Raw genomic sequence first — 46,547 nt, 5'->3', positions numbered from 1 at the left:
CGCCACGCCGCGCTGGCGCGGGCGCTGGGCGCCAGCGACTTCGTCGCCGAGCAGGCCGTGCGCGACGCGGCGATGCTGCTCGAGCTGGCCGCCAGCGGCGAGCTGGAGCGGACGCTGGGCGCCGGCGAGCTGCGCGACCAGTTGGCCGCGGCGCTGGAGGGCTGCGCCAGCGAGGACGATCTGGCCCGGCGCCTGCGCCGCTATCGCAACCGCCAGCAGACGCGGATCATCTGGCGCGACGTCAACCGCCTGGCCGACCTGGGCGAGACCTGCCGCGACCTCTCCGATCTGGCCGACGCCAGCATCGACCTGGCCTACCGCTGGCTGTACGCCCAGCAGTGCGCGCAGTCCGGCACGCCGATCGGCGCGCGCAGCGGCGAGGCGCAGCATCTGGTGATCCTCGGCATGGGCAAGCTCGGTGCCTTCGAGCTCAACCTGTCCTCGGACATCGACCTGATCTTCGCCTACCCCGAGGGCGGCGAGACCACGGGCGCGCGCCGCTCGCTGGACAACCAGGAGTTCTTCACCCGCGTCGGCCAGAAGCTGATCAAGGCGCTGGATGCGCTGACCGTCGACGGCTTCGTGTTCCGCGTCGACATGCGCCTGCGCCCCTACGGTTCCGGCGGCCCGCTGGTGTACAGCTTCAACGCCATGGAGCAGTACTACCAGGACCAGGGCCGCGACTGGGAGCGCTACGCGATGATCAAGGCGCGCGTGGTGGCCGGCGACCAGGCCGCCGGCGCGCAGTTGCAGCAGATGCTGCGGCCGTTCGTCTACCGCCGCTACCTGGACTTCTCGGCGATCGAGGCGCTGCGCAGCATGAAGCAGCTGATCCAGCAGGAGGTGCGCCGCAAGGGCATGACCGAGAACATCAAGCTCGGCGCCGGCGGCATCCGCGAGGTGGAGTTCATCGCCCAGGCCTTCCAGCTGATCCACGGCGGCCGCGACCTCAGCCTGCAGCAGCGGCCGCTGCTCAAGGTACTCGACACCCTGGCCGGGCAGGGTTACCTGCCGCCGCCGGTGGTCGACGAGCTCAAGGACGGCTACCGCTTCCTGCGCTACCTGGAGCACGCCCTGCAGGCGATCGCCGACCGGCAGACGCAGATGCTCCCCGACGGCGAGCTGGAGCGCGCGCGGGTGGCCTTCATCATGGGCTTCCCCGGCTGGAACGCGCTGCTCGACCAGCTGGCGCACTGGCGCGGGCGCATCGACTGGCACTTCCGCCAGGTGATCGCCGATCCCGACGAGGACGGCGGCGCCAGCCTGGCCGGCGTCGGCGACGAGTGGCTGCCGCTGTGGCAGGGCGCCCTCGACCCCGAGGCGGCCCAGCACCACCTGGCCGACGCCGGCTTCGCCGATCCCGCCAGCGCCTGGCAGCGCCTGGAGGGTCTGCTGCACGGCTCGCAGGTGCGTGCCATGCAGCGCCTGGGGCGCGAGCGGCTGGACGCCTTCATGCCGGGCCTGCTCGCCGCGATGGTCGCCCACGGCAATCCCGACCTGCTGCTCGAGCGCGTGCTGCCGCTGGTCGAGGCGGTGGCGCGGCGCTCGGCCTACCTGGTGCTGCTGTCCGAGAACCCCGGCGCCCTGGCGCGCCTGCTGACCCTGTGCGCGGCCAGCCCGTGGGTGGCCGAGCAGATCGCCCGCTACCCGCTGCTGCTCGACGAGCTGCTCAACGAGGGGCGGCTGTACAGCCCGCCGGGCAAGGACGAGCTGGCCGCCGAGCTGCGCGAGCGCCTCACCCGCATCCCCGAGGACGACCTGGAGCAGCAGATGGAGGCGCTGCGCCACTTCAAGCTGGCCCACGGCCTGCGCGTGGCCGCCTCGGAGATCGCCGGCAGCCTGCCGCTGATGAAGGTGTCCGACTACCTGACCTGGCTGGCCGAGGCGATCCTCGAGCAGGTGCTGCAGCTGGCCTGGCGCCAGGTCGGCCTGCGCCACGGCTACCCGCGCCGCAGCGACGGCAGCAGCGCCGGCGAGCCGGAGTTCGTCATCGTCGGCTACGGCAAGGTCGGCGGCATCGAGCTGGGCCACAGTTCCGATCTGGACCTGGTGTTCATCCACAACGGCGACCAGCAGCACGAGACCGACGGCGCCAAGCCGATCGACAGCGCGCAGTTCTACACCCGCCTGGGCCAGCGCATCATCCACCTGCTCACCGCGCAGACCGCCTCCGGCGCGCTGTACGAGGTCGACATGCGTCTGCGCCCGTCCGGCGCGGCGGGCCTCCTGGCCAGCTCGCTGGCGGCCTTCGAGCGCTACCAGGAGGGCGAGGCCTGGACCTGGGAGCACCAGGCGCTGGTGCGCGCCCGCGTGCTGGCCGGCTCCGCCGCGGTCGGCGCGCGCTTCGAGGCGATCCGCGCCCAGGTGCTCGGCCGCGAGCGTGACGGCGCCGCGCTGCGCGCCGAGGTCGGCGAGATGCGCGCCAAGATGCGCGACAACCTGGGCAGCAAGGCCACCGCCGGCGGCACCGCGGCGGAGGCCTTCGACGCCGCGGGCGCCTTCGATCTCAAGCACGATGCCGGTGGTATCGTCGATATCGAATTTATGGTGCAATATGCCGTTCTCGCCTGGTCGCGGCAGTACCCTGAACTGCTGCGTTTCACCGACAACATCCGCATTCTGGAAGGGCTGGAGCGGGCTGGCCTGATCGCGAGCTCCGACGTCCGACTCCTGCAGGAGGCCTACAAGGCCTATCGCGCAGCCGCCCACCGCCTGGCCTTGCAAAAACAGGCCGGCAGTGTGAGCGGAGACCACTTCCACGAGGAACGCCGCGGCGTGATGCGGATCTGGCGCGAACTGGGGCTGGCCTGAGGCGCCCCGACAACCCCGAATTCTTGTTAGGTTTAGGAGCTGGCAAATTATGTCGATGGCCGATCGTGATGGCGTTATCTGGTATGACGGCGAACTGGTGCCGTGGCGCGAAGCCAACACCCATGTGCTGACCCACTCCCTGCACTACGGCATGGGCGTGTTCGAGGGCGTGCGTGCCTACAACACTCCGGATGGCACCGCGATCTTCCGTCTGCAGGCGCACACCGACCGCCTGTTCGACTCCGCCCACATCATGGGCATGAAGATCCCCTTCACCAAGGAAGAGATCAACGAGGCGACCCGCGCCGCCGTGCGCGAGAACGGTCTGGAAAGCGCCTACATCCGCCCGCTGGCCTTCTACGGCTCGGAAGGCATGGGTATCCGCGCCGACAACCTGAAGGTCCACGTGGTCATCGCCGCCTGGCACTGGGGCGCCTACATGGGCGACGAGGCCCTGGAGCGCGGCATCAAGATCCGCACCAGCTCGTTCACCCGCCACCACGTGAACATCTCCATGACCCGCGCCAAGGCCAGCGGTCACTACATCAACTCGATGCTGGCCCTGCAGGAAGCCGTGTCCGCCGGCGCCGACGAGGCCCTGCTGCTGGATCCGGAAGGCTACGTGGCCGAGGGTTCGGGCGAGAACGTGTTCATCGTCAAGAACGGCGTGATCTACACCCCCGAGGTCACCGCCTGCCTGAACGGCATCACCCGCAATACCGTGCTGACCCTGGCGCGCGAGCTGGGCGTCGAGATCGTCGAGAAGCGCATCACCCGCGACGAGGTGTACATCGCCGACGAGGCCTTCTTCACCGGCACCGCCGCCGAAGTGACCCCGATCCGCGAACTGGACGGCCGCCAGATCGGCGCCGGCCGCCGTGGTCCGGTCACCGAGAAGCTGCAGAAGGCCTACTTCGACCTGGTCACCGGCAAGACCGCTGCCCACGCCGAATGGCGCACCCTGGTCAAGTAAGCACGACCCGGATCCGCGTAGGGTGGGTCAGGCCGCAGGCCGCAACCCACCATCCGGCCCGCCGGGCCGGCCAGCGGTGGATCCGCCGGCGGATGCCTGCGGCATCCCTGGTGGGTTACGCTGCTGGCGCAGCCAACCCACCCTACGATTTCCTGCTTCCGGCTTTTCTATGAACATCCTGATCATCGGCCCCAGCTGGGTGGGCGACATGGTGATGGCGCAGACGCTGTTCCAGTGTCTCAGGCAGCGCCATCCCGACTGCGCCATCGACGTGCTGGCCCCCGAGTGGAGCCGGCCGATCCTCGAACGCATGCCCGAAGTCCGCCAGGCGCTGAGCTTCCCGTTCGGCCACGGCGTGCTCGACCTCGCCGGACGCCGGCGCATCGGCAAGTCGCTGGCCGGCCAGTACGACCAGGCGATCCTGCTGCCCAACTCGCTGAAGTCGGCGCTGGTGCCGTTCTTCGCCGGCATCCGCCAGCGCACCGGCTGGGTCGGCGAGATGCGCTACGGCCTGCTCAACGACGCCCGCAAGCTGGACAAGGCGCGCTACCCGCTGATGATCGAGCGCTTCATGGCCCTGGCCTTCGAGCCGGGTGTGGAGCTGCCCAAACCCTATCCGCGTCCGCAACTGCAGATCGACCCGGCCAGCCGCGCCGCGGCGCTGGCCAAGTTCGGCCTCGAGCTGGACCGCCCGGTGCTGGCGCTGTGCCCCGGCGCCGAGTTCGGCGAGGCCAAGCGCTGGCCGGCCGAGCACTATGCCGCGGTGGCCGACGCCAAGATCCGTGCCGGCTGGCAGGTCTGGCTGTTCGGCTCGAAGAACGACCACCCGGTCGGCGAGGCGATCCGCGAGGAGCTGATGCCCGGACTGCAGGAGGAGGCGGTCAACCTCGCCGGCGAGACCAGCCTGGCCGAGGCCATCGACCTGCTGTCCTGCGCCGCGGCGGTGGTGTCCAACGACTCCGGGCTGATGCACGTGGCCGCCGCGCTGGACCGCCCGCTGGTGGCGGTGTACGGCTCCACCTCGCCGCAGTTCACCCCGCCGCTGGCCGAGCAGGTGGAGATCGTCCGCCTCGGCCTCGACTGCAGCCCGTGCTTCGAACGCACCTGCCGCTTCGGCCACTACAACTGCCTGCGCGACCTGCAGCCGCAGCCGGTGCTGGCGGCGCTCGAGCGCCTGGCCGGCGACCCGCTGGCCGACCCGCTGCCGCTGGAGCACTGAGTGCGCGTCCTGCTGATCAAGACGTCCTCGCTGGGCGACGTCATCCATAGCCTGCCGGCGCTCACCGACGCGCAGCGCGCCATCCCCGGCATCCGTTTCGACTGGGTGGTGGAGGAGGGCTTCGCCGAGATCCCCACCTGGCATCCGGCGGTCGACCGGGTGATCCCGGTGGCCCTGCGCCGCTGGCGCAGGAACCTCTGGCAGACCTGGCGCAGCGGCGAGTGGCAGCAGTTCAAGGCGCGCCTGGCCGAGCGCGACTACGACCTGGTGCTCGACGCCCAAGGCCTGGTCAAGAGCGCCTTGCTCACCCGCTACGCGCGCGGCCCGGTGGCCGGCCTGGATCGCGCCAGCGCCCGCGAGCCGCTGGCCAGTCGCTTCTACGATCGCGGCCTGCCGGTGCCCTGGGGCATGCACGCGGTGGAGCGGCTGCGCCAGCTGTTCGCCCAGGCGCTCGGCTATCCGCTGCCGGCGGAGACCGGTGACTACGCCCTCGACCGCCAGCGCCTGCTCGCCGGCCGCCGCGCCGAGCCTTACCTGCTGCTGCTGCACGGCACCACCTGGACCACCAAGCACTGGCCGGAGCGCTACTGGCGCGAGCTGGCCGAGCTGCTCGGCGCCCAGGGCTGGGCGATCCGCCTGCCGTGGGGCAATGCCGAGGAGAAGGCGCGCGCCGAGCGCATCGCCGCCGGGCTGGCGCACGTGACGGTGCTGCCGAAACTGAATCTGGCCGGCGTCGCCACTGAGCTGGCCGGCGCCCGCGCCTGCGTGGCGGTGGACACCGGCCTCGGCCACCTGGCCGCCGCCCTGGACGTGCCGACCATCTCCCTGTACGGCCCGACCAACCCCGGCTTCACCGGCGCCTACGGCCGCGGCCAGATCCACCTGGCCAGCGACTTCCCCTGCGCGCCCTGCCTGAAGAAGACCTGCGCCTACCAGCCCTCGGCCGAGGATCGCCAGCGTTTCGACCTGGCCACGGAACAGCCGCTGTGCTTCACCCGTCTCGACCCGGCACGGATCGCCGCCGAGCTGGCGGCCCTGCTGCCTGCGAGAATCGTCTGATGCAACTGGCCTTCGTGCTGTACAAGTACTTCCCCTTCGGTGGCCTGCAGCGCGACTTCCTGCGCATCGCCCTGGAATGCCAGCGCCGCGGCCACGCCATCCGCGTCTACACGCCGATCTGGGAAGGCGAGGTGCCGCCCGGCTTCGACGTGCGGGTGGCGAAGATCCGCTCCTGGTCCAACCACCGGCGCAACGAGAAGTTCAGCGCCTGGCTGGCCGCCGATCTGGCCCGTGATCCGGTCGACCGGGTGGTCGGCTTCAACAAGATGCCGGGCCTCGACGTCTACTACGCCGCCGACGGCTGCTACGAGGACAAGGCGCAGACCCTGCGCAACCCGCTGTACCGTTTCGGCAAGCGTTACCGCCACTTCGCCGAGTACGAGCACGCGGTGTTCGCCGCCGAGGCCAGGACCGAGATCCTGATGATCTCCGAGGTGCAGCAGCCGCTGTTCGTCAGGCACTATGGCACGCCGGCCGGGCGCTTCCACCTGCTGCCGCCGGGCATCGCCCAGGATCGCCGCGCGCCGGCCAACGCCGCCGCGATCCGCGCCGAGTTCCGCCGCGAGTTCGACCTGGGCGACGCCGACCTGCTGCTGGTGCAGATCGGCTCCGGCTTCAAGACCAAGGGGCTGGACCGCAGCCTCAAGGCGCTGGCCAGCCTGCCGCGCGAGCTGAAGAAACGCACCCGGCTGATCGCCATCGGCCAGGACGATCCCAAGCCGTTCCTCCTGCAGGTCAAGGCGCTCGGCCTGTCCGAGCAGGTGCAGATCCTCAAGGGGCGCAGCGACATCCCGCGCTTTTTGCTCGGCGCCGACCTGCTGATCCACCCGGCCTACAACGAGAACACCGGCACCGTGCTGCTGGAGGCGCTGGTCTCCGGCCTGCCGGTGCTGGTCACCGACGTCTGCGGCTATGCCCACTACATCGCCGATGCCGACTGCGGCCGGGTGCTGCCCAGTCCGTTCGAGCAGGAGCGCCTCAACCAGTACCTGGCCGAGATGCTCGCCGACGACGCGGCGCGTGCGCGCTGGGGCGCCAACGGCCTGGCCTATGCCGATACGGCGGATCTCTACTCCATGCCGCAGAAGGCCGCCGACGTGATCCTCGGGGAGCAAGCATGAACACGATCCGTAGGGGCGAATTCATTCGCCTTGCCGAACTTCTGCAGGCGAATGAATTCGCCCCTACGGGAGCGGTGCCATGCAACTGATCCTCGCCGAACCTTTCAAGAGCCTGTGGCAGGGCAAGGACGCCTTCACCGAGGTGGAGAAGCTGCAGGGCCAGGTCTACCGCGAACTGGAAGGCCGCCGCACCCTGCGCACCGAGGTGGCCGGGCGCGGCTACTTCGTCAAGATCCACCGTGGCATCGGCTGGGGCGAGATCGTCAAGAACCTGCTGACCCTCAGGGCCCCGGTGCTCGGCGCCGGCCAGGAATGGACGGCGATCCAGCGCCTGACAGAGGCCGGCGTGCCGACCATGACCGCGGTGGCCTTCGGCGAGCGTGGCGCCAATCCCGCCGCGCAGCACTCCTTCATCGTCACCGAGGAGCTGGCGCCCACCGTCAGCCTCGAGGACTTCAGCCGCGACTGGATCTCGGCACCGCCGGAGCCGCGCCTCAAGCGCGCGCTGATCCGCCGCGTCGCCGAGATGGTCGGCGCCATGCACCGCGCCGGGGTCAACCACCGCGACTGCTACATCTGCCATTTCCTGCTGCATACGGACCAGGCGGTGACCGCCGACGACTTCCGCCTGTCGGTGATCGACCTGCACCGCGCGCAGACCCGCGCTGCCGTGCCGCGCCGCTGGCGCGACAAGGACCTGGCCGCGCTGTACTTCTCCGCGCTGGATATCGGCCTGACCCGCCGCGACGTGCTGCGTTTCCTCAGGAGCTACTTCCAGCGCCCGCTGCGCGACACCTTGCGCGACGAGGCCCGCCTGCTGGCCTGGCTGGAGGCCAAGGCGGCCAGGCTGCGCGAGCGCTACCTGCGCAAGTACGCACCGGGGGCCTCGGCGTGAGTGGCTGGCAGCTGGCTGCCGAGCTGCCCGCCGCCGCGCGGGAGGCCTTCGCCGATCTCGACCGGGTGTTCGCCCTGGACGGCGAGTGGGTGGCCGAGGACCAGATGTCCCGGGTGCTGCGCGTCGAGGTGGCCGGACTGCGCTACTACGTCAAGCAGTACTGGGGCGCCGGCAAGGGCCTGCGCCGCTGGCTGGGACGGCCGCGGGTCGAGGCCGAATGGCAGAACCTGCGCCTGTTCGCCCAGTGGGGCATTCCCGCCGCGCCGGTGGTGGCCTGGGGGCTGGAGCGCCGCCTGGGCTGCTTCGCGCGCGGCGCTCTGATCACCGCCGAACTGGCCGGCACCGCGGATCTCGCCGCCCTGGCGCGCAACCACGACCCGCGCCTGCGCCAGCGCGACTGGCTGAACAGGGTCAGCCGCCAGCTGGCCGAGGCCACCCGCCTGATGCACCGCCATGGTTTCGCCCACAACGACCTGAAGTGGCGCAACCTGCTGGTCGACCAGACCGGCAATCTCTACCTGATCGACTGCCCGACCGGCAGCTTCTGGTGGGGGCCGCTGCTCGACTACCGGATCGTCAAGGATCTCGCCTGCCTGGACAAGGTGGCCAAGTACCACCTGTCGCGCAGCCGTCGCCTGCGCTTCTACCTGCAGTACCGCGGGCGCGAACGGCTGTCGGCCAACGACAAGCGCCGCCTGCGCAAGATCCTCGCCTTCTTCGAGGGCCGCGAATGAGCCTGCGCCTGAGCGAACTGGCCAGCGCCGGGCGCCGCCCGGCGCTGCCGCTGAGCATCGAGCTGCCCGGCGGCGAACTGCGCCTGCTGAGTCTGTTGCGCGTGCTGCCGGGGCAGCGCTACGTCGGCGAGGCCGAATGGCAGGGCCGCCGGGTGCTGGCCAAGCTGCTGGTCGGCGCCAGGGCGGCGCGCCAGCACGCCCGCGAGCTGGACGGCGCGCGCCTGCTGCGCGAGCAGGGGCTGGACACCCCCGAGCTGCTGGCCGAGGGGCTGGTGGCGGGCGAGGGCGGCTGGCTGCTGTTCGAGTTCCTCGCCGCCGCCGTCAGCCTCGGCAGCGTCTGGCAGGCGGTGGCCGAGCAGCCGCCGCTGTCCGCCGCCCAGCAGGCGCTGCTCGGCGAGGCGCTGGGCGCCATCGGCCGCCTGCATGCCCGCGGCCTGTGGCAGGACGATCTGCACCTGGACAACCTGCTGCGCTGCCGCGAGCGCCTGTACCTGATCGACGGCGGCGGCATCCGCGCCCAGCTGGCCGGGCAGCCTCTGGCCCGCGCCCAGGCGCTGCAGAATCTCGGTGTGTTCTTCGCCCAGCTGCCGGCGGAGCTGGAGCCCTTCATCGACCGCCTGCTGCCGGTCTATCTGCAGGCCAATCCGGCGCATGCGCTGGACGCCAGCGACCTGCGCGAGCCGATCGCCGCCGTGCGCCGCTGGCGCCTCAGGGACTACCTGAAGAAGCTCGGCCGCGACTGCACCCTGTTCAGCGTGCAGCGCAGCCGCGACGACCTGCGCATCGTCCGGCGCGACCAGGCCGAGAGCCTGCTGCCGCTGCTGGAGCAGGCGGATGCCGCCATCGGCGCCGGCGTTGCCCTGAAGCAGGGCGGCAGCGCCACCGTGGCGCGCGTCGAACTGGCCGGCCGGCCTGTGGTGATCAAGCGCTACAACATCAAGGGCCTGGGCCACTGGCTCAAGCGCTGCTGGCGGCCCAGCCGCGCCTGGCACAGCTGGGTGGAGGGCAACCGCCTGGAGTTCCTCGGCATCGCCACCCCGCGGCCGCTGGCCATGCGCGAGAGCCGCCGCTTCGGCCTGCGCGGGCGCGCCTGGCTGATTACCGAACATGCCGGCGGAGAGGATATACTCCGCCGATTCGCGCGCGATGGCAGTCGTCTGCCGCCGGAGAACGAGCTGCAGGCACTCGAGCGACTGTTCGCCGCCCTGTGCCGCGAGCGCATCGCCCACGGCGACCTCAAGGGCACCAACCTGCTCTGGCAGGACGGCCGCTGGGCGCTGATCGACCTCGACGCCATGCACCAGCACCGCTGCCCGCGGCGCTTCGCCAGGGCCTACGCCAAAGACCGCGCCCGCTTCCTGCGCAACTGGCCGGCCGATTCGGCCCTCTACCGGTTGCTCGACCAACGTTTACCGCAGGTGCCCGGCACCTGCCCTGAATAGATAGAGGGATACATCTGTGGCTCTGACCGTCCTCGGCCTTTCCGGCGCCCTCAGCCATGACCCGTCCGCGGCGCTGTACATCGACGGCAAGCTGATCGCCGCCGTCGAAGAAGAGCGTTTCGTGCGCGACAAGCACGCGAAGAACCGCATGCCCTACGAGTCGGCCAAGTTCTGCCTGGAACAGGCCGGGATCAGGCCGGAAGACGTCGATGTGGTGGCCATTCCCTTCGCGCCGATCAGCCTCTTCGACAAGGCCCGCTGGCAGTACGCCAAGCGCTACGCCTACGCCCCGGACCGGGCGCTGGACGCCATCCTGTTCGGCAACCGCCGCTACCACCGCTACAAGAAGCGCATCCAGTGGTGCCTGCAGCAGCTCGGCTTCGACCTCAAGAAGGTCAAGATCGAGCCGGTCGAGCACCACCTGGCCCATGCCTCCAGCGCCTACCACTGCTCCGGCTTCACCGAGAAGACCGCGATCATGGGCATCGACGGCAAGGGCGAGTACGCCACCACCTTCTTCGGCTGGGGCGAGAACGGCAAGATCCACAAGATCAAGGAGTTCTACGATCCGGATTCGCTGGGCGGCCTGTACGGCGCGATCACCGAATACCTCGGCTTCGAGATGCTCGACGGCGAGTTCAAGGTGATGGGCATGGCGCCCTACGGCGACGCTGCCAAGTACGACTTCTCGCGGCTGGCCAAGTTCGAGAACGGCGAGCTGGTGATCAACACCGAGTACGCCAACGTCATCGGCTTCCGCCGCTACAAGGAGAACGGCAAGGGCTACTACTTCTCGCCCAAGCTGATCGAGTGGCTGGGCCCGAAGCGCGAGGGCGACATCGCCGACGACCCCTACATCCATTACGCCGCCGCCATGCAGGCACTGTTCGAGAAGCTGGCGCTGGAGATGATGGACTTCTACCTGGGCGACATCATCCGCGAAACCGGCAAGATCGCCTTCGCCGGCGGCTGCGCGCTGAACGTCAAGCTCAACCAGAAGATCATCGCCCGCGACGAGGTCAGGGAGCTGTTCGTGCAGCCGGCCTCCGGCGACGCCGGCACCGCGGTGGGCGCCGCCGCCTACGTTTCGGTGGCCCGCGGCGTGCCGGTGGAGAAGATGGAGCACGTCTACCTCGGCCCGGCCTACTCCAACGAGGACGTGATCGCCGCCTGCGCCCGCCATCCCAACGCGCCGAAGTGGCAGCGCATCGACGACACCGCCCGGCGCATCGCTCGGATCATGGCCGACGGCAACCCGGTGGCCTGGTTCCAGGGCCGCATGGAGTTCGGTCCGCGCGCCCTCGGTGGCCGTTCGATCATCGGCTGCCCGAGCGTGCCGGGCGTCGCCGACCGCATCAACGAACAGATCAAGTTCCGCGAGCGCTGGAGGCCGTTCTGCCCGTCCATGCTGGATACCGTGGCGCCGCAGATGCTCAAGGTCGACCACCCCAGCCCGTTCATGACCTTCACCTTCGAGGTCAACGAGGAGTGGAAGGAGCGCGTGCCGGAAGTGGTCCACGAGGACGGCACCTCGCGCGCCCAGGTGCTCGAGCGCCGGCACAATCCGCGCTGGTACGAGCTGATGCTGGAGCTGGAGAAGCTCACCGGCAACGGCGTGTCGCTGAACACCTCGCTGAACCGCCGCGGCGAGCCGATGGTCTGCTCGCCGACCGATGCGCTGAACATGTTCTACGGTTCGGACCTGCGCTACCTGATCATGGAGGACGTGCTGGTGGTCAAGGACGGGATGGACTGGTATGACGCCGTCTGAGACGCTGATCAGCGTCGTCATTCCGGCCTACAACTATGCCCACCTGCTGCCCCGTGCGCTGGACTCGGTGCTGGGACAGCTCGCTGACGACGTCGAGCTGATCGTCGTCGACGACGGCTCGCGCGACAACACCACCGAGGTGCTGGCTGGCTATGCCGCGCGCCATCCGCAGTTGCGGGCGATCCACCAGGCCAATGCCGGGCCTGCCGCGGCGCGCAACCGCGGCATCCGCGAGGCGGCCGGCCGCTATGTGCTGCTGCTGGATGCGGACGACGAGTTACTGCCCGAGGCGCTGGCGCAACTGCGCCACGCCGTGGCAGCCCGGCCTGATGCCGGCATGTTTCTCGGCGCGCAGGTCTCGGTGTTCGCCGACGGCCGCGAGCGTTTGCGCCAGCCCACGCCGGTGCCCGCGCTCGCACCGCCGGAGCTGATAGCTCGCTACCTGTTGCAGAAGCGCATAGCCATATCCCACTGCTGCTCGCTGTTCCGGCGCGATCTGCTGCTGCAGCGCCCCTATCCGGAAAGCCTGCGCAAGGGGGAGGACATCGCCGTGTTCGCCTACCTGCTGGTGAGTGCGCCGGTGGTCACCGTCGCTCAGCCGCTGGCACGGATCCACAAGCATGACGACAGCCTGCGGCACAATCGCGACCGTGAGGAGGAGAATGCCCTCGGCATCGTCCGCGAGGTGTTCGCCAGCCTGCCGGCCGAGTGCCAGCCGCTGCGCCGTCGCTATACCGCCCAGCGTTATCTGTCGCTGTTTCGCATCGCCCAGGCCGACCGCGATCCTGCGGCGGCCCGGCGCTTCTACGCGTGCGCGCTGCGCCTGAGTCCGCTGCAGGCCCTGCGCTGGGGCTACCTGCGCAAGGCGTTGCGACTGTTGGTGAGGAGGTGAGCGTGCGAGTGTTGGTCCTGACCGCCGAGCCGCGGCTGCCGGATTTCAAGTCCCTGTATGCGAGCCTGGCCAGCCATCTGGAAGTCGATCTGCGCATCCTGCAGAAGGAGCAGCAGCGCGACCTGAAGAGCTACCTGCGGCAGATTCCCCTGGCCGGTTACGAGCGCATCCTGCTCGATCTGCCGTTCAAGAACGTCTACCGGCAGACCCGCCTGCTGGCGCGCCTGCCGCATCTCACGATCTACGAGCAGGACGCCTGCCAGAACTACCTGGACAGTTCGCGCTGGAAGGGCAAGTTCAGTCGTTTCTACCGGCGACTGCCTGGCGCACGCATCGTGGTGACCGGGGCGTCGGTCGCTCGCCGGCTGGCCGCCGAAGGGTTCGATGCCACCTTCATTCCCAAGGCCTACGATCCGCAGGATGTGTTCCTCGAGGAGCGGGGGCCGCGCGATATCGAGCTGGGCTTCATCGGGCGGACGTCCAGCGGCGCCTATGCGGGCCGCAAGGCCCTGCTCGACAGCCTGGCGGCATGCGAGCCGCTGCAGTTGCTGCGCAGCGAGCCCGGCGACGCCTACCGCCATCTGCTCAACCGCATCCGCTTTTTCGTCAGCGCCGATGTCGGTCTGAACGAGTACATGGCCAAGAACTTCGAGGCCATGGCCTGCGGCTGCGTCCTGCTGGCCTGGCGCCAGGGCGAGGAGGAGCAGGCGATCGGTCTGGAGGAGGGGCGGCACCTGCTGCTCTATTCGTCCCTCGATGAATTGCGCGCGCATCTGGAGCGGCTGCGGAGCGATCCGGCACTGGCCGAGCGCATCGCTCTGGAGGGGCGGCAGTTCGTCGAGAGCCGGCTCGGCTTTCCCGCGCTGGCCGCCCGCCTGGCCGATGAGTTGCGCAGGCCCAGGCCGGCACGGCCTGTCGCGCCGTCGCGCTGGGCGTGGCTGCGCGCATTGCTCAAGGGGGGGAATGCCTAGTGCGGCAAGCAACGGATGATCCGCTGGTGACGGTGATAGTGCCGTCCTACAACCATGCTCCCTACGTCGAGGCCTGTATCGAGAGCATCCTCGGGCAGACCTACCCGAACATCGAACTGCTGGTGATCGACGACGGCTCGACGGACGACAGTGTCGAGCGGATCCGACGCTTGCAGGAGCGGCATGGTTTCGATTTCCGGGTGCAGCGCAACCAGGGGTTGCTGAGCACGCTGAACGACGCCTTGCAGCGTGCCCGCGGCGTCTATTTCGCGCCCTTTGCCTCCGACGACGTGATGCTCCCCGAGCGCATCGAGCGCCAGGTGCGCCACCTGCAGGCGCACCCCGAGGTGGCGATCTGTGCCGGCAACGTGCAGGCGATCGATCCCGAGGGGCGCCTCGTCGGCAAGCCGCGCTCCTCCGGAGCGACGCGGCGCCTGGATTTCGACAGCCTCTTCCTGGGGACCCAGGACGGCGCACCGGCGCCCACGCTGCTGCTGCGCCGCGATGTCGCCCTGGCGGTGGGCGGCTACGATCCGTCGATCCGCATCGAGGATCTGACCATGCAGCTCAAGATGGCGAGGGCGGGATACTTCGTGGACGTGCTCGGCGATGTGCTGGCGCTCTACCGCACTCACCCGGAGAACATGCACAGGAACCTGCGCTTCATGCTCGACGAGGGGCTGAAGATCTATGCGCTGTTCGCCGACCACCCGGCCTACCGGCGGGTATGCATGGCGCATCGCAATTCCATCCTGCTCAAGGCGGCGAAGCTGGACAAGCCGCTGGCCTGGGAAATTCTCCGGCAGATCCCACCGGCGCACTGGACGCGCAAGACCCTGCGCGCGCTGTTGCGTCTCCTGCTGGCGCGCCGCTGACCGGCGTGTCCGGCGTCACGCGTGTTGTTCGACGTTGAGTTGACGAGGTCGGAATGAAGATATTGAAGTGGTACCAGCGCCTGCGTATCTGGTTTTATCGCCGCCTGTCGACCAACCGGCCGCATCTGCAGGGCTGCAAGATGCGCCAGCCGCTGATGTGTGCCGGCAAGGGGCGCATAGCCCTGCAGGGCGTGCAGCTCGGCTACTGGCCTTCGCCCGGCTTTCTCAATGGCTGCATCTACATCGAGGCGCGCGAGGCGAGCGCGCAGGTCAGCATCGGGGCGGGGACCATTCTCAACAACAATGCGGCGATCATCGCCGAGAAAGGGCGTATCGATATCGGCCGCAACTGCCTGATCGGCCGCAACTTCAGCGTGGTCGACTCCGACTTCCATGGCCTGAGTGTGGCCGAGCGGCGCTCGGGCGTGCACTCGACGGCGGATGTGCGCATCGAGGACGAGGTGTTCATCGGCAACGACGTGACCCTGCTCAAGGGAGTTTCCGTCGGCTACGGCGCGGTGATCGGCAGTGGTGCGGTGGTGGTGCGCGATGTTGAGGCGAACGCGGTATACGCGGGCAATCCGGCTCGACTGATTCGTCGTCTGGACGAGCCGGATCGCTAGACCGGGCCTGCAGGGACGAGCCCTGCAGGCCGGGGGCTTCAGGCGCGGAACGCGTTGACGCTGCGGATGACCTGCTCGGCCTCCTCGAGGCTCAGCGTCGGCCCCATGGGCAGGCTCAGCACTTCCCGATGCATGGCTTCGGTCAGCGGCAGCTCGAGGGGGCCCCAGGCGCGATAGGCCTGCTGGTGGTGCGGCGGGATCGGATAGTGGATGAGCGTCTGGATGCCCTGATCGGCAAGGTGGCGCTGCAGGGCTTCGCGTTCGCCACAGCGGACCACGAACAGATGCCAGACGTGTTGCTCCTCCACCGCGCAGTCCGGTAGCCGGATGGCCGGGTTGTCGATGCCCTGGCGATACAGGCGGGCGATCAGCCGGCGATGCTCGGTCTGGGCATCCAGGTGCTTGAGCTTGACCCGGAGCAGGGCGGCCTGGATCTCGTCGAGGCGACTGTTCACGCCCTGGTAGAGGTTCTTGTACTTCTCGTGCGAGCCGTAGTTGCGCAGGGCGCGCAGGGTCTGCGCCAGCTCGTCGTCGCTGGTGGTGATGGCGCCGGCATCGCCCAGGGCGCCGAGGTTCTTGCCCGGATAGAAGCTGAAGCCCGAGGCATGCCCCCAGTTGCCGGCCCTGCGGCCGCTCAGGCTGGCGCCATGGGCCTGGGCGGAGTCCTCCAGCAGCAGCAGGCCATGCTCTTCGGCGATGCCCTGCAGGGCCGGCATGTCGGCCAGTTGCCCGTACAGGTGAACGGCGAGGATGGCGCGGGTTTTCGCGGTGATGGCGGCGCGGGTCCGCTGCGGGCAGAGGTTGTAGCTGCCGGCATCCGGCTCGACCAGGACCGGGGTCAGGCGATTCTCGGTGATGGCCAGGATGCTGGCGATGTAGGTGTTGGCGGGGACGATGATCTCGTCGCCTTCCTTGAGCTTGCCCAGTTCCTTCCAGGCGCGCAGGGTCAGGGTCAGGGCATCCAGGCCGTTCGCCACGCCGATGCAGTGTCCGCTGCCGCAGTAGGTGGCGAACTCGGTCTCGAAGCGGGAAAGCTCCTGCCCGGCGATGTACCAGCCCGAGTCGATGACCCGGGTGCAGGCCTCGATCAGTTCCTCGCGGCAGGTGGCATTGATTTTCTGCAGATCCAGGAAACTGATCATTGCTCGATGTACCTGATGATTCTGGCCGGGTTGCCGACAACCACGGCGTTGTCCGGAACGTCCCTGGTCACCACGGCCCCGGCCCCGACCATGGCATTGCAGCCGATGGTGATGCCTGGCAGCAGGGTGGCGTTCGCGCCGATGCTGGCGCCCTTTTTCACGGTGATGCCGGCGAAGCTGTCGGGGTAGACCTTGGAGCGCGGCAGGGGATCGTTGGTGAAGGTCGCGTTGGGGCCGACGAAGACGTTGTCCTCGATGCGCGTGCCGTCCCACAGGAACACGCCGGATTTTATCGTGACGTTGTCGCCGACGATCACGTCGCCTTCGATCAGCGTGTGCGCGCAGATGTTGCAGTTCGCGCCGATGCGGGCTCCCGCCAGCACGACGCTGTACTGCCATATCCGGGTGTCCTTGCCGATGCTGGCAGTCTGGACGTCGGAAAGGGGATGGATCTTAGGCATTTCGCGTCAGCTCCAGGAAGGCGGGGTAGCTTCTGATGTAGTCGGATTCGTCGTAGTGGTCGCTGGCGAGGACGAGCAGCACGCAGTCGCTGCTGAAGTCGTGCATCTCGTGCCAGATCATCCGGCTGATGCGGATCGCCTTGTCGGGGGCGTCGAGCCAGACCTCTTCCCGGCTGACGCCGTCGTCCATGAGCATGCGGCAGCGGCCGGACACGCAGATGGCGATCTGTTCCAGCTGCCGGTGGGCATGGAAGCCGCGGGAGATTCCCGTCACCGTATCGGTCAGGTAGTAGACCCGCTTGATGTCGAAGGGGATGTTCCTTCCGCCTTCGAGTGCGACCAGCTTGCCGCGCTCGTCGCCCATCACCTTGAGTTCGATCAGCTCGGTCAGGCTCACTTGCTGTTCTCCCGGGCGATGGACAGAAGGTACTGGCCGTAGCTGCTCTTGCTCAGGGAGTGGCCGATGCGCTGCAGTTCCTCGACGCTGAGCCAGCCATTATGAAAGGCGATCTCTTCCAGGCAGGCGATCTTGTAGCCCTGGCGCTTCTCGATGGTTTCCACGAAGTGCGCCGCCTCCAGCAGGCTTTCATGGGTGCCGGTATCCAGCCAGGCGAAGCCGCGGCCGAGCAGTTCGACGTTGAGACTGCCGCGCTGCAGGTAGACCTGGTTGATGCTGGTGATCTCCAGTTCGCCGCGCGCCGAGGGCTTGACCTGCCTGGCGATCTCCACCACCTGGTTGTCGTAGAAGTACAGGCCGGTGACGGCGAAGTTCGATTTCGGGGCGTGCGGTTTTTCCTCGATCGAAATGGCGCGCCTGTCGGCGTCGAACTCGACCACGCCGAAGCGCTCGGGGTCCTTGACCTGATAGCCGAACACGGTGGCGCCGCTACTGCGCTGGGCCGCCTTGCGCAGCATGGGACTGAAGCCCTGGCCGTAGAAGATGTTGTCGCCGAGCACCAGGCACACCGAGTCGTCGCCGATGAACTCCTCGCCGATGATGAAGGCCTGGGCGAGACCTTCGGGGCTGGGTTGCACGGCGTAGCTCAGCCTCACGCCGAACTCGCTGCCGTCGCCGAGCAGGCGCTGGAAGCTGCCTATGTCATCGGGGGTGCTGATCAGCAGGATGTCGCGAATGCCTGCCAGCATCAGCACCGAGAGCGGATAGTAGACCATCGGCTTGTCGTAGATCGGCAGCAACTGCTTGGACACGCCCTTGGTGATGGGGTAGAGCCGGGTGCCGGAGCCGCCCGCCAGGATTATTCCTTTCATCAGAGGAAGACCCACTCTCGAGGTAGTTGGGACAGCTGCATCGCGTTGATTCTCTCGTCGGTAACCCATTGCCGAGGGGTTATCACGATCTTGTCCGGGTTGTCGTTGGCCCAGGCCGACAGCGCACTGAAGCCGCTGTTGGCGGTGATGTTGTGGGCGCACCTGCCGAGCAGGTGGAAGTCCTCGTAGTTCTTCAGGTTCTCGACGAAGACGCTGTCCGCCGGCAGGAACTGCGCGAGGTTCTCCCGGGACCAGGCGATATCGTCGGAGAACACGAAGAAGCGCGGCGCCCGGGTGTGTCTCGTCACGTGCTCGACCGCACTCCGGTAGTATTGCAGGGAGCAGGAGCCATGGAACTTGGCGTTCTCGGGGATGGACACGAAGTCGCCGCGGCGCACGTGCAGCGAAGTGGCGTTGGCGGCCGCCGCGATCTCGTCGGCGAGGGCGGTCGCCTGTGCGGAAAGCATCCTGGGCGTGAACTCGCGGACCAGCGGCCCCCGCAGGTGGTCGAACAGTGCCGATCCCATGCCCCATTCACCGTAGATGTAGGCATCCTTGCCGGTGTCGATGCCGGAGAAGAAGTTCGCGCTGGAGGACTTGGTGATGTCTGCCTTGTAGATCGTGTGGCCGAACAGCTTGCGCAGCAGCTTCTCCGGCGACTCGCTCCTTGGCGTGCCGAATGTCCCGGCGATGCCTTCGGCGATCCTGAAGCCGATGTAGTTGGGCAGCCCCTTGGCGCGGGCGATTTCCGCCTCGCTGGCCAGGCGCGCCTTGATCTGCAGTTTGTCCAGCTCGAAGTTGAACTGGGTTTCGCGCTTCTTCGGCCCCACATAGTTGGAGATGTCGAGCAGCAGCTCGCTGCCGGACAGTTCGGCCAGGGCTCGGCCCACGGCGTACTTGTGCAGTTGGCTGGCGAGTCCGCCTACCAGTTTGACGACTACCACAATCTTCTCCCAGGGCTACTGCCGCCCGTACTTGTCTTGCAACCGGACAATGTCATCCTCGCCCAGATACGAACCCGACTGGACCTCGATCAGTTCGAGGGGGATCTTCCCGGGGTTCTCCAGAGTGTGAACCTGGCCGATCGGGATGTAGGTCGACTGGTTCTCGGTGACCAGGTAGGTCTGCTCGCCGTTGGTGACCCTGGCGGTTCCGCTGACGACTATCCAGTGTTCGGCCCGGTGGTGGTGCATCTGCAGCGACAGCTTGGCGCCGGGTTTGACGGTGATGCGCTTCACCTGATAACGGCTGCCTCTGTCGATGGCGTCGTACATGCCCCATGGCCGATAGACCTCGCGGTGGTCGATGTGCTCGTGGCGTGCGTCGCGCTTGAGCTGGTCGACGATCCGCTTGACGTCCTGGACCTGGTCCTTGTGGGCGACCAGCACGGCGTCCTTGGTTTCGACGATCACCAGGTTCTCGACGCCCACGGTAGCCACCAGGCGACTGTCGGCATGGATGTAGGTGTCATGGGTGTTCTGGGCCAGCACGTCGCCCAGCAGCACGTTGCCCTCGCCGTCCTTGGGACTGACGTCCCACAGCGCCGACCAGGAGCCGATGTCGCTCCAGCCGGCATCCAGCGGCACCATCGCCGCGGCGGCGGTCTTCTCCATCACGGCATAGTCGATGGAGTCCTCGGGGCATGCGGCGAAGGCCTCGCGGTCGAGGCGGGTGAAGTGCAGGTCCCGGGTGCTGCCGGCCAGCGCGGCGCGACAGGCGGCCAGCATGGCCGGCTGGAAGCGCTCGAGTTCCTCCAGGTAGCGGCTGGCGCGGAACATGAACATGCCGCTGTTCCAGAAGTAGCGGCCGCTGGCGAGGTAGCTGCGGGCGGTGGCCAGGTCGGGCTTCTCGACGAAGCGGGTGACGGCGAAACCGCCCTCGCCGACGGGGGCGCCCTGCTCGATGTAGCCGTAGCCGGTTTCCGGGTGACCGGGCACGATGCCGAAGGTCACCAGCCTGCCGGCGGCCGCCAGCGGAAGGGCGGTCCGGATGCTGGCGTGGAAGGCCGGTACGTCGCGGATCAGATGGTCGGCGGCCAGCACCAGCAGGATGGGGTCTTCCGCTTCAGCTTCGGCGACGGCCTGCAGGGCAGCCAGGGCGATGGCCGGGGCGGTGTTGCGGCCGACCGGCTCCAGCAGGATGCCGGCTTCCTCCATGCCGAGCTGGCGCAGCTGCTCGGCGGCGATGAAGCGATGCTGCTCGTTGCAGATCAGTCGCGGCAGCGCCGCGTCCAGTCCCTGCAGGCGCTGGATGGTGGCCTGCAGCATCGACAGGTCCCGGTCGGCCAGCGGGAGGAACTGCTTGGGATTGAGCTGGCGCGACAACGGCCACAGGCGCGAGCCGGAGCCGCCAGCCATGATCACCGGGAATATCATCTCATCGATCCTCTGGAGCCATCGCTCAGTCGAGCGCTGGTAGATAGGCGCGGGTGTAGGCATGCACCTCGGCGCTGTCCTGCATCTCGCGCACGCTCCACCAGCGGTAGCGGTCATGCTGGTCGGCGGGCGGGGCGAGCTGCAGGCTGGCCGGCAGGTTCAGGCCGTAGCACAGGACCACGTAATGGGTGTCCGGTGCCTCTCCGGCTGCGCCGAACATGCTGTCAGCATAGAAGTGCTCGTGGACGTTCAGGAATTGCGCCTGCCCGCGTTCGAAGGCGTGCCCCAGTTCGGCCAGGGTCAGTCGACGAAAGGCCGCGTCCAGGCTTTCATTCTTCAGCACGCGGCCGCCGGGAACGAACCAGAATCCCTGGGCGGGCCGGTTGCGACGCCTGCCGAGGAGGATCCGGCCTTGCGCATCCCGGATCAGCAGGTCGATCGAGAGCAGCGGCGTGCTCTCGACGATGGTCCGGAACCTTTCCTGTTCGAGCAGCATGGGCTATGCGCTGCAGATCGAGTGGAGAAGCTCGATCTGGGCGGCGATGTCGTAGTGGTGGTTGCCGACGAAGAAGCCATGGCTGTCGACCCGGTTGGCGTTGGCCAGTTCGCCGTGGATGCTGTAGTCGAACCACTGCATGACCTCGTTCTTGGCGAAGTTGCCGCCGACGACGGGGCGGAACTCGACGCCGGCGGCGCTCAGTCGCTGCAGCAGCTCCGCCCTCGACAACGGTGCCTCGTCCTTCAGGATCAGCGAGAAGCCGAACCAGCTGCTGGCGCCGGTTTCCTGCTGGATGCGCAGCCAGGGGTGCTGCTCGAACAGGTCCTGGAAGCGTGCCGCGTTGCGGCGACGGGCCGCGATCATCTCCGGCAGTTTCCGGAGCTGCTCCTGGCCGATGGCGCCGCTCATCTCGAGGGGGCGAAGGTTGTAGCCGGGCAGGACGAAGCGGAACGACTCCTCGAAGGGGTTGTCGCTCTTGTCGCTGCACACCCGGTTGACCTTCGGCAGGTTGCGGGTCCAGCCGTGGGCGCGCAGGCAGAGCAGGATGTGGTACAGCTCCTCGTCGTCGGTGACCACCAGGCCGCCTTCCATGGTGGAGATGTGGTGGCTGAAGAAGCTGCTGAAGGTGCCCATCGCGCCGAAGGTGCCGGCCTGCTTGCCGTCGAGCAGTGCGCCCATCGACTCGCAATTGTCCTCCAGCAGGACGATGTCGCGCTCGCCGATGATGCTCTTGATCGCCGAAAAGTCGTTGGGGTTGCCGAGCAGGTTCACGGTCAGGATCGCCCGGGTGTTCGCGCCGATGGCGCCCCGCAACTGCTCGAGGTCCATGTTGAGCGTATCGAGGTCGATGTCCACGAACTTCAGCTTCAGGCCGTACTGCTGGAGCGGGTAGTAGGTGGTGCTCCACGAGACGGCGGGAACTATGACCTCGTCGCCGGCCTTCAGCGGGTTTTCCTTGCGGAAGAACAGGGCGCCGATCATCGCGAGGTTGGCCGAGGAGCCGGAGTTGACCATCACGGCGTAGCGGCTGCCCACCCAGGCGGCGAACTGCTGTTCGAACTTGGCAACCTCCTGCCCCATCGAGAACATGCCGGAGTCGATAACTCGCTGGATGGCGGAGTACTCCGCCTCATCCCAGGTGGTGCTTGCAAGAGGGTAATTCATTTTATCGGCCATGCAGGGTGTCAAGATAGAATTCGTAGGTTTTGCGGATGCCGTCTTCCAGGGCGGTTTCCGCCTGCCAGCCCCAGGCACGGGCCCTGTTCACGTCGGTCAGCTTGCGCTTCATGCCCACCGGCCGGTCCAGGTCGTGGGTGAACGAGCCGGAATAGCCGATCACCGCGGCGGCGGCGGCGTAATACTCGTTCACGCTGTAGTCGCTGCCCAGCCCGATGTTCATGGTCGCCGGCGTCGACTGCGGGTCCGGCAGGGCCTTGAGGATGGCGCCGGCGAGGTCGCCGGCGTAGAGGAACTCGCGGCGGGCGGTGCCGTCGCCCCATATTTCCACGCTGGGCTCGCCGTTCACCCTGGCCTGATGGACCTTGTGGATGATGGCCGGAATCAGGTGCGACCAGCGCGGGTCGAACTTGTCGTGCCGGCCGTAGAGGTTGCAGGGGATCAGCGTCCTGTAGCCGAGGCGCGGGTTCTCCCGGCGCAGGAACTCGGCCAGGCGGGCGACGGTGATCTTGGCCAGGGCATAGCCTTCGTTGGTCGGCTCCAGCGGGCCGCCGAGAACATCTTCCTCCCTGAGGGCATCGTCGCGATCGCGCGGGTACATGCACGAGCTGCCCAGATTGATCAGGTTGCCGATGCCGACCTCGGCGGCGGCGAGCAGGACGTTGCGCCCCATGTCGAGGTTGGCGACCAGGAACTGCACCGGCTCGAGGATGTTGGCCTGGATGCCGCCGACCTTGCCGGCGGCATGGATGATGGCGTCGGGCTGGCGTCTGTCCAGGTAGGCGCGCGTCGCCCTGTAGTCGGTCAGGTCCAGTTCGCCGTGGCCGGGGGTCAGCCACTCGTGCTGCAGGGCATCCCGGTGCTCCAGGATGTTGCGCCCCACCATGCCGGAACTGCCCGTAAGTAGAATCTTCATGTGTTTCGGGTCGCCCACTCAGTGCTCGACGCTGGCCACGATGTCGTGACCGTGCGACTTCAGCAGGGATTGCCTCTGGGCGGTCTTGAGGTCTTCGCGGACCATCTCGGCGCACATTTCCTGAACGGTGATTTCCGGGACCCAGCCGAGCTTCTGCTTGGCCTTGCCCGGGTCGCCCAGCAGGGTTTCCACCTCGGCGGGACGGAAGTAGCGGGGGTCGACGCGCACGATCACGTCGCCCACCTTGAGCGCCGGCGCCTTGTCGCCCTCGATGTGCGCCACGATGGCCCGCTCGTCGACGCCCTGGCCTTCGAAGCGCAGCGTCAGCCCCAGCTCGGCGGCCGACCAGCGGATGAACTCGCGCACCGAGTACTGCACCCCGGTGGCGATCACGAAGTCCTCCGGCTGCTCCTGCTGCAGCATCAGCCACTGCATGCGCACGTAGTCCTTGGCGTGCCCCCAGTCGCGCAGGGCGTCCAGGTTGCCCAGATACAGGCAGGGCTCCAGGCCCTGGGCGATGTTGGCCAGGCCGCGGGTGATCTTGCGGGTCACGAAGGTTTCGCCGCGACGCGGCGACTCGTGGTTGAACAGGATGCCGTTGCAGGCATACATGCCGTAGGCCTCGCGGTAGTTCACGGTGATCCAGTAGGCGTACAGCTTGGCCACGGCATAGGGCGAGCGTGGATAGAAGGGGGTGGTTTCCTTCTGCGGGATCTCCTGGACCAGGCCATACAGTTCCGAGGTGGAGGCCTGGTAGAAGCGGGTCTTCTTCTCCAGGCCGAGCAGGCGGATGGCCTCCAGCAGGCGCAGGGTGCCCATGGCGTCGACATCGGCAGTGTATTCCGGCGACTCGAAACTCACCGCCACGTGCGACTGGGCGCCGAGGTTGTAGACCTCGTCGGGCTGCACTTCCTGGATGATGCGGGTGAGGTTGGAGGAGTCGGTCAGGTCGCCGTAGTGGAGAATGAATCTCTGGTTGTCGACATGCGGGTCCTGATAGATGTGGTCCACCCGCTGGGTGTTGAAGGAGGAGGCGCGCCGCTTGATGCCGTGGACCTCGTAGCCCTTCTCCAGCAGGAATTCCGCCAGGTAGGAACCGTCTTGGCCGGTGATGCCGGTGATGAGAGCTTTTTTCATGATTTCGTAGTCAAGTGTTCGCTTCGGTGATCGTCGGCCAGCACATGGTTGCACCAGTCGAGATTGTTCAGGTACCAGGCGACGGTCTTGCGCAGGCCGGACTCGAAGGTCTCTTCGGGCGTCCAATGCAGTTCGCGCTGGATCTTGCCGGCATCTATGGCATAGCGTCGGTCATGGCCGGGGCGGTCGGTGACGAAGGTGATCAGCTCGCGATAGCTGGCGATGCCCTGCGGCTTCCCGGGGGCCAGCTCTTCGAGCAGGTCGCAGATCGTCTCGACCACCTCCAGGTTGCGCTTCTCGTTGTGGCCGCCGACATTGTAGGTCTCGCCGACCCTGCCGTGGGTAATCACCTCGATCAGTGCGCGCGCGTGATCCTCGACGTACAGCCAGTCGCGGATCTGCGCCCCGTCGCCATACACCGGCAGCGGCTTGCCGCGCAGGGCGTTGAGGATCATGTGCGGGATCAGCTTCTCGGGGTAATGGTAGGGGCCGTAGTTGTTCGAGCAGTTGGTGATCAGCACCGGCAGCCCGTAGGTGCGATGCCAGGCGCGCACCAGGTGGTCGGAGCTGGCCTTGGACGCGGAGTAGGGCGAACTGGGGGCGTAGGGCGTCTGTTCGGTGAACAGCGCGGTGGTGTCGTCGAGATCGCCATACACCTCGTCGGTGGAGATGTGGTGGAAGCGGAAGGCCTCCCGGCGGGGTTCGGGCAGTGCCTGCCAGTACTGGCGTGCGACTTCCAGCAGGGTGTAGGTGCCGACGATGTTGGTCTGGATGAACTCGGCCGGACCGTCGATGGAGCGGTCGACGTGCGACTCGGCCGCGAGGTGCATCAGCACGTCCGGCTGCTGTTCGCGGAAGACCCGTTCGACTTCGGCGCGATCGCAGATGTCCACCTTCTCGAAGACGTAGCGCTCGCTGGCAGCGATCTCGGCGAGCGACTCCAGGTTGCCGGCATAGGTCAGCTTGTCGAGGTTGACCACGTGGTGATCGGTGCGGAGGATCAGACGCCGAATGAGCGCCGAGCCGATGAAGCCGGCGCCGCCGGTGACGAGGATTTTCATGAGGGCGTGGCCCGCTGGCTGTTGAGGTGGGCTGAAAGGCAGCTGGGTCCGTGCCGGCCGCCTGCGATGCTGGTCGCAGGATAATTACCCGCAATCGGGGCGGCAACACTCAGGCGCATCCTGTTCGATAGCCGAATGCTATGATGCCGCCAATTTTTCTGGGGTTCCGCGTCGTCATGCCGCCCACCGCGGAGGTGTGCAGGCCGTGTGCGGCGGGTATGGAGGGGGTGCGTGGTGAGGGGTTCTGCAGCGAGTGCGGCGGCTGACGGCTTCCGTACCGATATCAACGGCCTGCGCGCGTGGGCCGTGGTGGCCGTGGTGCTCTACCACTTCGGCGTGCCGGGGTTCGGCGGGGGCTTCGTCGGCGTCGACGTGTTCTTCGTGATTTCCGGCTTCCTGATGGCCGGCATCGTCGTCGGCGGGCTGGACAGGGGCGGCTTCAGTCTGCCCGGCTTCTATCTGGCGCGGGCCCGGCGGATCCTCCCCGCGCTGCTGGTCCTGGTGGCCGTCGTCCTGGTGGCCGGCTGGTTCCTGCTGATGACCAGCGACTATCAGATGCTGGGGCGCCATGCCCGCGAGAGCGTGCTGTTCAGCTCGAACCTGCGCTATCTCGACGAGTCCGGCTATTTCGACGCGGCCTCCCACGACAAGTGGCTGCTGCATACCTGGTCGCTGTCGGTCGAGTGGCAGTTCTACCTGCTCTACCCGCTGGTCCTGCTGCTGCTCGCGCGCTGCTGGCCGCAGCGGCGGGGGATACTCGCCGCTCATCTGCTGGCCCTGCTGGCCTCCTTCGCCGTCTGCGTGTTCCTCACCTTCAGCGAGCCCAGTCAGGCTTTCTACCTGTTGCAGTCCCGGGCCTGGGAGTTGCTGCTGGGGGGCTGCGTGTACCTGCTGGGCACCCGGCAAGGGCTGTCGTCGCGCTGGCGGGGGCTGCTCGAGGGCGGCGGCATCCTCCTGATCGCGGCGAGCATCGCGCTGATCGATGCCAGCCTGGCCTGGCCCGGCTTCCTCGCCCTGCTGCCGACGCTGGGGGCGGCCGCGGTCCTGCTGGCGTGCCGCAGCGGTTCGCCCTGGACCGCCAGCGTCGTCGCCCAGTGGCTGGGTACCCGTTCCTATTCCATCTACCTCTGGCACTGGCCGCTGGTGGTCGGGCTGGTCTACTTCTACCGCCAGGACGATCCCGCCTGGATCGGCGCCGGCCTGCTCGCTTCGCTGCTGCTGGGCCATCTCTCCTATGTGGCGGTCGAGGTGCCGGCACGGCGCTGGCTGGCGAGGCGCAACAGCCTGCGCAACGCCGCCTGGCTGATCGGCTGCCTGGTCGTCGTGGCGGTTTCCGCCCAGTTGGTGCGGCGCAGCGGCTTCCCCGAGCGGCTGCCCAGCGAGGTGGCCAAGGTCGAGAGCGAGCGCCAGAATCGCAATCCCCGCCTGAAGGAGTGCCTGAGGTTTGATGCCGCCTGCACCTACGGGGGCGATCAGGTGCGTGCGCTGGTGATCGGCGACAGTCATGCCGATGCCCTGGTGAGCGCCGTGGCCGATGCCCTGCCGGATGCGCGCCAGGGGGTGTACTTCAAGGGCGAGAGCGGCTGCCTGTTCGTCTACGGCGCGCGCTGGGCGGGCAAGGGCGAGCGTGTGGACTGCAAGCAGCTGCTGGAGGAAGTCGCGTCCCGACTGGACGGCCTGTATCCGGGCATGCCGCTGTTCCTGATCAACCGCACCACCTCCTACATCAGGGGCGAGCTGCCGGGGGCGGATGGCAAGCCGCTGCCGCCGATGGTCTATTTCTCGCGGAAGGTGGAGCAGCCCGACGCCGAGTATTTCGCCGAGTTCCGCCAGCACTACCTGGACACCATGTGTCGTCTGGCCGACCATCATCCGCTCTATCTGCTGCGCCCGGTACCGGAAATGCACGTCGAGGTCCCCAAGGCCATGGGGCGCGCCCTGCTGCGTGGCCGCGTGGAGGAGATCCGCATTTCCCGCGAGGAATACCGGCAGCGGCATGCCGAGGTCTGGGCCGTCCAGGACGAGGTGGCCGAGCGCTGCGGGGCGAAGATCCTCGATCCGCTGCCCTACCTGTGCGACGCCCAGTACTGCTACGGCAGCAAGGACGGCATGCCGCTGTATGTCGACGACGACCACCTGAGCGAATATGGCAACCGCCTGCTGCTGCCGATGTTCGCGCAGGTGTTCGCCGCTGCCCCGGCGGTATCCACTGCGCCCGCCATGCCCGAGGCCGGCGGGCGATGAGCCCGTCCCTTCAACCGAGCAAGAGGCTTTCCATGCTGCAACGCCTGGCCCTGAAACTGCGCAATCTGGCTTACAAGAACCGCCGCCTCCTCAAGCCCGGCAACCGGCTGGAGCTGCCCGAGAGCAGCGAGCGCAACCTGAAGAAAACCACCATCAAGCTGCGTGGCAGCAACAATCGGCTGGTGATCGGCGAGAACGTCACCCTGACCCATTGTGAGATCCGTCTGGATGGTGCGGACAATCTCATCGAGATCGGCGACAACGTGCGCTTCAGCAGCGGCAAGATCTACCTGGTCGGCACTCGCGGCCAGCACATCCGCATCGGCAGCGAGACCACGGTGGAGGGGGCCTACCTGCTGGTGGACGAGGCGGCGAGCATCGACATCGGCAGGGATTGCATGCTGTCCACAGACATCATCATCCGCACCGGCGACAAGCACTCGATCCTCGACGTGCACAGCGGCGAGCGTCTCAACCGTTCGCGCGACGTCCGCATCGCCGACCGGGTGTGGATCGGGCGGGACGTTGTGGTGCTCAAGGGGACGGTGCTGCATCCGGAAACCGTGGTGGCGACCCGCTCGCTGGTCAGCCGCGCCTTCGACGAGGGCAATTGCGTGGTCGCCGGGGTACCGGCCAAGGTGGTCAAGCGCGATACCTGCTGGGATCGCCGGATGCTGTGAGCCGCCTCAGGCGGCGTGGCCTGCGGCGCGGCGATAGGCCCCGAGCATGGCCTCCCACGGGAAGTCGTCGATCCGGTTGCGGCGCAGATAACCGCGCAGATGCGCCAGGTTGCGCCGCACCAGCCGGTCGCTCAGCGGTCCGCGGCGGAAGCGGATGTCGAGAAAGTCGATCAGCCCGAAGCCGCCTTCGGGCAGGCGCAGCACGTTGCCCAAGTGCAGCGAGCGGAAATAGATGCCGCGCCGGTGCAGTTGGTGGACGAAGGCGGCGAACTCCGGCAGCAGCGCCTCGAAGCGGCGGCGGTCCTCCCGGTACAGCTGCTCCAGCGATTCCCCCGGCAGCGGGCTGTACAGGCAGGCGCTGACGGCCTGCCCGCGATCCAGCCAGAAGCACTCGCCCATCTGCGGCACGGGTATCCGGCAGGCCTGGAGGCGGTTCGCATTGGCGACAAAGCGCCGGGCCGGCGGCAGCAGGCGGGCCAGCCACAGGCGCCGCCGCGGGCGGAACACCTTGAGCAGTTGGCCGTCCGCCAGGCGGATCACCTTCGGGCCGCGCCCGTCCTGCTCCAGCACCTTGCCCTGGGCGAGCCACTGCTGCCATTCGTTCGCTGTTACAATCCGCATCCGTTTTCTCTAGCCAGTCACAAGAGGCCACGCCATGGCCGGTTCCGCCGGGCAATCCGATCTGAAGGTCTATCTGCGTCTGCTGAAATACGTGCTGCCCTACTGGGGAGTGTTCGCGCTCAGCGTAGTCGGCTTCCTGCTGTTCGCATCCAGCCAGCCGATGCTGGCGCACATGCTCAAGTATTTCCTCGACGGCCTGCAGAACCCCGACGGTGCCGAGTTGCTGGGCATCTCGATGATGCTGGGCGTGCCGCTGGCGATTGTACTCATTGCCGTCTACCAGGGCATAGGTTCGTTCCTCGGCAACTACTTCCTGGCCAAGGTCGCCCGCGGCGTGGTGCACGACCTGCGCTGCACCCTGTTCGACAACCTGCTGACCCTGCCCAACCGCTACTACGACAGCCACAACTCGGGCCACCTGATCTCGCGCATCACCTTCAACGTGACCATGGTCACCAGCGCGGTCACCGACGCGATCAAGGTGGTGATTCGCGAGGGGATGACGGTGATCTTCCTGTTCGGCTACCTGCTGTGGATGAACTGGAAGCTGACGCTGGTGCTGGTGGCCATCCTGCCGCTGATCGCGCTGATGGTGTCGATGGCCAGCAAGAAGTTCCGCAAGCAGAGCCGGAAGATCCAGGAGGCCATGGGCGACGTGACCCATATCGCCTCGGAAACCATCCAGGGCTACCGCGTGGTGCGCAGCTTCGGCGGCGAGGCCTACGAGCAGGCGCGCTTCCTGCGCGCCAGCCAGGACGACATGCGCCGGGCGATGAGCATGATCCGCACCCAGGCCATCTACACGCCGACCCTGCAACTGGTCATCTACACGGGGATGGCGGTCCTCATGTACATGGTGCTGTTCCTGCGCGGCGACGCCACGGCCGGCGAGCTGATCGCCTACATCACCGCTGCCGGCCTGCTGCCCAAGCCGATCCGCCAGCTGTCCGAGGTCAGCCCCAATATCCAGAAGGGCCTGGCGGCGGCCGACAGCATCTTCGAGCAGCTCGACGAGCCGGCGGAGATCGACCGCGGCGCCGTGGAGCGCGAGCGGGTCAGCGGCCGCCTCGAGGTGAAGCACCTCAGCTTCGTCTATCCGGGAACCGACAAGCAGGTGCTGCACGACATCAGCTTCAGCGTCGAGCCGGGGCAGATGGTCGCCCTGGTCGGCCGCTCCGGCAGCGGCAAGTCGACCCTCGCCAACCTGATTCCGCGCTTCTACCACCACAGCGAGGGTCAGATCCTCCTCGACGGCGTGGAGGTCGAGGAGTACCGCCTGCGCAACCTGCGCCGGCACATCGCCCTGGTGACCCAGCAGGTGACCCTGTTCAACGACAGCGTGGCCAGCAACATCGCCTACGGCGACCTGGCCGGTGCGCCGCGGGAAGCCATCGAGCAGGCCGCTGCCGATGCCTATGCCAGGGAGTTCATCGACAAGCTGCCGCAGGGCTTCGATACCGAGGTCGGCGAGAACGGCGTGCTGCTCTCCGGCGGCCAGCGCCAGCGCCTGGCGATCGCCCGTGCCCTGCTCAAGGATGCGCCGCTGCTGATCCTCGACGAGGCCACCTCGGCGCTCGACACCGAGTCCGAGCGGCATATCCAGGCGGCGCTGGACCGGGTCATGCAGGGGCGTACCACCCTGGTGATCGCCCACCGGCTGTCCACCATCGAGAAGGCCGACCTGATCCTGGTGATGGACCAGGGGCGCATCGTCGAGCGCGGCAGCCATGCCGAGCTGCTGGCCCAGGGTGGTCACTATGCCCGCCTGCACGCCATGGGGCTGGACGAGGAAGGGGGCGCCGGCATCGCCTGAGCGCTGCGGCAGGCGGGAAGCATCCGCAAACCTCGACGCGGCGGCATGCTATGATCCCTGCCGTTTTCCTCGTCCCGGAGCCCCCATGAAGCTGTCCATGCCCCGTTTCGATCAGGCCCCCGTGCTGGTGGTCGGTGATGTCATGCTCGACCGCTACTGGCATGGCGCGACCAACCGCATCTCGCCGGAGGCGCCGGTGCCGGTGGTCAAGGTCGAGCAGGTCGAGGACCGCCCGGGCGGCGCGGCCAACGTCGCGCTGAACATCGCCGCGCTCGGCGCGCCGGCCTGGCTGGTCGGCGTCACCGGGCAGGACGAGGCGGCCGACAGCCTGGCCGCGCGCCTGCAGGCCGCCGGGGTGGCCGCGCACTTCCAGCGCCTCGCCGCGCAGCCGACCATCGTCAAGCTGCGGGTGATGAGCCGTCATCAGCAGCTGCTGCGCCTCGACTTCGAGGAGCCCTTCGCCACCGACGCCGACGCCCTGCTCGGCGAGGTGGCGGCGCTGCTCGACCGGGTCAAGGTGGTGATCCTCTCCGACTACGGCAAGGGGGCGCTGAAGAACCATCAGGCGCTGATCCAGGCCGCCCGTGCCCGCAACCTGCCGGTGCTGGCCGACCCCAAGGGCAGGGACTTCGCCATCTACCGCGGCGCCAGCCTGATCACGCCGAATCTCGCCGAGTTCGAGGCGGTGGTCGGCCGCTGCGCCGACGAGGCCGAGCTGGTGGCCAAGGGCCTCGCGCTGCTCGCCGAGCTGCAGCTGGGCGCGCTGCTGGTGACCCGCGGCGAGCATGGCATGACCCTGCTGCGCCAGGGGCAGCCGGCCCTGCACCTGCCGGCGCGCGCGCGCGAGGTGTTCGACGTCACCGGCGCCGGCGATACCGTGATCTCCACCCTGGCCACCGCGCTGGCCGCTGGCGAGGAGCTGCCGCAGGCGGTGGCGCTGGCCAACCTGGCCGCCAGCATCGTGGTCGGCAAGCTCGGCACCGCCACCGTCAGCGCTCCGGAACTGCGTCGCGCGGTGCAGCGCGAGCAGGGCGCAGGTCGCGGGGTGATGACCCTCGACCAGCTGCTGCCGGCCATCGAGGACGCCCGCGCCCACGGCGAGAAGGTGGTGTTCACCAACGGCTGCTTCGATATCCTCCATGCCGGCCATGTCGCCTACCTCGAGCAGGCCCGCGCCCTCGGCGACCGCCTGATCGTGGCGATCAACGACGACGCCTCGGTGACCCGCCTCAAGGGGCCGGGACGGCCGATCAACAGCGTCGACCGGCGCATGGCGGTGCTCGCCGGCCTCGGGGCGGTGGACTGGGTGGTCAGCTTCAGCGAGGACACGCCCGAGGCGCTGCTCGAGAAGGTGCGCCCGGACGTGCTGGTCAAGGGCGGCGACTACGGCCTCGACCAGGTGGTGGGCGCCGGCATCGTGCAGACGTATGGTGGTGACGTGAAGGTGCTTAACTTCGTCGATAGTTGCTCGACCACGGCAATCGTCGAGAAGATTCGCGAACGCTCGTGAGGCAGGCGGCTGGCAGCGCCTGTCACCTGCTCCAGGTTAACGCCCGGTCTGCCGGGCCTCGGTCAGCTCCCCGGCGAGAGAGCTGGCGTGATCAGTTCAATGGTGGAAAGCACAGATGATCGGAATAAAAAGTATCGCCAGCTACATCCCGGCGGGCCGCATCGACAACATCGCCCAGGCCGCGTCCTTCGACCGCGACGAGGCGTTCGTCGCGAGCAAGATCGGCACTGCCACGCTTTCCGTGAAGGATGCCGCCGAGGAAACCTCGGATCTGTGTGCCGCCGCCGTGCGCAACCTGCTGGCCAAGAACCCCGAGCTGCGCCTCGAGGATGTCCAGGCGCTGATCGTTGTGACCCAGAACGGCGACGGCGAAGGCCTGCCGCACACCTCGGCCATCGCCCAGCACAAGATCGGCCTGCCGACCGGCGTCGCCTGCTTCGACGTGTCGCTCGGCTGCTCGGGCTTCGTCTACGGCCTCTACGCGATCAAGGGCTTCATGGAAGCCACCGGGCTGAAGAACGGCATCCTGGTCACCGCCGATCCCTACTCGAAGATCATGGACCGCAGCGACCGCATGACCACCCTGCTGTTCGGCGATGCCGCCACCGCCACCTGGATCGGCGAGGATCCGGTCTGGGAGCTGGGTCCGGCGCGCTTCGGCACCGACGGCAGCGGCGCCGACCACCTGATCGTGCGCGACGGCTGCTTCCACATGAACGGCCGCCAGGTGTTCAACTTCGCCAGCCTGAAGATCATCCCGCACATGCAGGAGGTGCTCGAGGAGGCCGGCCTGAGCCTGGACAGCGTGGATGCCTACTGCCTGCACCAGGGCAGCGGCGCGATCGTCGATGCCATCGCCAAGAGACTAGGCGAGAATGGTGACAGAGTCGTGAAGGACATGTTCGGCGCCGGCAACACCGTGTCCTCGACCATTCCGCTGCTGATGGAGCGCTATGCCTTCGAAGGCTCGGCGTGGAAGAACCTGGTGATGAGCGGCTTCGGCGTTGGCCTGTCCTGGGGTTCGGCGGTGCTGCTGCGTCGCTGATCGTCGCGGGTTGCGGCGACGGCCGCAACCCGTCCGCTCCCGGGCCGCAAGCCGGCAGGGAGTGATCCTGCCCGGCGTGCCAGCCGTACCTCTAGGCGCAGCGGCGCTGGCGCAGCCAGTCGCTCCAGCCGATGCGTTCGTCGCGGATCAGCCAGCCGTCCTGTGCGGCGAATCCTTCCGAAAGCCACAGGCCGTCGGTGGCCGCACGGCGCAGCTCGCCCTGCTGCAGGGTGTACAGCTCGCCGGGGTTGCCTTCCAGCGGCAGCAGGTAGAGGTCCGGGTTGTGCCGGTCGAGGCGGCTGACCAGCACGCCGTCCTCCAGGCACTCGTCGCTGTGGAACAGGCTCGGCGCCTGCAGCGCCGCCGGCAGTTCGAGGCGCAGGTCGTAGACCAGTTGCAGGGAGGCTGTCGGCAGGTGCACGTAGGCCTGCGGACGCTCCAGCAGCGGCAGGCTGCCGGCATGCACCCGGCGGGCGTCGCCGCACAGCGGGCTCAGACGGTAGTGGTACTGCTCGTGATGGGGCAGGCTGGCATCGTGCGGGGTCGGCAGCCAGTGTTCGCCGAAGCGTCCGCCGAGCCAGCCGCGCGGCGTTTCCACCAGACACTCCTCGGCCACCTCCTGCAGCGCGGTGTGCAGCGGCAGGTGCAGTTCGTGGCTGGGCACGTAGCCGGAAATCAGCTTGAGCACGCAGTCGCCGCGGTCGCGGCGCTGCTGGCGCACCAGCAGCCAGTAGTCGCGCCCCTGCCAGGCGAGGGTCAGGCGCACCGACACGCCCAGATTGGCCAGCTCGCAGGTGAAGTGCTGGGGGTTGTCGACCTGCAGCGGTCGCCGCCGCTCGAGCATCTGGGCGAAGTTGAGCGGCTGGCCGAGCGGCTGGTAGATCAGCCGCTGGGCGTTGGCTTCGACATGCAGGGGCTGGGTCTTGAAGGTGCTCGGGTCCTTGCGGGCGAGAATCCTGTGCATGGCGACTCCTTCGGCGGGCAGGTGGCTTGATGTGGTCGAGCAGGCCCCTTGCGCGGCGGGCCGCGCAGTCGTGGCGTTCAGGTCAGGTTAGACGAGCCGGCCGCCGTTGTCTGTGCGCGCCGGTCAGACCGATTGTCGCGCCCCCAGCACCTGCGCCGCGGTGGCCACGTTGTGGGCCAGGTGCGCCGGAGTGATGGTGCCGACGATCACGCTGCTCACCGCCGGATGGGCGAAGATCAGCTCGAAGCTGGCGCGCACCGGGTCCTCGCCGCTCAGCAGCGCATGGCCGCTGGCCAGCGCCTTCTTGATCAGGATGCCCTTGCCGTGCGCGCCGGCGTAGTCGAGCACCGGGCGTTCGCCCTGTTCGGCCAGGTTGTAGGTGACCATGGCGCAGTCGCCGGACTCCAGGGCCTTGAGGCCGCCGGCCACGGTCTTGCCGGAGAAGCCGAAGGCGCGGATCAGCCCCTCGCGCTTGAGTTCGGCGAGGGTGGCGTACACCCCGGTCTGCTCCAGCACCGCCAGGTCGTGGCCGTCGGAGTGGACCAGCACCAGATCCAGATAGTCGGTTTCCAGGCGCCTGAGACTGCGTTCGACGGACAGGCGGGTGTGCGCGGCGCTGAAGTCGAAGCGCGAGGCGCCGTCCTCGAACTCCTCGCCGACCTTGCTGCAGATCACCCAGGCCTGGCGCTGGCCGCGCAGCAGCGGGCCGAGGCGCTGCTCGCTCACCCCGTAGGCCGGCGCGGTGTCGAGCAGGTTGATGCCCAGTTCGCGGGCCTGTGTCAGCAGCGTGCGCGCGGCGCGGTCGTCGGGGATGGTGAAGCCGCTCGGATACTTCACCCCCTGGTCGCGGCCGAGCTTGACGGTGCCGAGGCCGAGCGGGGAAACGATCAGGCCGGTCGAGCCCAGCGGCCGCCACAGCTCATGCAGGGTGCTCATGCGAACAGCTCCTCCCACAGCGGCGCCGCCACGGCAGGGCGCGGCAGCTCGGGCAGGGCAGCGTGCGCGCCCGGCTGGATGCCGGCGCGCTCGAGAGTCGCGATGACCCGATCGGCGAGGTCGGGAGCCAGCGCCAGCTTGGTCGGCCAGCCGACCAGCAGGTTGCCCTGCTCGCTGAGGAAGGCGTTGTCCGGGCGCACCAGGCCGGACTGCGCCGGCTCGGCGCGATCCACCCGCAGGGTACGCCACTCGGCGGCGGACAGATCGAGCCAGGGCAGCAGTTCGCCCAGCTCCTTCTGCGCGGCGCGGATCTGTGCAGCCTCGTCGCGGGCCACGCCTTCGGCCTCGGCGAGGTCGCCGCCCAGGTACCAGACCCACTGGCCGTCGGCCGCCGGGTGGCTGGTGACGGTGACGCGCGGCTTGGGCCCGCCACCCAGGCAGTGGGCGTACAGCGGCTTGAGGGTCGGCGCCTTGACCAGCACCATGTGCAGCGGGCGCAGCTGCTGGCCGGGCTGTTCGATGCCCAGCCCGGCCAGCAGGCCGGCATTGCCCGGCCCGGCGCAGAGCACCACGCGGCGGGCGCGGATCTCGCGGCCGTCGACGACCAGGCCAGCCAGTGCGCCGCGCTCGTGCAGCGGCTCGATACGCTGGCCGGCGAGCAGACTGTCGCCGGCCAGCTCGGCCAGGCGGGCGATCAGCGAGGGCACGTCGAGCACCAGCTCGGCCAGCCGGTAGACCTTGCCCCTGAACTTCGGGTGCTGCAGGGCCGGCGGCAGCGCGTCGCCCTTGACCGCATCGACCCTCCCGCGCATCGCCTTGCTGGCGAAGAAGCTGGTCAGGTTGCCGGCCAGGGTGCCCGGCGACCACAGGTAGTGGGCGTCGGAGAGCAGGCGCACGCCGGCGAGATCGAGTTCGCCGCTGCCGGAGAGGGCCGCGCGCCAGCGCCGCGGCATGTCGGCGATGGCCTCGGAGGAGCCGGTCAGCGCGCCGCTCAGGGCGTACTTGGTGCCGCCGTGGATGATGCCCTGCGACTTCACGCTCTGCCCGCCGCCGAGGCGCTCGTTCTCCACCAGCAGGGTGGCATAGCCGAGCCGGCGCAGGCGGGCGTTGAGCCAGAGGCCGGCGATGCCGCCGCCGACGATCAGGATATCGGTGCTCAGGGCTTGGGACATGAGGGAGCTGCCTTGTGGAAGAACGGCGCAGAGTATAACCCGTAGGGCGGCGCTCTCCCCCAGTCGAAGCCCGCGGCATGTTGCCGGCGCCGCCTGTGCGCGCCATGACCGCGCGGCGCACAAGCTGATATCCTCCGCGGCCATGAACCGCGCCCTCTACTCGCTCCTGCTGCACCTCGCCCTGCCACTGATCGCCCTGCGCCTGTACCTGCGCGGGCGCAAGGCGCCCGCCTACCGCCAGCGTATCGCCGAGCGCTTCTCGCTGCGTCTGCCGGCGATGCGGCCCGGCGGCATCTGGGTGCATGCCGTTTCGGTGGGCGAGAGCATCGCCGCGGCGCCGATGATCCGTGCCCTGCGCGAACGGCATCCCGACCTGCCGATCACCGTCACCTGCATGACCCCCACCGGCTCCGAGCGCATCCGCGCGCTGTTCGGCGACAGCGTGCAGCACTGCTACCTGCCCTACGACCTGCCCTGGGCCGCAGCGCGCTTCCTCGATCGCGTGCGGCCGAAGCTGGCGGTGATCATGGAAACCGAACTGTGGCCCAACCACATCCACCAGTGCGCGCGGCGCGGCATTCCCGCCGTGCTGGCCAATGCGCGCCTGTCGGAGAGGTCCGCGCGCGGCTACGCGCGCTTTGCCGGCCTGACCCGGCCGATGCTCGCCGAGATGAGCTGGATAGCCGTGCAGACCGCGGCCGAAGCCGAGCGCTTTCACCGGCTCGGCGCCCGTCCCGAGTGCGTCGCCGTCACCGGGTCGATCAAGTTCGACCTGCGCATCGATCCCGAATTGAAGGCGCGTGCCCAGGCCCTGCGCGCCAGCTGGGGCGCCGACAAGCGCCCGGTATGGATCGCCGCCAGCACCCATGCCGGCGAGGACGAGATCGTCCTCGCCGCCCATCGCCGGCTGCTGGCCGAGCGTCCGGACAGCCTGCTGATCCTGGTGCCGCGTCATCCGGAGCGTTTCGACGCCGTGCATGCCCTCTGCCTGCACGAGGGCTTGCGCAGCGTGCGCCGCTCCTCCGGCCTGCCGGTCGGGGCGGCGGAGCAGGTGCTGCTCGGCGATACCATGGGCGAGCTGCTGTTCCTCTATGCGCTGGCCGACGTGGCTTTCGTCGGCGGCAGCCTGGTGCCCAACGGCGGGCACAACCTGCTGGAGCCGGCGGCGCTGGGCCTGCCGGTGCTGAGCGGCCCCCATCTGTTCAACTTCCTCGAGATCTCCGCCCAGCTGCGCGAGGCCGGCGCTTGCCTCGAGGTGGGCGACGGCGAGGCCCTGGCCCGCGAGCTGCGCGCACTGCTCGGCGAGCCGGGCCGCCGCCAGGCCATGGGGCGCGCGGGGCTGGCCGTGTTGCAGCGCAACCAGGGCGCGCTGGCCCGCTTGCTCGACGGGCTCGGGCGTCTTCTGCAGCTTCGCTGAGGGCCGGTCTCTCGGCGGCTCGTCCCCAGGCACTGGCCCCATCCGCAGAGGCCGATTAAACTCCTCGGGTTTCTTGTCGGGGTGCCTGGAGTCGCAGGCTGAGATCGGACAGTTCCGAATCCCGTTGAACCTGATCGGGTTAGTACCCGCGTAGGGAACAAGATGTCCCCGCCGTCCGGCGGGGGGTCTCCTGCTCCAGGTTCGCTCCGACATTTCCTGCCGCGTGCCGTGGAGAGTCCCGTCGATGAGCGCCACCGAATACAAGAACCTGAGCGAATCCGCCCAGGTCGACCAGCAGTCCGTCCAGCCGCTGCCCAATTCCCGCAAGGTCTACGTCCAGGGTTCGCGCCCGGACATCCGCGTGCCGATGCGCGAGATTTCCCTGGCCGATACCCCCACGGACTTCGGCGGCGAGAAGAACGCGCCGGTGCTGGTCTATGACACCTCCGGTCCGTACACCGATCCGAACGTGACCATCGACGTGCGCAAGGGGCTGGCCGATGTGCGCAGCGCCTGGATCGAGGAGCGCGGCGACACCGAGAAGCTGCCGGGGCTGTCCTCCGAGTTCGGCCAGCGCCGCCTCAACGACGCCGAACTGACCAAGATGCGCTTCGCCCACGTGCGCAACCCGCGCCGCGCCAAGGCCGGCGCCAACGTCACCCAGATGCACTATGCGCGCAAGGGGATCGTCACCCCCGAGATGGAATACGTCGCCATCCGCGAGAACATGAAGCTGCAGGAGGCCCGCGAGGCCGGCCTGCTGGCTGCCCAGCATCCGGGCCACAGCTTCGGCGCCGCCATTCCCAAGGAAATCACTGCCGAGTTCGTCCGCGAGGAGATCGCCCGCGGCCGCGCCATCATCCCGGCCAACATCAACCACGTGGAGCTGGAGCCGATGATCATCGGCCGCAACTTCCTGGTGAAGATCAACGGCAACATCGGCAACTCGGCGCTGGGTTCCTCGATCGAGGAAGAAGTGGCCAAGCTGACCTGGGGCATCCGCTGGGGCTCGGACACCGTCATGGACCTGTCCACCGGCAAGCACATCCACGAGACCCGCGAGTGGATCATCCGCAACTCGCCGGTGCCGATCGGCACCGTGCCGATCTACCAGGCGCTGGAGAAGGTCGGCGGCATCGCCGAGGACCTGACCTGGGAGCTGTTCCGCGACACCCTGATCGAGCAGGCCGAGCAGGGCGTGGACTACTTCACCATCCACGCCGGCGTCTTGCTGCGCTACGTGCCGCTGACCGCCAAGCGGGTCACCGGCATCGTCTCGCGCGGCGGCTCGATCATGGCCAAGTGGTGCCTGGCGCATCACCAGGAAAACTTCCTGTACACGCATTTCGACGAGATCTGCGAGATCATGAAGGCCTACGACGTCAGCTTCTCGCTGGGCGACGGCCTGCGTCCGGGCTCGATCGCCGACGCCAACGACGCCGCGCAGTTCGGCGAGCTGGAAACCCTCGGCGAACTGACCAAGATCGCCTGGCAGCACGACGTGCAGACCATGATCGAAGGCCCGGGTCACGTGCCGATGCACATGATCAAGGAGAACATGGACAAGCAGCTCGAATGCTGCGACGAGGCGCCGTTCTACACTCTCGGCCCGCTGACCACCGACATCGCGCCGGGCTACGACCATATCACCTCCGGCATCGGCGCGGCGATGATCGGCTGGTTCGGCTGCGCCATGCTCTGCTACGTGACCCCGAAGGAGCACCTCGGCCTGCCCAACAAGGACGACGTGAAGACCGGCATCATCACCTACAAGATCGCCGCTCACGCCGCCGATCTGGCCAAGGGCCATCCGGGTGCGCAGATCCGTGACAACGCATTGAGCAAGGCGCGCTTCGAGTTCCGCTGGGAAGACCAGTTCAACCTCGGCCTCGACCCGGACACCGCGCGCAGCTACCACGACGAGACCCTGCCCAAGGAGTCGGCCAAGGTGGCGCACTTCTGCTCCATGTGCGGGCCGAAGTTCTGCTCGATGAAGATCACCCAGGAAGTGCGCGACTACGCCGCCAACCTGGAGCGCATCGACGCGGTGGACGTCGACCTCGAGCGCGAGATGCAGGCCAAGGCCGAGGAGTTCAAGGCCCAGGGCTCGCAGCTGTACCACAAGGTGTGATGCGCCGCCGCTGAGGCGAGGAACGGGCCTGCGGGCCCGTTCTGCGTTTGCGCGCCTGCGGAATTTTCTGCAAGTCGTTGATTTTCCTGTGGACGCGCGCTGCAGCTGCGACTAGAATGCGCGCCGGTTCAAGCCCATGTAGCTCAGCGGTAGAGCACTCCCTTGGTAAGGGAGAGGTCGGCGGTTCAAGTCCGCCCATGGGCTCCAGTCTCTTCGCCCCTCCTTGCTGTTCCCGGGCGCCATCCTGCGCCAACTCTCTTGTCCCGCTCGTTCAGTCCGACCGCCGATCGTCACGCTTCAGCGTGCAGCGCCGTGCATGCTCTCCGGCAGGTATTCTGGACGGAGGATCTGCCGCAGCCGGCTGTAGGGGATCTCCAGGTTCGGATGGCCCATGCTGTAGGGCGCCAGGGCGTAGACGTCGTACTTGAGCAGCACCTTGTCCCTGAGCAGAGCGATGTTGGCGGTAGGCTGGAACGGCCAGATGCGCCGGAACTCCTGCGGGTCGTCGATCTGCTGCGCCGCGAGCCAGCGCTGGTGCGCCTCGCCGGCGGCCTGCCAGAAGGCGGCCTCCTGGCCGGGCAGCAGCAGGTCGGCCAGTTGCAGGGCGCGCTGCTGGCTGCGCGAGTAGTTGATGAAGCCGCGCCCCGGCATGCCGTGGGCACCGCCGCGGTACAGGTAGCTGGACAGCTCGACCACCAGCAGGTCGCCGTGCTGGTCAGCCAGCTTGGCCTGCAGCCAGGTTTCCCAGCCCTCGGGCTGGCGGCGCAGCAGCTCGTCGCCGCGCGCGCGCAGCGAGGCGGGCAGCGCGCTGTCGGCGTCCTCCCGGGTCATCGCCAGCAGGGCCTGCTCGATCAGGGCGCTGAGCTGCGGCTCGTCGGCGAACTTCAGGGTGTCGACGTTGACCAGGCTGCAGCGCTCGCGCGGGCAGACCTCCGGGCGCTGTTCCCAGACGATGCGCTGTGGCGCCGGCGGCGCGCTCTGGCCGCCGAGAAACTGGCAGGCGCCGAGCAGCGGCAGGCAGGCCAGGGCGAAAAGGCTGTAAAGACGCATGGGACTCCTTGAGCGCAACGGCAAGGCTGGGTAGGGTGGCGCATCGGCCGGCTTCGACCCCGGCGCGGGCCGGGGGTTCGACCTCGTGGCGGTGACCGTCGCTGCGGCAGTCACCTCCGCGGTTCGGGACATTGATCGGCGGGCGGCGGGGCCGCTGCGGCCAAGCGGGAGAAGTATATGAGCGAGTCGCCGAAAACGGCCGACCTGAAAGTGGAAATCGTCGAGCGCGAGGCCTGTTTCCGCGGCTTCTATGCCCTCGACCGCGTGCACCTGCGCCACGAGCTGTTCGCTGGCGGCATGGGGCCGGTGATCAGCCGCGAGCTGTTCGTGCGCCACGATGCGGTCTGCGTGCTGCCCTACGACCCGGCCCGCGATGCCGTGGTGCTGATCGAGCAGTTCCGCGTCGGTGCGCTGGACAAGAGCGCCAACCCCTGGCTGCTGGAGCTGGTCGCCGGGCTGATCGACAAGGACGAGTCGCCCGAGGAAGTGGCCCGTCGCGAGGCCGTCGAGGAGGCCGGGCTGAGTCTGGGCGAGCTGTGGCCGGTGACCGCCTACTATCCTTCGCCGGGCGGCAGCGACGAGCGCGTGCACCTGTTCGTCGGCCGCTGCGACAGCGCCGGCGCCGGCGGCATCCACGGTCTGGCCGAGGAGGGCGAGGACATCCGCGTGCGGGTGCTGAGCCTCGACGCGGCGCTGGACGAGCTGGAGGCCGGGCGCATCGACAACGCGGCGAGCATCATCGCCCTGCAGTGGCTGGCGCTGAACCGCGAGCGGGTGCGGCAGACATGGCGCTGAGCCAGCTCGCCGAGCGCTACCGGGTCGACCTGACCGGGCTGCAGGCGGCCTGCGAGGCCAATTATGCGCGGCTGATGCGCCTGCTGCCGGGCATGCGCGAGCAGGCGGCGCTACGGCAGCCCATGCTGGGGCAGCCCATGCTGGGGCAGCCCATGCTGGGGCAGCCCGTGCTGCGCCGTCTGGCGCTCAGCGCTGGCGACACTACCCTGGCGGTGCTGGCGCTCAGGGTCACCGAGGCCGGTCCCTACACCAGCACCGTGGAGGTGCGCGAGGAGCCCGGGCTGGCCTGGCTGCCGGCGCCGCGCCTGGAGGTGCGCGTCTACCACGACGCGCGGATGGCCGAGGTCACCGGCGCCGAGCACTGCCGGCGCCTGCATCCGCGCTACGCCTACCCGAACCCGGCCATGCACCAGCCGGACGAGAAGATCCAGCTCAACCTGTTTCTGGGCGAGTGGCTGAGTCATTATCTGCGCTGCGGCCATCTGGCGGAAAACCCAGTGGATCGCTCGGTCGTTCGCCGGTAGTGTGAACCGTATAGCGGTCACCCCCGCGGGGCCATGCCACCATTGCCGTTCCGCAGCCGCGGTCCAGACGCCGACAGGAGACGGCTCTTGCACAGTTCTCACACCCATTGCGCTGGCGCACCCCTGGTGCTGGTCCAGCTTACCGACAGCCACCTGTTCGCCGAGGAGGACGGCCATCTGCTGGGTATGGATACCGCAGACAGCCTCGGCCGGGTGGTCGATCTGGTGCTGGCCGAGCAGCCGCGGGTCGACCTGGTCCTCGCCAGCGGCGACCTGTCGCAGGATGGTTCGCTGGAGTCCTACCAGCGCTTCGCCGCGCTGACCGCGCCCATCGACGCCCCCGCGCGCTGGGTGTCCGGCAACCACGACGAGCCGCTGACCCTGCAACTGGCCTGCGCCGGCACCGAGCGCCTGGCGGTGGTCACCGACCTGGGCCACTGGCGGCTGGTGGTGCTCGATTCGAGCGTGCCCGGCAGCGTGCCCGGCCAGCTCGATGCCGCCCAGCTCGAGCAGCTGGATGCCGCCCTGGAGTCTGCCGGCGAGCGCCACGTGCTGCTGAGCTTCCACCACCATCCGGTGGCGGTGGGCTGCAGCTGGCTGGACCCCATCGGCCTGCGCAATCCCGAGGCGCTGTTCGCGGTGACCGACCGCTACCCGAACCTGCGCTGCATCCTCTGGGGGCACGTGCACCAGGAGATCGATGGCCAGCGCAACGGCGTGCGCCTGCTCGCCTCGCCCTCCACCTGCGTGCAGTTCGCCCCCGGCAGCGAGGAATTCCAGGTCAGCAGCGAGGCGCCCGGCTACCGCTGGCTGCGCCTGCACGCCGACGGCTCGATCGACACCGGCGTGTCGCGGGTCAGCGGCATCGACTTCGTGATCGACTACAGCATCAAGGGCTACTGACGCCATTTGCGCAAGGCACGCCCTTGCCGTAGGGTGCGCCGTGCGCACCATGGACTCTCCGTGCATTAGTGGTGCGTCCAGCGCACCCTACGACTCGGGCCTCATCCGACTTGAATCCGACGGCAGGATAATGCTTTCCTTGTATATCCATACAGCTACAAGGCGCCGTCGATGCTCCCCCAGTCGACCCTGATCTATATCCACGGCTTCAACAGCTCACCGGCTTCGCTCAAGGCCCGCGAGCTGGTGGCAGCCTGCGCGCGCCAGGGCCTGGCCGAGCGCCTGCGCGTGCCGGCGCTGCACCATGACCCGCGCCGCGCCATCGCCCAGCTGGAGGCGGAGATCGCCGCCGCAGAGCGTCCCGTGCTGGTCGGCAGCTCACTCGGCGGCTACTATGCGACCCATCTCGCCGAACGCCACGGCCTCAAGGCCCTGCTGATCAATCCGGCGGTGCGCGTGCAGCGCTACTTCGCCCGCTACCTCGGCCCGCAGCACAACTACTACAGTGGGGAGAGCTGGGAGCTGACCGCCGCGCACGTCGCCGCGCTGGCCGAACTCGAGGTGCCGCCGCCGCAGGATCCCGCACGCTTCGTGGTCTGGCTGCAGACCGGCGACGAAACCCTCGACTATCGCGATGCCGCCGACTACTACCGGCTCTGCGCGGTGCAGATCGAGGAGGGCGGCGACCACGGCTACCGGGGCTTCGCCGCGCGCATCCCCGAGCTGCTGGCCTTCGCCGGCCTGACCAGCGCCTGAATTCCTGCTCGCGGCCCGATCCGCGGGCGACCCTTTCGCCAGACAGACATCCATCCATGGCCAATACCACCTATACCGCCGAAGCCATCGAGGTCCTCTCCGGCCTCGATCCGGTGCGCAAGCGCCCGGGCATGTACACCGACACCAGCCGGCCCAACCACCTGGCCCAGGAAGTCATCGACAACAGCGTCGACGAGGCGCTGGCCGGCCACGCCAGGAGCGTGCAGGTGATCCTCCACGAGGACAACTCGCTGCAGGTGATCGACGACGGCCGCGGCATGCCGGTGGACATCCACCCGGAGGAGGGCGTCAGCGGCGTCGAGCTGATCCTCACCAAGCTGCACGCCGGCGGCAAGTTCTCCAACAAGAACTACCAGTTCTCCGGTGGCCTGCACGGCGTCGGCATCTCGGTGGTCAACGCCCTGTCGACCCGTGTCGAGGTGCGCGTCAGGCGCGACGGCAACGAGTACGCCATGGCCTTCGAAGGCGGCTACAAGGCCAGCGAGCTGGCGGTGGTCGGCACGGTCGGCAAGCGCAACACCGGCACCAGCGTGCAGTTCTGGCCGGACGCCAAGTACTTCGATTCGGCGAAGTTCTCCATCAGCCGCCTCAAGCACGTGCTCAAGGCCAAGGCGGTGCTGTGCCCGGGCCTCAGCGTGTCCTTCGAGGACCGCGCCAGCGGCGAGAAGGTCGAGTGGTTCTACGAGGACGGCCTGCGCTCGTATCTGAGTGACGCGGTCAGCGAGTTCGAGCGCCTGCCCCAGGAGCCGTTCTGCGGCAGCCTGGCAGGCACCCGCGAGGCGGTGGACTGGGCGCTGCTGTGGCTGCCGGAAGGCGGCGAGAGCGTGCAGGAAAGCTACGTCAACCTGATCCCCACCGCCCAGGGCGGCACCCACGTCAACGGCCTGCGCCAGGGGCTGCTCGACGCCATGCGCGAGTTCTGCGAGTTCAGGAGCCTGTTGCCGCGCGGGGTCAAGCTGGCGCCCGAGGACGTCTGGGAGCGCATCGCCTTCGTGCTGTCGATGAAGATGCAGGAGCCGCAGTTCTCCGGGCAGACCAAGGAGCGCCTGTCCTCGCGCGAGGCGGCGGCCTTCGTCTCCGGGGTGGTCAAGGACGCCTTCAGCCTGTGGCTCAACGAGCATCCCGAGCTGGGCCTGGCGCTGGCCGAGCTGGCGATCAGCAACGCCGGGCGCCGCCTCAAGGCCGGCAAGAAGGTCGAGCGCAAGAAGATCACCCAGGGGCCGGCGCTGCCCGGCAAGCTGGCCGATTGCGCCGGCCAGGACCCGATGCGCGCCGAGCTGTTCCTGGTCGAGGGCGACTCCGCTGGCGGCAGCGCCAAGCAGGCGCGCGACAAGGAATTCCAGGCGATCCTGCCGCTGCGCGGCAAGATCCTCAACACCTGGGAGGTCGACGGCGGCGAGGTGCTGGCCAGCCAGGAAGTGCACAACATCGCCGTGGCCGTCGGCATCGATCCGGGCTCGGCGGACCTCACCCAGCTGCGCTACGGCAAGATCTGCATCCTCGCCGACGCCGACTCCGACGGCCTGCACATCGCCACGTTGCTGTGTGCGCTGTTCGTCCAGCATTTCCGCCCGCTGGTGGAGGCCGGCCACGTCTACGTCGCCATGCCGCCGCTGTACCGCATCGACCTCGGCAAGGAGGTCTACTACGCCCTCGACGAGGCCGAGCGCGACGGCATCCTCGAGCGTCTCGCCGCCGAGAAGAAACGTGGCAAGCCGCAGGTCACCCGCTTCAAGGGCCTCGGCGAGATGAACCCGCTGCAGCTGCGCGAGACCACCATGGACCCCAACACCCGCCGCCTGGTGCAGCTGACCCTCGAGGACGCCGAGGGCACCCTGGAAATCATGGACATGCTGCTGGCCAAGAAGCGCGCGGGCGACCGCAAGAGCTGGCTGGAGAGCAAGGGCAACCTGGCCGAGGTGCTGCTTTGACGGCGAGCCGGCGTCTGCTGCTGGGCCTGGCTGGCGCGCTGGCGCTGCTCGCCGGCAGCCCGGCGGCCCGCGCCGAGGCGCCGCTGGCGGAGCTGATGCTGCAGGCCGCGCTGCCGGTGGAGGGCATGGCCGGTGGCAACCTGTCCGGCCTGGCGCGCTGTGGCGACGGGCGCTGGTGGGCGGTATCCGATCGCGAGGATGCGCAGCTCTCCCGGCTCCAGCCCGCCGAAGGGCGCTGGCAGGCGGCCGCCGAGGCGTTCGCGGCGCCGCCGCCGCCGCCCAGCGGCCTGCCCTGGGGCCTGAGCACCGGCAACCGGCTGCTGGCGCCGCTGCGCGGCGGTGCCCTGGACTTCGAAGGACTGGCCTGCGACGCCGCCGGCAACCGCTACCTGCTCAGCGAGAGCGAAGTCGGCGTGCTCATGTTGCCGTCGCTCGGCGCCCCGCAGTGGCTGGCGCTGCCGCCGCAGTTGCTGCGCCAGGCGCGCGCCCGCGGCCTGCTGCTGCACGCCAACGCTCTGCTCGAGGGCCTGGCGGTGTCGCCGGACGGTGCCCGCCTGTGGCTGGCCGCCGAGCGCGAGGGCCGCGGCTTGCTCGCCGTGCAGCGGGGCGGCG

42 protein-coding genes, 1 tRNA gene and 1 riboswitch are annotated in these 46,547 nt (G+C 68.4%); of the genes, 27 read left to right on the top strand and 16 right to left on the bottom strand.

What is annotated here, in order from left to right:
• The 13 genes from glnE to E5198_RS09290 all read left to right on the top strand — a co-directional run.
• Nucleotides 1–2,811, top strand: a 2,811-nt coding sequence (gene glnE / locus E5198_RS09350; protein ID WP_136489724.1) for a bifunctional [glutamate--ammonia ligase]-adenylyl-L-tyrosine phosphorylase/[glutamate--ammonia-ligase] adenylyltransferase, incomplete at its 5' end; no start/stop codon positions are given.
• Between the two features lie 49 nt (nucleotides 2,812–2,860).
• Complete coding sequence (locus tag E5198_RS09345) at nucleotides 2,861–3,784, top strand: branched-chain amino acid transaminase (RefSeq protein ID WP_136489723.1); 924 nt, start codon at nucleotides 2,861–2,863, stop codon at nucleotides 3,782–3,784.
• Nucleotides 3,785–3,953: 169 nt separating this feature from the next.
• Nucleotides 3,954–5,003: a lipopolysaccharide heptosyltransferase II gene (waaF, locus tag E5198_RS09340; RefSeq protein WP_136489722.1), complete on the top strand. Its 1,050-nt coding sequence runs from the start codon at nucleotides 3,954–3,956 to the stop codon at nucleotides 5,001–5,003.
• Nucleotides 5,004–6,062 (top strand): lipopolysaccharide heptosyltransferase I, encoded by a 1,059-nt coding sequence (gene waaC / locus E5198_RS09335; protein ID WP_136489721.1) that lies wholly within the window; start codon nucleotides 5,004–5,006, stop codon nucleotides 6,060–6,062. It begins immediately after the preceding gene.
• The gene (locus E5198_RS09330) at nucleotides 6,062–7,183 is read left to right on the top strand and encodes a glycosyltransferase family 4 protein (protein WP_136489720.1); all 1,122 of its coding nucleotides are present in this window, start codon (nucleotides 6,062–6,064) and stop codon (nucleotides 7,181–7,183) included. The genes waaC and E5198_RS09330 overlap by 1 nt, the downstream gene beginning before the upstream one ends.
• 79 nt (nucleotides 7,184–7,262) lie before the next feature.
• Nucleotides 7,263–8,078: a lipopolysaccharide core heptose(I) kinase RfaP gene (rfaP, locus tag E5198_RS09325; RefSeq protein ID WP_136489719.1), complete on the top strand. Its 816-nt coding sequence runs from the start codon at nucleotides 7,263–7,265 to the stop codon at nucleotides 8,076–8,078.
• Complete coding sequence (locus E5198_RS09320) at nucleotides 8,075–8,812, top strand: lipopolysaccharide kinase InaA family protein (protein ID WP_136489718.1); 738 nt, start codon at nucleotides 8,075–8,077, stop codon at nucleotides 8,810–8,812. Before rfaP ends, E5198_RS09320 begins: the two co-directional genes overlap by 4 nt.
• A gap of 2 nt (nucleotides 8,813–8,814) precedes the next feature.
• The gene (locus E5198_RS09315; RefSeq protein WP_136489728.1) at nucleotides 8,815–10,254 is read left to right on the top strand and encodes a lipopolysaccharide kinase InaA family protein; all 1,440 of its coding nucleotides are present in this window, start codon (nucleotides 8,815–8,817) and stop codon (nucleotides 10,252–10,254) included.
• 16 nt (nucleotides 10,255–10,270) lie between these two features.
• Nucleotides 10,271–12,025, top strand: a complete 1,755-nt coding sequence (locus tag E5198_RS09310; protein WP_136489717.1) for a carbamoyltransferase — start codon at nucleotides 10,271–10,273, stop codon at nucleotides 12,023–12,025.
• The gene (locus E5198_RS09305; protein ID WP_136489716.1) at nucleotides 12,012–12,917 is read left to right on the top strand and encodes a glycosyltransferase family 2 protein; all 906 of its coding nucleotides are present in this window, start codon (nucleotides 12,012–12,014) and stop codon (nucleotides 12,915–12,917) included. Before E5198_RS09310 ends, E5198_RS09305 begins: the two co-directional genes overlap by 14 nt.
• Nucleotides 12,918–12,919: 2 nt before the next feature.
• A complete protein-coding gene (locus E5198_RS09300) occupies nucleotides 12,920–13,888 on the top strand; it encodes a glycosyltransferase (protein ID WP_136489715.1) in 969 nt (322 codons plus the stop codon).
• The gene (locus tag E5198_RS09295) at nucleotides 13,888–14,763 is read left to right on the top strand and encodes a glycosyltransferase (protein ID WP_136489714.1); all 876 of its coding nucleotides are present in this window, start codon (nucleotides 13,888–13,890) and stop codon (nucleotides 14,761–14,763) included. The genes E5198_RS09300 and E5198_RS09295 overlap by 1 nt, the downstream gene beginning before the upstream one ends.
• A 53-nt stretch (nucleotides 14,764–14,816) precedes the next feature.
• A complete protein-coding gene (locus E5198_RS09290) occupies nucleotides 14,817–15,386 on the top strand; it encodes a DapH/DapD/GlmU-related protein (protein WP_136489713.1) in 570 nt (189 codons plus the stop codon).
• 38 nt (nucleotides 15,387–15,424) lie between these two features.
• Here the strand turns inward: E5198_RS09290 and E5198_RS09285 are convergent, their stop codons facing one another.
• Genes E5198_RS09285 through rfbB form a run of 11 tightly spaced genes read right to left on the bottom strand, consistent with a single transcriptional unit; the run spans nucleotide 15,425 to nucleotide 25,422 of the window.
• Nucleotides 15,425–16,528, bottom strand: coding sequence for a DegT/DnrJ/EryC1/StrS aminotransferase family protein (locus E5198_RS09285; protein ID WP_136489712.1), 1,104 nt, complete (start codon nucleotides 16,526–16,528; stop codon nucleotides 15,425–15,427).
• On the bottom strand, nucleotides 16,525–16,989 hold the full coding sequence (locus E5198_RS09280; protein ID WP_136489711.1) for an acyltransferase: 465 nt from the start codon (nucleotides 16,987–16,989) through the stop codon (nucleotides 16,525–16,527). The genes E5198_RS09285 and E5198_RS09280 overlap by 4 nt, the downstream gene beginning before the upstream one ends.
• Nucleotides 16,982–17,386: an FdtA/QdtA family cupin domain-containing protein gene (locus E5198_RS09275; protein ID WP_178084058.1), complete on the bottom strand. Its 405-nt coding sequence runs from the start codon at nucleotides 17,384–17,386 to the stop codon at nucleotides 16,982–16,984. Before E5198_RS09275 ends, E5198_RS09280 begins: the two co-directional genes overlap by 8 nt.
• Nucleotides 17,383–18,258, bottom strand: coding sequence for a glucose-1-phosphate thymidylyltransferase RfbA (gene rfbA / locus E5198_RS09270; RefSeq protein ID WP_136489710.1), 876 nt, complete (start codon nucleotides 18,256–18,258; stop codon nucleotides 17,383–17,385). The genes E5198_RS09275 and rfbA overlap by 4 nt, the downstream gene beginning before the upstream one ends.
• Nucleotides 18,258–19,202 carry an alpha-1,2-fucosyltransferase gene (locus E5198_RS09265; protein ID WP_136489709.1) on the bottom strand — a complete coding sequence of 315 codons (945 nt, stop codon included), beginning with the start codon at nucleotides 19,200–19,202 and terminating at the stop codon, nucleotides 18,258–18,260. Before E5198_RS09265 ends, rfbA begins: the two co-directional genes overlap by 1 nt.
• A 15-nt stretch (nucleotides 19,203–19,217) precedes the next feature.
• Nucleotides 19,218–20,633, bottom strand: a complete 1,416-nt coding sequence (locus tag E5198_RS09260; RefSeq protein WP_136489708.1) for a mannose-1-phosphate guanylyltransferase/mannose-6-phosphate isomerase — start codon at nucleotides 20,631–20,633, stop codon at nucleotides 19,218–19,220.
• 25 nt (nucleotides 20,634–20,658) lie between these two features.
• Nucleotides 20,659–21,129 (bottom strand): GDP-mannose mannosyl hydrolase, encoded by a 471-nt coding sequence (locus E5198_RS09255; RefSeq protein ID WP_136489707.1) that lies wholly within the window; start codon nucleotides 21,127–21,129, stop codon nucleotides 20,659–20,661.
• A 3-nt stretch (nucleotides 21,130–21,132) separates the two neighbouring features.
• Nucleotides 21,133–22,296 (bottom strand): DegT/DnrJ/EryC1/StrS aminotransferase family protein, encoded by a 1,164-nt coding sequence (locus tag E5198_RS09250; RefSeq protein WP_136489706.1) that lies wholly within the window; start codon nucleotides 22,294–22,296, stop codon nucleotides 21,133–21,135.
• A 1-nt stretch (nucleotide 22,297) separates the two neighbouring features.
• Nucleotides 22,298–23,224 carry a GDP-L-fucose synthase gene (locus E5198_RS09245; RefSeq protein WP_136489705.1) on the bottom strand — a complete coding sequence of 309 codons (927 nt, stop codon included), beginning with the start codon at nucleotides 23,222–23,224 and terminating at the stop codon, nucleotides 22,298–22,300.
• 18 nt (nucleotides 23,225–23,242) lie between these two features.
• A complete protein-coding gene (gene gmd / locus E5198_RS09240) occupies nucleotides 23,243–24,361 on the bottom strand; it encodes a GDP-mannose 4,6-dehydratase (protein ID WP_136489704.1) in 1,119 nt (372 codons plus the stop codon).
• Nucleotides 24,358–25,422, bottom strand: a complete 1,065-nt coding sequence (rfbB, locus tag E5198_RS09235) for a dTDP-glucose 4,6-dehydratase (RefSeq protein WP_136489703.1) — start codon at nucleotides 25,420–25,422, stop codon at nucleotides 24,358–24,360. The genes gmd and rfbB overlap by 4 nt, the downstream gene beginning before the upstream one ends.
• Before the next feature lie 231 nt (nucleotides 25,423–25,653).
• Between rfbB and E5198_RS09230 the strand changes: the two genes are divergently transcribed.
• The gene (locus E5198_RS09230; RefSeq protein WP_256659018.1) at nucleotides 25,654–27,666 is read left to right on the top strand and encodes an acyltransferase family protein; all 2,013 of its coding nucleotides are present in this window, start codon (nucleotides 25,654–25,656) and stop codon (nucleotides 27,664–27,666) included.
• A gap of 32 nt (nucleotides 27,667–27,698) precedes the next feature.
• A complete protein-coding gene (locus E5198_RS09225; RefSeq protein WP_136489702.1) occupies nucleotides 27,699–28,346 on the top strand; it encodes an acyltransferase in 648 nt (215 codons plus the stop codon).
• Nucleotides 28,347–28,352: 6 nt separating this feature from the next.
• Here the strand turns inward: E5198_RS09225 and E5198_RS09220 are convergent, their stop codons facing one another.
• A complete protein-coding gene (locus E5198_RS09220) occupies nucleotides 28,353–28,967 on the bottom strand; it encodes a lipopolysaccharide kinase InaA family protein (RefSeq protein ID WP_136489701.1) in 615 nt (204 codons plus the stop codon).
• A 34-nt stretch (nucleotides 28,968–29,001) separates the two neighbouring features.
• Between E5198_RS09220 and msbA the strand changes: the two genes are divergently transcribed.
• The 3 genes from msbA to E5198_RS09205 all read left to right on the top strand — a co-directional run bounded on the left by msbA (nucleotide 29,002) and on the right by E5198_RS09205 (nucleotide 33,335).
• Entirely contained in the window at nucleotides 29,002–30,780 is a 1,779-nt protein-coding gene (gene msbA, locus E5198_RS09215) for a lipid A export permease/ATP-binding protein MsbA (RefSeq protein WP_136489700.1), read from the top strand.
• An 85-nt stretch (nucleotides 30,781–30,865) separates the two neighbouring features.
• The gene (gene hldE, locus E5198_RS09210) at nucleotides 30,866–32,290 is read left to right on the top strand and encodes a bifunctional D-glycero-beta-D-manno-heptose-7-phosphate kinase/D-glycero-beta-D-manno-heptose 1-phosphate adenylyltransferase HldE (RefSeq protein WP_136489699.1); all 1,425 of its coding nucleotides are present in this window, start codon (nucleotides 30,866–30,868) and stop codon (nucleotides 32,288–32,290) included.
• 115 nt (nucleotides 32,291–32,405) lie between these two features.
• Complete coding sequence (locus E5198_RS09205) at nucleotides 32,406–33,335, top strand: ketoacyl-ACP synthase III (RefSeq protein WP_136489698.1); 930 nt, start codon at nucleotides 32,406–32,408, stop codon at nucleotides 33,333–33,335.
• Between the two features lie 91 nt (nucleotides 33,336–33,426).
• Here E5198_RS09205 and E5198_RS09200 read toward each other — a convergent pair whose 3' ends face one another.
• From E5198_RS09200 to E5198_RS09190, 3 genes are all read right to left on the bottom strand, one after another.
• Nucleotides 33,427–34,299 carry a metal ABC transporter ATPase gene (locus E5198_RS09200; RefSeq protein WP_136489697.1) on the bottom strand — a complete coding sequence of 291 codons (873 nt, stop codon included), beginning with the start codon at nucleotides 34,297–34,299 and terminating at the stop codon, nucleotides 33,427–33,429.
• A 123-nt stretch (nucleotides 34,300–34,422) separates the two neighbouring features.
• Nucleotides 34,423–35,235 (bottom strand): aldo/keto reductase, encoded by an 813-nt coding sequence (locus tag E5198_RS09195; RefSeq protein WP_136489696.1) that lies wholly within the window; start codon nucleotides 35,233–35,235, stop codon nucleotides 34,423–34,425.
• Nucleotides 35,232–36,407 (bottom strand): FAD-binding oxidoreductase, encoded by a 1,176-nt coding sequence (locus E5198_RS09190; RefSeq protein WP_136489695.1) that lies wholly within the window; start codon nucleotides 36,405–36,407, stop codon nucleotides 35,232–35,234. Before E5198_RS09190 ends, E5198_RS09195 begins: the two co-directional genes overlap by 4 nt.
• Before the next feature lie 142 nt (nucleotides 36,408–36,549).
• On the opposite strand from E5198_RS09190, the gene waaA reads away from it, so the two are divergent.
• The 3 genes from waaA (at nucleotide 36,550) to E5198_RS09175 (ending at nucleotide 40,162) form a co-directional block, all read left to right on the top strand.
• Nucleotides 36,550–37,824: a lipid IV(A) 3-deoxy-D-manno-octulosonic acid transferase gene (gene waaA / locus E5198_RS09185; protein WP_136489694.1), complete on the top strand. Its 1,275-nt coding sequence runs from the start codon at nucleotides 36,550–36,552 to the stop codon at nucleotides 37,822–37,824.
• A gap of 67 nt (nucleotides 37,825–37,891) precedes the next feature.
• Nucleotides 37,892–37,998: riboswitch (TPP riboswitch) on the top strand.
• Between the two features lie 70 nt (nucleotides 37,999–38,068).
• Nucleotides 38,069–39,955, top strand: coding sequence for a phosphomethylpyrimidine synthase ThiC (gene thiC, locus E5198_RS09180; RefSeq protein ID WP_136489693.1), 1,887 nt, complete (start codon nucleotides 38,069–38,071; stop codon nucleotides 39,953–39,955).
• A gap of 132 nt (nucleotides 39,956–40,087) precedes the next feature.
• Nucleotides 40,088–40,162: transfer RNA gene (locus tag E5198_RS09175), tRNA-Thr, on the top strand.
• Between the two features lie 90 nt (nucleotides 40,163–40,252).
• Here the strand turns inward: E5198_RS09175 and E5198_RS09170 are convergent.
• A complete protein-coding gene (locus tag E5198_RS09170) occupies nucleotides 40,253–41,005 on the bottom strand; it encodes an RsiV family protein (protein ID WP_136489692.1) in 753 nt (250 codons plus the stop codon).
• Between the two features lie 177 nt (nucleotides 41,006–41,182).
• Between E5198_RS09170 and nudF the strand changes: the two genes are divergently transcribed.
• From nudF to E5198_RS09140, 6 genes are all read left to right on the top strand, one after another.
• On the top strand, nucleotides 41,183–41,800 hold the full coding sequence (gene nudF, locus E5198_RS09165; RefSeq protein ID WP_136489691.1) for an ADP-ribose diphosphatase: 618 nt from the start codon (nucleotides 41,183–41,185) through the stop codon (nucleotides 41,798–41,800).
• A complete protein-coding gene (locus E5198_RS09160) occupies nucleotides 41,791–42,324 on the top strand; it encodes a DUF1249 domain-containing protein (protein WP_136489690.1) in 534 nt (177 codons plus the stop codon). Before nudF ends, E5198_RS09160 begins: the two co-directional genes overlap by 10 nt.
• Nucleotides 42,325–42,411: 87 nt before the next feature.
• Nucleotides 42,412–43,227, top strand: coding sequence for a 3',5'-cyclic-AMP phosphodiesterase (gene cpdA / locus E5198_RS09155; protein WP_236574583.1), 816 nt, complete (start codon nucleotides 42,412–42,414; stop codon nucleotides 43,225–43,227).
• A 171-nt stretch (nucleotides 43,228–43,398) separates the two neighbouring features.
• Entirely contained in the window at nucleotides 43,399–43,983 is a 585-nt protein-coding gene (locus E5198_RS09150) for a YqiA/YcfP family alpha/beta fold hydrolase (protein WP_136489688.1), read from the top strand.
• A 56-nt stretch (nucleotides 43,984–44,039) separates the two neighbouring features.
• Nucleotides 44,040–45,935, top strand: coding sequence for a DNA topoisomerase IV subunit B (parE, locus tag E5198_RS09145; protein ID WP_136489687.1), 1,896 nt, complete (start codon nucleotides 44,040–44,042; stop codon nucleotides 45,933–45,935).
• On the top strand, nucleotides 45,932–46,547 hold a 616-nt coding region (locus tag E5198_RS09140), incomplete at its 3' end, for an esterase-like activity of phytase family protein (protein ID WP_372239874.1). The genes parE and E5198_RS09140, both read left to right, overlap by 4 nt.

It is taken from the genome of Pseudomonas sp. A-1, assembly GCF_004801855.1.
In the GTDB taxonomy this organism is placed as follows: Bacteria; Pseudomonadota; Gammaproteobacteria; order Pseudomonadales; family Pseudomonadaceae; genus Geopseudomonas.
The sequence above is the reverse complement of the archived record's forward strand: the minus strand, read 5'-3'. Positions and strand labels throughout refer to the sequence as shown.

Bases quoted from the DNA above. Each gene is read 5' to 3' on its own strand.
- waaA (WP_136489694.1), top strand. From the start codon at position 36,550: ATGAACCGCGCCCTCTACTCGCTCCTGCTGCACCTCGCCCTGCCACTG.
- E5198_RS09195 (WP_136489696.1), bottom strand. From the start codon at position 35,235: ATGAGCACCCTGCATGAGCTGTGGCGGCCGCTGGGCTCGACCGGCCTG.
- E5198_RS09290 (WP_136489713.1), top strand. From the start codon at position 14,817: ATGAAGATATTGAAGTGGTACCAGCGCCTGCGTATCTGGTTTTATCGC.
- E5198_RS09220 (WP_136489701.1), bottom strand. From the start codon at position 28,967: ATGCGGATTGTAACAGCGAACGAATGGCAGCAGTGGCTCGCCCAGGGC.
- hldE (WP_136489699.1), top strand. From the start codon at position 30,866: ATGAAGCTGTCCATGCCCCGTTTCGATCAGGCCCCCGTGCTGGTGGTC.
- E5198_RS09255 (WP_136489707.1), bottom strand. From the start codon at position 21,129: ATGCTGCTCGAACAGGAAAGGTTCCGGACCATCGTCGAGAGCACGCCG.
- E5198_RS09250 (WP_136489706.1), bottom strand. From the start codon at position 22,296: ATGAATTACCCTCTTGCAAGCACCACCTGGGATGAGGCGGAGTACTCC.
- rfbB (WP_136489703.1), bottom strand. From the start codon at position 25,422: ATGAAAATCCTCGTCACCGGCGGCGCCGGCTTCATCGGCTCGGCGCTC.
- E5198_RS09190 (WP_136489695.1), bottom strand. From the start codon at position 36,407: ATGTCCCAAGCCCTGAGCACCGATATCCTGATCGTCGGCGGCGGCATC.
- E5198_RS09305 (WP_136489716.1), top strand. From the start codon at position 12,012: ATGACGCCGTCTGAGACGCTGATCAGCGTCGTCATTCCGGCCTACAAC.
- E5198_RS09280 (WP_136489711.1), bottom strand. From the start codon at position 16,989: ATGCCTAAGATCCATCCCCTTTCCGACGTCCAGACTGCCAGCATCGGC.
- E5198_RS09150 (WP_136489688.1), top strand. From the start codon at position 43,399: ATGCTCCCCCAGTCGACCCTGATCTATATCCACGGCTTCAACAGCTCA.
- E5198_RS09345 (WP_136489723.1), top strand. From the start codon at position 2,861: ATGTCGATGGCCGATCGTGATGGCGTTATCTGGTATGACGGCGAACTG.
- E5198_RS09200 (WP_136489697.1), bottom strand. From the start codon at position 34,299: ATGCACAGGATTCTCGCCCGCAAGGACCCGAGCACCTTCAAGACCCAG.
- E5198_RS09225 (WP_136489702.1), top strand. From the start codon at position 27,699: ATGCTGCAACGCCTGGCCCTGAAACTGCGCAATCTGGCTTACAAGAAC.
- E5198_RS09285 (WP_136489712.1), bottom strand. From the start codon at position 16,528: ATGATCAGTTTCCTGGATCTGCAGAAAATCAATGCCACCTGCCGCGAG.
- E5198_RS09170 (WP_136489692.1), bottom strand. From the start codon at position 41,005: ATGCGTCTTTACAGCCTTTTCGCCCTGGCCTGCCTGCCGCTGCTCGGC.
- gmd (WP_136489704.1), bottom strand. From the start codon at position 24,361: ATGAAAAAAGCTCTCATCACCGGCATCACCGGCCAAGACGGTTCCTAC.
- rfbA (WP_136489710.1), bottom strand. From the start codon at position 18,258: ATGAAAGGAATAATCCTGGCGGGCGGCTCCGGCACCCGGCTCTACCCC.
- E5198_RS09245 (WP_136489705.1), bottom strand. From the start codon at position 23,224: ATGAAGATTCTACTTACGGGCAGTTCCGGCATGGTGGGGCGCAACATC.
- E5198_RS09260 (WP_136489708.1), bottom strand. From the start codon at position 20,633: ATGATATTCCCGGTGATCATGGCTGGCGGCTCCGGCTCGCGCCTGTGG.
- E5198_RS09160 (WP_136489690.1), top strand. From the start codon at position 41,791: ATGGCGCTGAGCCAGCTCGCCGAGCGCTACCGGGTCGACCTGACCGGG.
- E5198_RS09205 (WP_136489698.1), top strand. From the start codon at position 32,406: ATGATCGGAATAAAAAGTATCGCCAGCTACATCCCGGCGGGCCGCATC.
- nudF (WP_136489691.1), top strand. From the start codon at position 41,183: ATGAGCGAGTCGCCGAAAACGGCCGACCTGAAAGTGGAAATCGTCGAG.
- E5198_RS09330 (WP_136489720.1), top strand. From the start codon at position 6,062: ATGCAACTGGCCTTCGTGCTGTACAAGTACTTCCCCTTCGGTGGCCTG.
- msbA (WP_136489700.1), top strand. From the start codon at position 29,002: ATGGCCGGTTCCGCCGGGCAATCCGATCTGAAGGTCTATCTGCGTCTG.
- thiC (WP_136489693.1), top strand. From the start codon at position 38,069: ATGAGCGCCACCGAATACAAGAACCTGAGCGAATCCGCCCAGGTCGAC.
- waaF (WP_136489722.1), top strand. From the start codon at position 3,954: ATGAACATCCTGATCATCGGCCCCAGCTGGGTGGGCGACATGGTGATG.
- rfaP (WP_136489719.1), top strand. From the start codon at position 7,263: ATGCAACTGATCCTCGCCGAACCTTTCAAGAGCCTGTGGCAGGGCAAG.
- parE (WP_136489687.1), top strand. From the start codon at position 44,040: ATGGCCAATACCACCTATACCGCCGAAGCCATCGAGGTCCTCTCCGGC.